Genomic DNA, 48,606 nt, shown 5'->3' with positions numbered 1-48,606 from the left:
TCCTTCGGCGCGCAGCTGCCCCTGGCTTCCTTCTTCGCCTCGCCCACCGTGGCCAGCCTCGCCCGTGAGCTGGCCTCACTCCAGGCGGCTTCCGCGGAGCTGCCACCTCCCACGCCCCTGCCCGCGGGCTCCGCGCTCGCGCTGTCTGCCGCGCAAGAGCGCCTCTGGTTCATCCACCAGCTCCAGCCCGACTCCGGCGCGTACAACGTCGGGCAGGCCGCCGAGTGGACCGGCCCCGCGGACGTCGACGCATTGGACGCGGCGCTGCGGTGGCTGCTGGAGCGTCACCCCGTGCTGCGCACCACCGTGTCGTCCCTGCACGGGCAGCCTCACGTCGCGCTGGCGCCCGTGCCCACCCGGGTGCTGCAAGTCGAGTCCCTTCCCGAGGGCCCCGGCGCCCAGGCCACGCGAGCCCGGTGGCTCACCGAACAGGCCCAGCGGCCCTTCTCGCTGGAACATGGGCCGCTGTATCGCTTCCTCCTGCTGAAGGCCGGCGAGGACCGGCACGTGCTGCTCGCCGCCTTCCACCACCTCGTGAGCGACGCGCTCTCGGCCGGTCTGCTCCTGCGCGAGCTGGGTGAGGCGTATGCCGCCTTCCACCAGGGCCAACAGCCCTCGGTGCCTCCCGTCGCGCTCCACTACTCCGACGTCGCCGCCTGGCAGCGCTCGGAGGCCGTGTACGCACGTGACGAGGCGCAGCTCGCCTACTGGAAGCGCCAGCTCGCCGGGGCTCCGGAGCTGCTCCAGCTCCCCACCGACAAGCCCCGCCCCGCGGTCATGTCACACCAGGGTGGCAATACCGGCTACCACCCGCTTCCCTCCGAGCTGTGCGCGAACCTGCGCTCCTTCTGCCGCCAGCACCAGGCCACGCCGTTCATGGTGCTGTACGCCGCGTTCGCCGCCCTGCTCTACCGCTACTCGCGCCAGGGCGACTTCTGCGTCGGCACTCCCGTCTCCGGACGCACCCACCCGGCCACCGAGGGCGTCGTCGGCCTGCTGGCCAACACCGTTCCTCTTCGCACGCGCATCGACGCCTCCTCCTCCTTTGCCTCCCTGCTGGCTCAGGTGCGCTCCACCTCCCTCGACGCCCTCGCTCACCAGGACGTCCCCTTCGAGCGCCTCGTCCAAGCCCTCGGCATCGAGCGCAGCCTCAGTCACTCCCCTCTCTTCCAGGTGATGTTCGACCTGCACCGCACCGAGCTGTCGGCCGCCAGCGGCTTCCAGGCGCTCGGGGCGCGGCGTGTCCCCATCGAGACCTGGACCTCCGAGGTGGACCTGTTCCTCACCGCCATCGAGGTGGGGGACGGCTTCGAGGTCTACTTCCAATACAGCACCGACCTGTTCGCGCCCGGCACCGTGGAGCGGCTCCGCAACCACTACGTGCGGTTGCTGGCGCACGCGGTGGCCGCGCCGCGCACGCCCGTGGGGGAGCTGTCACTGCTGTCTCCCGCCGAGCGCGAGCAGGTGCTGCGCACCTTCAATGCCACCGAGCGCCCCTTCGACTCGGAGGCGACCATCGTCTCGCTGCTGGAGGCGCGTGTGGCGAGCATGCCCGACGCGCCCGCGGTGGTCGCGCCCGAGGGCACGCTCACCTTCCGCGAGCTGCACGTCCGGGCCACGCGGCTGGCGGCGCACCTCGCGGCCGTGGGGGCCGGGCCCGAAGCCGTGGTGGGCCTCTGCCTGGAGCGCTCGCTGGACGCGGTGGTGTCACTGCTGGCCATCTTCTTCAGCGGCGCAGGGTGCCTCCCGCTGGAAGCATCACACCCGCCGGCCCGCCGCGCGGCGCTCTTGCGCCAGGCCCGAGCGCGGCTCGTCGTCAGCCGTCCCTCCCTGTTCGCCGGCGTGGAGCCCGGCGTCCCCCTGGTGAACCCCTCTGACGTGCGCGACGCGGCGTCCTCGCTACCCGTGCCCCGGCCTCCGCGCGCGGAGCACCTCGCCTACCTCCTCTACACGTCGGGCTCCACCGGCGAGCCCAAGGGCGTGGAGCTCACGCACCGCAACGTCGTCCACTGCTTCGCGGCGTTCGACGCGTACTACGCCACGCAGCCGGGGGACTGCTGGGCCTCGTCGGGCAGCCTCTCCTTCGACATCCACCTGGAGGAGCTGCTCTTCAGCATCACCCGGGGCGCGCGCACGGTGCTGCGGGAAGTGGGCCCGCTGGGGTTGGGGCGCGACATCCTCCGCCACGGCGTCACCCACGTGGTCATCACCCCGTCCTCGCTGGCCACGGCGCTGGAGGAGCCCGGCGCGCCGGAGGCCTTCCGCGCGCTGAAGGTGCTCGTCACCGGCGGCGAGGTGCTGCCCGACCCGCTGGTGCGGCAGCTCGCGCTCACGCGCACGCGGCTGGTCAACACCTACGGCCCCACCGAGACGAGCATCAACGTCGCCGCCGAAATCACGCTACCGGACCGGCCCGTGCGGCTCGGCCGCCCCCTGGACCGGTGCCGGCTGTACGTGCTGGACCCGCTCGGCGAGCCGGTGCCCCCGGGCGTCCCGGGAGAGCTCTACATCGGAGGCACCTGCCTGGGCCGCGGCTACCGCGACCGCCCGGAGCTCACCGCCGACCGCTTCGTGCCGGACGCCTTCTCCGGTGATGCCGGAGGCCGGCTCTACCGCACGGGCGACCGCGTGCGCTGGTACGAGGACGGCACGCTGGGCTTCCTGGGCCGCACCGACTTCCAGGTGAAGGTGCGCGGCGTGCGCGTGGAGTTGGAGGAGGTCGAGGCCGTCCTCCTGCGCCAGCCCGGCGTGCGTCAGGCCGCGGTCGTCGTGCGTGGCAGCCAGCACGACGCGCGCCTGGAGTGCTTCCTGGTGCTGGACGACGGCACGCCGGAGGCGGTGGAGAAGCTGCGCGAGGCGCTGGGACGCTCGCTGCCGGACGCGTTGGTGCCCTCGCGATTCTTCGTGCGGCCCTCGCTGCCCCACACCACCAGCGGCAAGGTGGACCGACAGGCGCTGGCCGCGCTGCCCGTGCCGGCGCCGGAGTCCGTACCCTCCGTGGGTGAGCGTCCGCGCGGCCCCGTGGAGGAGCTGCTCGCCCAGCTCTTCTGCCAGGTGCTGGGCCTGCCGCAGGTGCGGCGCGAGGACGACTTCTTCCAGCTTGGCGGACACTCGCTGGCCGCCACCCGGCTGGTGGCTCGCGCGCGCCAGGCCTTCGACGTGGAGCTGCCGCTGCGGGCCTTCTTCTCCGAGCCCACCGTGGCGGGCCTCGCGCGCGAGCTGGAGGCGCGGCGCGACACCTCGGCCGGGCTCCCCGCGCCCACGCCCCGGCCGCCGGACGCCGGGCTGGTGCTGTCCCCCACCCAGGAGCGGCTGTGGTTCATCCAGCAGCTCCACCCGGGCACCAGCGCCTACCACCTGGCGGAGTCCGTGGAGCTGGAAGGCCCCCTGGACATCACCGCGCTGGAGCACGCCTCTCGCTGGCTGGTGGAGCGGCATGCGGTGCTGCGGCTCGCGGTGCCGTCGCGTGACGGGAAGCCCGCCCCGGTACACCTCCCCGCGCCGACGCGTGTCCTCGAGGTGGACGCGGAGGTGGAGGACGCGAGCCGGTGGGCCCGGGACGTGGTGCACCGCCCGTTCGACCTGGAGCACGGTCCGCTGTACCGCTTCCGCCTGCTGCGCACGGGGCCTGAGCGGCACGTGCTGCTGCTCGCCTTCCACCACCTCCTGGTGGACGGACTGGCGCTGGAGGTCCTCCTGCGCGAGCTGGGCGTGGCGTATGCCGCCTTCCGCCAGGGCCAGCCGCCCACGCTCCCGCCCGCGCCGCTCGAGCACGCGGACGTGGCCGCCTGGATGCACAGCGGGCCCGTGCGTGCGAGGGACGAGGCGCAGCTCACCTGGTGGAAGCAGCAGCTCGCCGGCGTGCCCGGACTGCTGCGGCTGCCCATGGACAGGCCCCGGCCCGCGGCCCCGCTGCTCGCGGGCGCCACCACGGCCTCGCACCCGTTGCCCGCGGACACCGCGCAGGCACTCCAGTCCTTCTGCCGGAAGCACCAGGTGACGCCGTACATGGTGCTCCTGTCGGCCTACGCCGCCCTGCTCCACCGCTACACGGGGCAGGAGGACTTCTGCATCGGCACCCCTGTCTCCGGCCGCACCCACCCGGCCACCGAGGGCGTCGTCGGCCTGCTCCTCAACACCGTGGCGCTGCGCACCCGCGTGGCGCCGGATGCGGCCTTCACGGAGCTGGTGACCCAGGTGCGCGCCACCGTCCTGGAGGCGCTGGCCCACCAGGACGTCCCGCTGGACCGCGTCGTCCAGGCGCTGGGCGTGGAGCGCTCCGCCGGACACGCGCCCCTCTTCCAGGTGATGTTCGACCTGGTGCGCCCGGAGCGCACGCTGGCGGAGTCCTTCCCGGAGCTGCGCGCGCGGCCCCTCCAGGCGGAGCTGCTCACCAGTCCGTTCGACCTGTCGCTGTGGGTGGAGGAGTCCGGGGGCGGCCACGCCCTGGCGCTGCGCTACGGGACGGAGTTGTTCGAGGCGGGCACCGCGCAGCGGCTGCTGGGGCACTACGTCCGCCTCCTCCAGCACGCGCTGGAGGCCCCGTCCACGCCCGTGGCCACGCTGGAGGTGCTGCCCGAGGCCGAGCGCAAGCACGTGCTCGTGGAGTGGAACGACACCCGCGCGGACTTCCCCGCCGAGAGCACCGTCCACGCGCTCTTCGAGGCCCAGGCCCGGCGCACGCCGGATGCCCCCGCGGTGCGTTTCGGGGAGGTGGTCCTCTCCTTCGCTCAGCTCGACACGCGCGCCAACCAGCTCGCGCGGCACCTGCGGCGGCTCGGCGTGCGGCGGCAGGTGCTGGTGGGCCTGTGCCTGCGCCGCTCCGTGGACATGGTGGTGGCGCTGCTGGGCGTCCTGAAGGCGGGCGGCGCCTACGTGCCGCTGGACCCGTCCCATCCTCCCGCGCGCCTGGCCTTCCTGCTGGAGGACACGGGCGCTCCCGTCCTCCTCACAGAGGAGGCCCTGGCTGACACGCTGCCCTCTTCGCACGCGCTCGTGCTGAGCCTGGATGCGGACTGGGGGCGCACCGCCGGACGAGAGCCGGCAACGGCCCTGGAACCGGAGGCCACCGCGGGCGACCTCGCCTACCTCATCTACACCTCCGGCAGCACCGGCCAGCCCAAGGGCGTCATGGTGGAGCACCGGGGCGTGGTGAACTACCTGTCCTGGGCCCTGCGCGCGTACGCGGCGGCGGAGGGCGCGGGCGCGCCGGTGCACTCGTCGCTCGCCTTCGACCTCACCGTCACCAGCCTGCTGCTGCCGCTCGTCACGGGCCGGACGGTGGAGCTGGTGCCGGAGCAGGAGGGCGTGGAGGGCCTGGCCGCGGCGCTGCGCGCGGGCGCGGATTTCAGCCTGGTGAAGCTGACGCCCTCCCACCTGCGACTGCTGGCCGAGCAGCTCCCTCCGGCGGAACGTGCCGGGCGCACGCACGCCTTCATCGTCGGTGGCGAAGCGCTCACGCCTCAGGTGGTGGAGGACTGGCGCCGCCACGCTCCGCGCACCCGAATCGTCAACGAGTACGGCCCCACGGAGACGGTGGTGGGCTGCTGCGTGTACACGGTGGACGGCGAGACACCGCTGGGAAGCACGGTGCCCATCGGCCGGCCCATCGCGAACACGCGCCTCTACGTGCTGGACTCGCACCTGCGGCCGGTACCCGCGGGCGCTCCCGGTGAGCTCTTCATCGGCGGCGTGGGCGTGGCGCGGGGCTACTGGCGGAGGCCCGCGCTCACCGCCGAGCGCTTCGTGCCGGACCCGTTCTCCTCCGAGCCCGGCGCGCGCCTGTACCGCACCGGAGACCGCGTGCGGCTGCGCCCCTCGGACGAGCTGGAGTACCTGGGCCGCACCGACTTCCAGGTGAAGGTGCGCGGCCACCGCGTGGAGCCGGGCGAGGTGGAGGCGGCCCTGTGCGAGCTGCCGGGCGTCTCCGCCGCCGTGGTGGTGCTGCGAGACGACGGCCCTACCGGGCCTCGGTTGGTGGCCTATGTCGCGGGCGCGGGGCAGCGTCCCGACACGGTGGCCCTGCGCGGCGCGCTCTCGCAGCGGCTGCCCGCGCACCTGGTGCCCTCGGCGCTGGTCGCCCTGGACGCACTGCCCCTGACGCCCAACGGCAAGGCGGACCGGGAGGCGCTGCCCGCTCCGGAAGCGGCGCTTGCCGGCGACGCGGACTTCGTCCCGCCCTCCACGCCCACCGAGGAGGCGCTGGCGGCCCTGTGGCGCGAGCTGCTGGGCGTGCGCCGCGTGGGCGCCCGGGACGACTTCTTCGAGCTGGGTGGCCACTCGCTGCTGTCTGTCCAACTCTCCTCTCGCGTGCGGGAGCGCCTGGGCGTGGAGCTGCCCGTGGCCGCCCTCTTCGCCACCCCCACGTTGGGAGAGCTGGCGGCGCGCATCGACGCCTCGCCCCGGCTCGCCGCCGCGCCCCCGCCGCCCGCCACCGTGCGTCCGGAGCGCGTGCCCGCCTCCCTGGTGCAGGAGCGTCTCTGGTACGCGATGCAGTTGCCGGAGGCCCCGCCCTTCGTCGTCGTCGCCCCGCTCCTGCTGGAGGGGCCGCTGGACGTCGCTCGGCTGGAGACCGCCCTCGTGGCCGTGCTGGAGCGCAATGCCACGCTGCGCACGACGTTCGCGCTGGAAGATGGAGCACTCGTCGCCCGGGAGCACCCGGTGGCGCGGCCGGTGCTGGTCCACACGGACCTGTCCTCCCTTGCGGCCGACGAGGCCCTGGCCGCCGCGAGCGCCATCGCCACGCGACATGACCGGGAATACTTCGACGTGGCGCGCGGGCCGCTGTATCGCTTCGAGCTGGCGCGCCTGAACACCGAGGGCACCCGGCACGTGCTCGTCGCGTCCATGAGCCACCTCGTCAACGACGGTATCGGCATGGGTGCCCTCGTGGAGGAGCTCGCCGCGGCCTGGGACGCCGCGGGGACGTCACGGCCCGCGCGCGCGTCGGCGGAGCGGGTGACTCCGCCTCACGAGGCCCCGCCGGTGGCGCGGTCGCCACTATCTCCCGCGGCGACCGGGGCACAAACGCCGCTCCTGCCCCCGACGCCGCTGGCGTACGCCGACTTCGCCCTCTGGCAGCGCCGGCCCGAGCACCTGCGCGAAGTGGACGCCTCCCTGGAGTCCTGGAAGCAGGCCCTGGAGCACGCGCCCGCCGTGCTGGACCTGCCGCTGGACTTCCCGCGCCGCGCCCCCGCGCTCAACGCGAACATGCGGCCGGAGCCGCTGACGCTGGGGCCGGAGACCCTGGCCGCGCTCCACGCGCTGGCCCGGAGCGAGGGCGTGTCGCCCTTCACCGCCGTGCTCGCCCTGATGCAGCTCTGGCTGCACCGCCTCAGCGCCCAGCCGCACGTGGTGGTGGCGTCGCCCTTCTCCGGCCGCGTGCTGCCCGGCACGGAGCGGCAGGTGGGCTACTTCGCCAACGTGCTGCCGCTGTGCACGGAGGTGGCCGGCGCGCCTTCGTTCCGCGCGTTGCTGCGCCGGACGTGGGAGGTGGTGGGCCACGCCACCGCGCACCAGGAGGTGCCCTTCAAGCGCATCGCGGACGCGGTGCAGCCGGACGCGCCCCGCACCGCGCCGCCGCTCGCCCAGGCCCTGCTGCTGCTGGACAGCCCCGCCTCGCTCGCCTTCCCGGGGCTGCGCGCCTCGTACCTGGACGGCGACAGCATCTTCCCCGCCTATGACGTGGTGGTGCACCTCATCGAGCGGCCCGAGGGCGGCACGCTGGGCTTCCTCGCCACCGACAGCGCGCTCTTCACCGCCGCCACCGCGCGGCGCATGGCCCGTGCCCTCGAGCAGCTCTTCACCGAGGCCGTCCGCGCCCCGGACACGCCTCCGGCCCGGCTGCCGCTGCTGTCCGCCGGGCAGCGCGCCCAGGTGCTGGCCTCCCTCGACGGCGGTCCCCAGCACGTGCCCACCGGCGCGTGCGTCCACACCCTCTTCGAGGCGCAGGTGCGCCGCACCCCGCACGCGCCCGCGGTGGCGCACGGGGACAGCACGTGGAGCTACGCGGAGCTCAACGCCCGCGCCAACGTGCTGGCCGCGCACCTGCTCGCCCGGGGGCTGAAGCCCGAGGAGCGCGTGGGCGTCATCATGGAGCCCTCCAACCAGGGCATGGCCGCGCTGCTGGGCATCCTCAAGGCGGGCGGCGCCTACGTGCCGCTGGACGCGGGCTGGCCGGAGCCTCGCAAGCTCGCGGTGCTGGAGCGCGCCGGAGTACGGCGGCTGTGGGTGGATGCCGAGGCGCTGCCCGCGCACATGGACCTGGCGCCGGTGGTGGAGGTGCCCCCGAGGCCGGAGCACGTGGCGGAGGACGTCGGGCCCGGCCCGAGGGCCGTGGCGGACTCGCAGCTCGCGTACATCGTCTTCACGTCCGGCTCCACCGGCGAGCCCAAGGGCGTCATGGTGGAGCACCGCTCGGTGGTGAACCACAACGTGGCCCTGGCCGCGCGCTTCGGCCTGCGTCCTGGAGACAGGATGCTCCAGTTCGCCCCGCTCAGCTTCGACGCGGCCGCCGAGGACCTCTACCCACCGCTCGTGGTGGGCGCCACGGTGGTGATGCGCAGCGGCCTGGTGCCCGCGCACCTCATGACTCCGTACCTGGAGGAGACGGGCATCACCCTCATCAGCCTGCCCCCCACGTACATCGAGGAGTGGATTCGCCAGATGGAGGCCCACGGCCAGCGCGTGCCCGCCCGGCTGCGGCTGCTGGCGCCCGGAGGCGACGTGCTCAAGCGCGAGACGTACGAGGCCTGGGTGCGCGTGGGCGGCGCGCATGCCCCCTGGCTCAACGTCTATGGGCCCACCGAGTGCACCATCACCTCCGCCACCTGCGACATCCCCGGGGCGGAAGGGCTCGGCACCGACGCCACCTTCCCCATCGGCCGTCCCATCCCCCGCGTCCGCGTGCACCTGCTGGACGCGCACCTGGAGCCGGTGCTGCCGGGCCTGCCGGGCGGCGTGTACATCGCGGGCGCGGCGCTGTCGCGCGGCTACCTGGGCGCGCCGCACCTGACGGCCGAGCGCTTCATTCCGGACCCGTCCTCCTCCGAGCCGGGCGCGCGCATGTACCACACGGGTGACCTGGCCCGGCTGCTGCCGGACGGACGCCTGCGCTTCCTCGGCCGCGCCGACCACCAGGTGAAGATTCGCGGCTTCCGCGTGGAGCTGTCCGAAGTCGAGGCCTGCCTGCGCCAGTTCCCCGGCGTGGAGGAGGCGGTGGTGCTCGCGCGCGCGGGAGCCGCCGGTCAGCAGCAGCTCCAGGCGTACGTCCAGGCCCCACCGGCGGTGGTGTCCGTGGACGCCCTGCGCGAGCACGTGGCGGCGCGGCTTCCCTCGTACATGGTGCCCGCCGCGCTCGTCGTCCTGGAGGCGCTGCCCGTCAACGCCAACGGCAAGGTGGACCGGCACGCGCTGCCGGACCCGGAGTCCCTCGCGCCTCCGGCTCCCGCCGCGCCCGCGCCCGTCAGCGGCGGGGAGCACCTGGAGACGCCCTTCCGCTCCACGCTGGAGATGTCACTGGAGCGCCTGTGGCGCGAGGTGCTGGGCCGGGACGTGGGCGCCGGCGACGACTTCTTCCAGGTGGGCGGAGACTCCATCCTCGCCATGCGGCTGCTGGCGCGGATGGAGGAGGAGCTGGGCGTGCCGGTGCCGCTGGCCACGCTCTTCCAGTCACCGGTGCTGAGGGAGACGGCGGACGCCGTGCGCGAGCTGCTGGAAGAGGGGCCGCCGCGCTCCAGCGTGGTGCCGCTGTCGCGCAAGGGCACGTCCCCGGACGCGCCTCCCCTCTTCCTGTTCCACCCGGCCGACGGAGAGCTGCACTACTACCGCTACCTCACCCCGCTGTTGGAGCCACGGCTGCGCTGCCTCGGCGTCCAGGCGCCGGAGACGCTGTCGAAGCACACCTACGCCACCTTCGACGAGCGCGTCGCCGCGTATGCGCGGGACGTGCGCGCCGCGCAGCCCCACGGCCCGTACCGGCTCGCCGGCTACTCGTATGGCGGCCTCCCCGCCCTGGGCGTCGCCGCGGCGCTGGAAGCGCAGGGAGAGAAGGTGGAGCTGCTGGCCCTGGTGGACGCGCTGCCCGCGGCGGAAGGGGCCCCCGCGCCGGAGGACCCCGTGCGGGCGCTGGCCGAGGAGTTCGGAGTGCTGGACGCCGGCCTGGAGGCGGAGCTGGCCACGCTGGGCGAGGCGCAGCGCTGGGAGCGGGTGGCGGCGCTGGGCCGCGGACTCGGCATGCTCGCGCCCCACGCCCAGGTCGCCGACCTGCGCCGCATCTGGCGGTTGCTGGGCGAAATCCTGGTGCCGCAGGTGCTGGGCTGGAAGGTGCCCCCAGTGCGCGCGAAGGTGCTGCTGTTCGCCAGCGCCCCGTCGCGCGCCCTGCACGGCGAGACGCTGGGCTGGGAGCGGCACGTGCCACGCGAGCGGCTGGCGGTGGTGCCCCTGGGGAGCTCCCACTTCGGTACGCTCCAGCCGCCGTGCGTGGAGACGCTGGCGGCCCGGATGCTCGCGTGGCTGGACGGGAAGGAGGGCTGAAGAGGCCTACCGGATGCGGGACTCCAGCCACGCCTTGGTGAAGATGTTGGCGTCCAGCGGCGCCAGCGTCACCTCGTCGTAGCGCACCAGCATCTGCGTGCCCTCCTCCTCCTCCGTCTCCAGCACTTCCTTGTAGTGGAGCACCATGTTCCCGGAGAGCGGGTCCTTGATGCGCTGGTAGCTGCGGATGATGTCGGTGCGCAGCGTGTGCCCGGAGGACGTGTAGCCCACGCGCTTGACGATGTTGTTCTGCGGGTCCACCCACAGGCGCATCATCGGGAAGGTCACCTGGGCATTGCGCGCCTTCAGCAGCAGCTTGCGGTAGGCCACGCCGTTGACGGTGTCGTCGCCCTCGTCCACGGCGGCGTAGTCCTCCGCGAGCCGGGAGCGGTCGAAGTCCGACTCGCAGGAGAAGGTGTTCAGCAGGTTGGTGCGCTGGGTGAGCCGCCGCCACGCGCCGGTGGTCGGGTCGTAGTCCCACAGGTTGCGGCCGATGCGCAGCGTGCCCGTGCCCGCCAGGTGCCGCGGCTGGGTGGAGAGGAAGAGCAGGTCGTTCGACTTCTCGCGCCGGTAGACATGGACCTCCATCGCCCGCTTCGCGCCGTCCTTGCGCGTCTCGAAGAGGCGGAGGACGCCCTTGTAGTCGCTGGTGAAGGACATCTTCGTGTCGATGTGGCGCAGCAGCTCCTCGGGGGACAGCCGCTTCTCCCCTTCCGCCAATGCCAGGGACGGGAGCAGCAGGGCCCAGCACAGCAGCAGGGCGGACAGCCGGGGTCGTGTGTTCATCACAGGGACTCCATGGCGGAACGGGGTGAGAGGGAAGCGGCCCGGAACGCGGGGACGATGGAGGCCAGGCCCGCGCCCAGGGTGACCAGCAGCACCGCGGCCACCACGTGCCCGGGGGCCGGAGCCAGCGGCAGCGTGCCGCTGAAGAAGAGGGTGGAGAGCGCGTCCGGCAGCGGCAGCACGTCGCGGAGCAGCACGCCCAGGCCCGCCGACGCGCAGGCGCCCACGCCCGAGGCCACCAGCCCCAGCAACAGGCCCTCCAGGACGAAGGCGGCCACGAGCGCCCGGCGGTGCATCCCCATGGCCCGCATCGAACCAATCTCCCGCGTCCGCTCCCGCACCGCCACGCTCAGCGAAACGAAGAGGCCCACCCCCACCGCAGCGAACAGCACCCCGCCCAGCAGCACCAGCAGGAGCCCCAGCCCCTGGTCCACGAAGTCGAGGAACGCCGCCTCGTCCTCCCAGGTGCTCACGTCCAGCTTCTGGCCGGCCCAGCCCTCGCGCAGCAGGGGCACCAGCTTGTCGCCGTAGGCCTCGTGCGCGGCGGGGAGCACCTGGAAGCCCGCGTCCCGGAGCGCTCCACGCAGCCGGCCCGCCAGCGGCTCCAGGTCTTCGTCCGCCGCCCCCTCGCAGGTGAGCTGCAGCACGCTGGCCGCGTCGGGCCGGAAGCCGTACAGCTCCCGCAGCGTGGCGTTGGAGACGAGCAGGCCGGCGGACTCGCCCAGCACTCCGGCGCGCTCCAGCACCGCCACCACTTCCAGGTCCACCGCGTTGCGCTTGCCGCCCGGCATCTGCACGAAGAGGGTGGCCAGCTCCCCCACCTCCACCTGGAGCCGCTCCGCCAGGGAGGTGGAGAGCGCCACCGTCCGCGGCGCGTCCAGCGCCTCCAGCCGGCCCGCGCGAGGGCGGAAGCGGGAGAGCGTCTCGCGCTCGCGGGCCACGTCCAGGCTCATCAGGTAGGAACGCACGCGGTGCCGGCCCGCGCCCGCGGTGGCCATGCCACGGCCCCGCTCGCGCACCTGGCACTCCGCGGGCACGTGCGGCTGGAGGGCGGCGCGCACACGGGCGGTGTCGCCCAGCACCGGGAAGAGGGAGTCGGGGTGCTCCTTGAAGTAGCCACCCACGTTGAGGTCACCGGCGAGGTACGTGCGCACCGCCTCGCGCTGTGCCGCGGCCACGCCCGCCTTCAGGGACATCACCCCCACCAGCACCGCGCTGGCGCCGGCCATCACCAGGAGAAGCAGCAGCCCCCGCTCGCGGTGGGCCAGGACATTGCGCAGGGCGATGTGGAAGAGCACGCGCATGACGTCAGCCCTCCCCCTTGCGCATGGCCGCCACCGGCGCTACCGCGCTGCCGCGCCAGGCGGGCACCAGCGCCGCCGCCGCTACCACCAGCGTCACGCCCAGCACCACGACGCCCGCCCCGCTCCACGCCAGCTCCGGACGCAGCACCGGCCCTCCCAGGAAGAACTGCAGCGAGCCATCCGTCACGGTGACTCCCTCGCCCATGCCCAGCCGCATCAGCCCGGCCCCGAGCGCCGCGCCCAGCAGGCTCCCCAGGCCACCGAGCAACAGCCCCTCCAGCAGCAGCGAGGCGAACACCTCGCGGCGCTGCATGCCCACCGCCCGCAGCGTGCCCACCTCCGCCACCCGCTCGCGCGCCAGCAGCAGCAGCGTGCCGGAGGCCACCAGCGCCACGAAGAAGGACAGCAGCAGCGCGACCAGCATCAGCACCAGCTGCGCCACCCCCGCCAGTCCCCCCAGCATCCCGCCCGCCTCCTGCCAGCCCACGGTGGCCAGCACCGCCCCTCCGGGCAGCGCGGCGATGCGGCTGGCGATGTCCTCGGGCGAGGTGCCGGGCTCCAGCACCACCGCGGCCTGGAGCACGCTGCCCCCGGAGACCTCTTCCTCGGGGAAGGTGTCCGGCAGCGCGAGGGCCTTCTCGAACTGGGGCGCGCTCCCGTGCTCCGTCCCCGCCTCCGCGTCGACGATGGCCACGGGCTGGAACGAGTCGAGTGAAGCAGGCGGCCCCAGGAGGTCCTCGTCCATGCCGAACGACTCGAGCAGGTTCCGGGCCTCCGCCGTCTGGGCCTCGGTGGGGCGGCCGGACAGGAGGCGCGCGGAGACCAGGTCCACCACGCTCATCATGTTGACGCGGCCATCGTCCCCGCCCAGGCCCCGGAAGCGGAAGGTGCCCCACAGGCGCACCGGCACCGTGGCGCCGCGCTCCAGCGAATTGCGCAGGGCCATCGTGTCCCCGGGCCGCAGCCGGTACAGCGGCAGGTGCGGGGCCAGCTCCTCCTGGAACTGACGGTAACGCGCCTCGAAGTTGCCGTCGTCCAGGGTGAGGAAGCGCGCCAGCAGGGCCTCCAGCGTGCCCGTCTCGCCCAGCAGGCGTGCCAGCGTGGCCTGGAGCGCGGTGGCGCGCTCCACGTCCAGCCGTGCCACCAGGTCCGGCACCTCCGCGACGTTGCGCTCCACCAGGGTGCGCAGGCCCTCGTCCTCCGCCAGGGTGGCGCCCCGCTCGCGCTCGCGGCGCAGCTCCTCCAGGCGCGCGGCCATGGGCAGCTTGAAGTTCTGCTCGTAGGCGGCGTGCCCCATCACCAGGCCTCGCGTGCCGGGCGGGGGCAGTTGCCCGGAGACCAGCTCGAAGCGGGGGAAGGCGCGGGCGAAGCGCGCGATGTCCGTCCCCAGGTAGTCCACCACCAGCTCCTCGCCCTCGCCGGCCTGCCGCGCCACCCGGTTCTCCAGCACCTCCAGCACGCCCGTGGGGTCCTGCGTGAGGCGCTCCCAGAAGGCGGGCGTGGTGGCCTCGCGCAGCACGGCCCGGTCATCCGCGAAGGCGGTCTCCTCCACGAAGGCCGCCCCGCGCCCCTCCGCGTCCCGGGCCACGCGCTGGAGCGTCAGCCGCAGGTCCTCGCCGAGCCTCCGCAGCCGGGCGTCGCGCTCGGGGGAGGCGGGCTCGCGGGCGGCCTCGCGCAGCACGGCCAGCTTCTCGTCCAGGACATTGCCCCGGAAGGTGGCGCCCATTCCCAGCTCCAGCGGCACCACCTCCCGCACACCGGGCAGCGCGCGCAACCGGGACTCCACGGTGGCGTAGTCCGGAATGGGGACCAGGTCCGGCACGCCGCCGGGCCCCACCACCACCTGCGGCACGCCGGTGGACGCGGCGGCATGGACCTGGAGGTCCCCGGCGCCGCTCTCGATGAGGCTGCGCCGCGTGCCCTCGTGAATGGTCCGCACCAGGGACAGGCCCGGCGTCAGCAGCGCCGCCGCTCCGGCCGCCAGCAGCCCCACCACCCAGCTCCGGGGACGGGACAGCACACTCTGTACGGTGAGCCACCACAGCGTCACGAGGGCTCCTGACTCTCGTTGCCGCCGCCGGGAGGAAACCCGCGGGGCGGGGCGGCCGTGGCCCCGTGGGGACGGTACACCGGACGAGGCGGGGCGGACCACCCTGGCCCCCCGCTCAGCCCGGCCGCAGCACGCTCAGCAAGAGGTCCACCTGCGCATCGGTGAGCGCGGACACGTCCACCTGCGCCGCGTCCACCACCCGCTGGACATGGTCCGCCAGCTCCCGGACCGAGGGGTGCTCGAAGAGGGCCGCCACGTGCAGGCGCAGGCCCAGCCGCTCGTGGATGCGGGCCACCACGCGGGTGGCCTGCAGTGAGCTGCCACCCAGCGTGAAGAAGTCATCGCTCAGGCCCACCGTGGGCAGGCCCAGCGCCCATGCGAAGGACTCCGCGACCAGTTGCTGCGCCGGTGTGCTCGGCGCATCGCCGGCGTCCCCGATGAGGGCGGCGTGCTCGCCCGTGGGCGCGGGCAGGGCCTCGCGGTCCACCTTGCCGTTGGCGTTGAGCGGCCAGGCGGGCAGCGTGACGAAGGCGGCCGGCAGCATGTAGTCCGGCAGTGTGCGCGCCAGGTACCCGCGCAGCGCCAGCGGCGTGGGGGACGGGCCCTGTGCCGCCACCAGGTACGCCACCAGCTTGCGGTCGCCGTGCTCCTCGCGCACCAGCACCACCGCCTCCGCCACGCCGGGGTGGGAGCGGAGCGCGGTCTCAATCTCCCCCAGCTCGATGCGGAAGCCCCGCAGCTTCACCTGGTGGTCCACGCGCCCGAGAAACTCGAGCACCTCACCGGGGCCCAGGCGCACCCGGTCTCCCGTGCGGTACAGCCGCGCGCCGGGGACGGAGGAGAACGGGTCCGGGATGAACTTCTCCGCCGTCAGGTCCGGACGCGCATGGTAGCCGCGCGCCACGCCATCGCCGCCCAGGTACAGCTCGCCCACCTCGCCCCGGGGAACCGGCCGCAGGTCTCCATCCAGGACATGGCCCGTGGTGTTCGCGATGGGGCGGCCGATGGGAATGCTCCGCGCCCCGGCGTCCACGGACTCCACCCGGTGCCACGTGGCGAAGGTGGTGGTCTCCGTGGGGCCATACACGTGCAGCAGGCGCCCCGGCGGGCCGGACTCCAGCACGCGGCGCACCGCCTCCGGGTCGCTCGCCTCGCCGCCGAAGAGCACGTGCTTCGCGGTGCCAAAGCCCTCCGGGCACTCGCGCGCCATGTGGTTGAAGAGTGCCGTCGTCACGAACACCGTGGTGAGGCCACCGTCGCGCACGGCCTTCGCCAGCTCCCCGGGGACCAGCGACGTGTCACGAGGAACCAGCACCAGCCTCGCGCCGTTGAGCAGCGCGCCCCACACCTCGAAGGTCGCCGCGTCGAAGGAGGTGTTGGAGAGCTGCGCCACCCGGTCCTCGGGCGTCAGCCGGACGTAGTCCGTCTCCTTCACCAGCCGGACGATGGCCCGGTGGTGCACGGCCACGCCCTTGGGCCGGCCCGTGGAGCCGGACGTATAGATGATGTACGCCAGCCCCTCCGGCGTGACGGTGGACCGCATGCGCTCGGGGCTCATGGCGTCCAGCACCGGCCGCTCCGTGTCCAGGTCCAGCGGGAGGAGGCCCGGCACCTTCAGCCCGTCCCCCAGCGTGCCGTGCGTGAGGAGGATGGGCGCGCCGCTGTCAGCCAGCATGAACGCCAGTCGCTCTTCGGGGTGCGTCGGGTCCAGCGGAACGTACGCGCCGCCCGCCTTGAGGGTGGCCAGCATCGCCACCACCAGGTCCACCGTGCGCTCCAGGCACACGCCCACGCGGACCTCGGGGCCCACGCCCAGTCCCACCAGCCGGCGCGCGAGCTGGTTCGCCCTGCGCTCCAGCTCCGCGTACGTCACCGCCACATCGCCCGCGGTGAGGGCCACCGCGTCCGGGGTGCGCTCCGCCTGTGACTCGAAGAGCGAATGCACGCACGCATCGCGGGGGAACTCCGTGCGGGTGGCGTTCCAGTCCACCAGAGCCTCACGCGGGTCCACGTCCGGCCTCCGGCATGTCGTGCGCTCGCGGTTCCATGCCGCCATCCTACCCGAGCCCGGGCGGCGTGCCGGGCGGCCCCGGGTTGCGCGCATGGGAGCGGAGCGACGAAGCTGTCATCCCATGTCCGCCCCCTCCCTGGCGCAGTCGCTCCATTTCTGGGCACGCAACGCCTCCAACGAGTCGGCCCTGCTCCAGGCCTCGCTGCGCGTGGGCCTCTTCGACGCACTGCCCGTGGAAGGAAGCAGCGATCCGCTGATGGTGGCACGGCTGGCGGAAGCAGTGGGCGCGTCGGCCCGAGGGGTCCGCTCGCTGCTGGAGCTGCTGGTGTGCCTGGGACTGGCGCGCATGGACGACGCCCGCCGCTTCAGCCTGGCGCCCGCCACCGCCGCCCTGGTGCGGGACGCGGCCTTCCGCGAGCGGCTCGATGCGGAGCTGCCCTGGTGGGCCCCCCTGGGCCTGCTGGACGAGGCGGTGAAGCGCGGCGAGCCGGTGGAGCACGGCGGGCGCCGCTGGGACGTATTGGGCCACTTGCGAGCGCTGCTGCTGGAAGCGCCCGCGTCGAGGGACGCCGCGGAGGACTTCTTCGACCGCTTCGCCCGGAGCGCGGCGCGCACGCAGGTCCTCGTCACGGCGGCACGGCTGGGCCTGCTGGAGCTGCTCGCCACGGCGCCCCGGACGCTGCCGGAGCTGGGCGCGGCCACGTACCTGAGCACGCCGGGCCTGCACGTGCTGGTGGAGGTGCTGGCGAGGCTCGGAATCACGCGCGAGGAGGGCGGCGCCTGGGGCCTGTCGCCGGAGGCGCGGCAGCTCCTGGAGGGCAAGGCGCTGGCGTACCTGGTGCGCTCGCTGTCGGTGTCCGCGCAGTACTGGGAGGCCCTGGGCCGGCTGGACGAGACGGTGCGCCACGAACGCTTCGTGCTGGACTTGAAGGACCCGGAGGTGAGCCGGCGCTTCTACGCGGACAACTCCAACCAGATTACGGCGGTGTTCGCCTCGCACTTCCAGCTCAGCCGGCGGGCGGCGGCCACGCTGGCGCAGGCGCGGCCGCTGGAGGGCGCGGCGGTGCTGGACATCGGCACCGGCTCCGGCGTGTGGGGCGCGGCCTTCGCCCGCGCGACGCCCACCACGCACGTCACCTACTTCGACCAGGAGGTGGTGCTGGAGCAGGTACGCCGCAACACGGAGAGCCTCAAGGTGGCGGACCGGGCGCGCTTCTGGCCGGGAAACCTCTTCACCCAGGACTTCGGCTCCGCGGCCTTCGACGTCATCATCCTGCCCCAGGTGCTCAACGTGCTGCGCCCGGAGGACCTGCCGGGCCTCTTCGCCCGCGTGGCGCGCGCGCTCAGGCCTGACGGCGTGCTGCTCATCGCCGAGTACGTGCTGAACGAGCGCCGCGACGGCCCGCTGGACCACCTCTACTTCGGGCTGCGGCGCTTCATGACGAACGAGGGCGACCTCCTGTCCGCCTCCGAGTACGGACGTCTGCTTGCGGACGTGGGCCTCACCCGGTCCGTCTGCATCCCCCTGCCCACCCAGGAGATGCTGCTCGCCGCGCGCCCCGGGGTGGCACTGCCGACCCAGCTGGCGCCAGCGGACAGCGTGTCGCGTCAAGAACCCGCGCGCCGCGCGTGAGGGATTTCGCCCGCCGTCCCCTTGCCGCTGCCCGGCCCCCCCCGGTAGCGTCCAACTCTTCCCCGCGTACGAGCCTGCCCCTGGAAGGTCCCGATGCGCGCCGCGCCGAAGGTGGACAGCCCCGGCCTTTCCCGCCCCGGCACCGCGCCCGAGGCGGAAGTGCGCCCGGGCTCCATCGCCGCGCGCCTCCGGGCCCGGTACGCGCGCCAGGTGGTCTCCCTGGACTACCAGCCCCAGTCCCTGCCCGTCGCCGTGGGACACCTGGGCCTGCACATCGCGCTCGGCGTGGGGGCCGCGCTCGCCACCTCCGGGCTGATGCGGTGGCAGCCGGTGGCGGGCTGGGCGCTGTACCCGCTGGCGGCCTTCTTCATCGGCACCCGCTTCCGCGCGCTGGGCAACATGCTGCACGAGGCCTGTCACGGGATGCTCGTGCGCGGCAAGCGCCGCAACCGCGTCCTCGGGCACCTGCTGGCCATCATCGACCTCACCGCGCTGGAGCCCTACACGCGCGAGCACTTCACGCACCACCTGCACCTGGGCGACCCGGTGAAGGACCTGGACTTCGTGCCCCGCAGCCGCTTCGGCTTCGCGGACCCCGGCCGTCCCTTCGTGCGTGACCACCTGCTGCGGCCGATGCTCCTGGTCCACCTGCCCGCCTTCCTCCGGCCGGTGCTCTTCCACCGCACGGACCCGTGGCGGGTGACGCTGGCGCGCTGGGCCTTCCTCGCGGGGCTGGCCGCCCTGGCGCACTGGGGCATCGGCTGGGGGGCGTTCCTCCTCTTCTACGCCCTGCCCTACCTGGTGCCCTATCAGGTCATCCGCTACTGGTCGGACGCGGTGGACCACGCGGGCGTCATCTCCTCCTCGGACGAGTTCCACCGCTCGCGCAACCACATCGTCCCGTGGGCACCGCTCAACGCCGTGCTCTTCCCACGGCATGACCAGTACCACCTCACGCACCACCTCTTCCCGGCGGTGCCCACCGCGCACCAGGGGCACGTGCATGCCCTGCTGATGCACGACCCGGACTACGCAGCGAGGGAACACTCCCTCACCGCGCTGCTGCGCTGACTCACCGCGTGGTCGCGCGCTCAATCGCGTCGAGCGCCTCCGGGAAGCGCTCCGCGGCCATGCCCAGCCCCAGGCGGAAGCCGTGCCCCTTCTCCAACGGGTGCGCGCCCTCCGGCGAGCCGGCCTCCATGGCGCTCAGCGGCAGCACGAAGACGCCCTCCGCCGACAGCGCCGCGAGCCGGGCCTCGAAGTCCCGCGCGTCGTTGGCGCCCCGCACGCCGATGCAGGTGACGAGCCCGCCCCGGGGCGCCACGCCATACACCCCGCGCGAGCGCTCCAGGAAGGCCGCGAGCGTGCGGCGGTTCTGCATCCACTCCGCACGAGCAGCGCGCAGCGCGGGGCTGCCCAGGTCCTTGAGTACCTCGTGGGCAATCCACTCCGTCACGGGGTTCACCGTGTGCGTGGTGTAGTTCTTCTCGTTCTGCATGCGGGCCAGCATGGCGGTGTCGCCCACCGTCCAGCCGATGCGCAGGCCGGGGCAGCCCAGGCACTTGATGAACGAGCCCGTGACGAAGGTGCGCGTGCCGGGGCGGTACACCGTGGCGCCCAGCACCGCGTCCTCCGAGGAGAGGAAGCGGTAGTGCTCGTCTCCCACCAGCGTGGCCCCGGCCGCGTCCGCCCACCGGGCCACCGCGTCCAGCAGCTTCGCGTCCAGCACCAGGCCGCTGGGGTTGTGGGGGTTGTTGATGATGACGACGTCCGGGCGCTCGCGCTCCAGCCGCTCCAGCCACTCCCCCGCGTCCACGCCTGGGACACCGCGCGCATCCCAGCGCACCGGCAGCCGCACCACCTCCGCCCCCTGCCGCATGGGCAGCTCATAGAGGAGCTGGAAGGCGGGCCACGCCAGCGCCACCTTGCGAGGGCGGAGCTGGCGGAAGAGCAGCAGCAGTGCCTCGCTGGTGCCGGTGGTGATGAGGACATTCTCCCGCGTGGCGCCCGGGTGCATGGCCGCGACCAGGTCCCTCAGGTCCGCGCGCCCCCAGTTGGGGCTGTCGCGCAGCAGCGTGGAGAGGAAGACGTCCGCCGCCCGCGCGGAGTCCACGCCGGAGCCCGCCAGCAGATCGCCCACGGTGACGGGGCGGGCACCGGACTCGCCCAGGTTGTAGCGCGCGGTGAAGCGCGAGCCCTCCAGGTAGTCCTCCATGAAGAACGGGCGCAGCAGGTCCATGACGGTGCTCCGGGAAGGAAGCCTTCAGGCGGCGGTGGCGGCGGGCCAGGGGACGTCCCCCCGGTGGGCGACGACGACCTGTTGAATGGGCATGTCGAAGGCGCGCGCGGCGGTGAGGCCCACGGGCTCCAGCAGCGCGCGGAACTCCGGCAGGGACAGCACGTCCCCCTCGTTGGACACGTACCGGCGCAGCGCGAAGTAGAGCGCGTCCAGCGGGCCGTCGCGCCGGTCCGTCAGCAGGTAGCCGGAGATGAGCAGCACGCCCCCGGGCTTCAGCGCGCGGGCCAGCAGCGAGAAGAAGCCCGGCAGCTCCGCGGGCGGCAGCGCGGGGATGATTTGCGGCAGGAGGATGACGTCGTAGGTGGCCTCGCCATAGTCCACCCCCAGGCAGTCGCCGGCCCACAGGCGCGAGCGCGGCTCCAGCTTCAGCTTCGCCAGGTGCGGGCGCACGGCGTCCAGCACGTGCGGCGAGTCCAGGAAGGTGACGTGCGTGGACGGGTCCGCCAGCCCGAAGGCCGAGCCCCACACGCCCGAGCCGGTGCCCACGTCCAGCACCCGGGCCCCGGCCAGCGAGCGCATGGAGCGCACCAGGTCCGCCGCCTTCCGGCTCAGCCGCAGGTGCGAGGCGAAGATGCTGGAGATGCGCGAGGCGTTCTCCTGGTAGATGCGGCGCGCCGTCTCCGGGTCTCTCAAGTCCAGCCGGAACCTGCGCTCGCGCACCGCCTCGTCCAGGTGCCCGAAGGCCTCCCAGTAGGCCATGGTGGCCGGCAGCGCCCGCTGGAAGTACGGCAGGCTCTGCGCGTCCAGCGCCCGGGCCGCCGCCTCCGTGAAGCCCCAGGCATCGTCCCCTACCGGGCGGGTGAGGCCCATGGAGCCCAGCACGCCCAGCAGCACGCCCAGCCCTTCCGGGGAGGCGCCCGCCCCACGCGCCAGCTCCCCCAGCGGGGCCGCGCCGGAGACCATGCGCTCCAGCAGTCCCAGCTCCGCGGCCGTCACCAGGGCCTGGGTGCGGAGGAAGTTGCGCGCGAGCCGGTCATGGAAGTCCGAGGCCTCGGCGCTCGGGGCCTGCACGGGTGGCCCCAGGAACAGCTCGCGATACCGTCCGAGCAACGCCCATGACGCGCCTCGCCACTCCACGGCGGCGCCGGTGCGCACGGCCTCCGGCAGCTTCGCGGCCACGTGCCACCAGCGCCGGGCCTCGTGCAGCCGCGAGGCGAAGGCGGTGTCTCTCAGGAAGGCGGCGGTCGTCCCCGGGAGCGAGTAGCCCCGTCCTTCCTCCAGGAGGACGAAGCCCAGCGCCACCAGCGGCTCGATGACGGCGCGTGTGCCACGGAGGTTGCCCCCCACGTGCCGGGCGAGGGCCTCCAGCGGCACGGGCTCACGGCTCCCCGCTTCCGGCAGGTGCTCGAGGAAGCCGAGCGCGAGCGCGGCCTGGAGCGCCGCGGACTCGTTGCTGGCGTCCCGGGCGTGGAAGTTGAGCTGCTGGACGAAGTCAGACACGGATTGCTCCCTTCACACCCAGCGGAACCAGCGCAGGGCCATCACCATGGGCACCACCGTCCAGGCGGCCAGCACCGCCAGGGTGTGCCCCAGCGTGTCCAGGCCAGCGCCCTCCAGCATGATGGCCCGGAGTGAGTCGTTGACCACCGTGAGCGGCAGAACCTGGATGAAGGGCTGCAGCCAGCCGGGGAAGTTCTCCGAGGAGAAGAAGACCCCGGACAGGAACAGCATCGGCATGGTGACGAGGTTGACGAGCCCGTTCACCGCCTCCTCGGTCCGCGCCCGGATGGCCACCAGCAGCCCGAGCGCGGCGAAGGTCAGCGCCCCCATCATGCCCACCAGGGTGAAGGTCGCGTAGTCGCCGAACATGGGCACGCCGAAGAGCCACCGGGCGAAAGCGCAGAAGAAGGCCAGCTCCAGCAGGGCGAACAGGAGGCGCCCCACCAGGAAGGCGATGAAGAAATCGGAGCGGCGCATGGGGGTCGCCGCCAGCCGCTTGAGCAGCTTCCCCCCGCGCATGAAGACCAGCGCGCTGGAGAGCGACCACAGGCTGCTGGACATCAGCGACATCCCGAGCAGGCCGGGGATGAGGAAGTCGATGTAGCGATTGCCCGGCTCGGACACCGGCGTCGCCTTCAAGGCCTCGACGCGCGGCCGGTCCTCCCGGGAGTCGAGCGCCTGGGCCACCAGCAGCCGCGCCGCGCGGCCGTCCGGCCGGGCCGGGTCCACCAGGGCCTCCGGTGCCTCTCCGGACAGCAGCACCAGCGACACCTGTCCCCGCGCCAGCCGGCGGCGGGCGTCCACCTCGGCCAGCCGCTGCACGTGCAGCTCGGGCGTGCCCTCCAGCCGCGCCACGAGCGCCGCCGCGCCCGGCCCTTCCACGATGGCGACCTTCACCGGCCCCAGCGCCTCGGTGCGGAAGGCCAGCCCCAGCACCAGCGTGGTGATGAGGGGGAAGGCGAACGTCCAGAAGAGCACCTCCGGCTGCCGGAACAGCATCCGCAGCCGCATGAGGATGAGCTGGCCCAGGGGCTCCATCACGCCGCCTTCTCTTCCGGCTCGCCCTCGCGCAGCGAGCGGCCCGTCAGTCCGATGAAGACGTCATCCAGGGTGGGCCGGCGCGTGGACAGGTGCCGCAATTCGGCGCCGCCCGCCTCCACCTCGCGCAGCACCGCCGGCAGGGACAGGTGCAGCTCGCGCACCCGCAGGGTGATGCGGTCGGCGTGCCGCTGCGCCGCCACCACCGACGGGAGTGGACGCAGCCGCTCCAGGTCGGGCACGGGGACCGCCTCCAGCTCGATGACCTGCTCGGCGCCCAGCGAGGCGATGATGTCCCTCGGCGTGCCCCGGGCAATCACCCGGCCGTGGTCGATGATGACCAGCCGGTCGCACAGCACCTCGGCTTCGTCCATGTAGTGCGTGGTCAGCACCACCGTGCGCCCGCGCGCCTTGAGCTGGGCCACCACGTCCCACAGCGCGCGGCGGGACTGCGGGTCCAGTCCGGTGGTGGGCTCGTCGAGGAAGAGGACCTCCGGGTCCCCCGCCAGCGCCAGCGCCAGCGCCAGCCGCTGCCGCTGGCCGCCGGACAGCTTGCCCACCCTCGCGTGGCGCTTCTCCCCGAGCTGCACCAGCCCGATGAGCGCCTCCACCTCCAGCGGGCGCGGGTAGAACGAGGCGAACAGCCGCGTCATCTCCTCGACGGTGAGCAGGTCCACCAGGCGCGTCTCCTGGAGTGTCAGCCCGATGCGCTGCCGCAGCTCATGCGCGTGCGTGTCCCACCGCAGCCCCAGCAGCCTCACCTCTCCCGAGGTGGCCGCCTGGAGCCCCTCGAGAATCTCCACCGTGGTCGTCTTGCCGGCGCCGTTGGGCCCGAGCAGCCCCAGGCACTCGCCCCGGCGGATGTCCAGGTCGATGCCATCCACGGCCGTCACGTCGCCGAAGCGCTTGACCAGGCCCTTCACCTCGATGGCGAGCTCGTCCTTGTGTGTCATGAGTGGGGGTGGGCGGCAGTATGGCCCAGGGGGCGGCCCGGTGCCCACCCCGCGTGGCGCGGAAAGCAGCGGGCCCGGGCGGGCGTGCTACGTTCCCCTCCGTGTCCGAAAGTGACTCACTGCAAGCGCGGGTGGACCGGCTGGAACTGCCGTTCAACGAGTTCGGCGTGGACCCGTATGGCATCTCCAAGCGCCACCTGAAGCAGGCGCTGCCCGTCTTCGCGGCGCTCTACCGGTACTACTTCCGGGTGCGCTGCTTCGGCATCGAGCACATCCCCCCGCGCGGCCGGGCGATGCTGGTGGGCAACCACTCCGGCGGGGTGGCGGTGGACGGCGCCATGGTGCTGGCCTCCACCATGCTGGAGATGGAGCCGCCCCGGCTGGCGCAGGGCATGGTGGAGCGCTTCCTCCACAAGTTCCCCGTGTCCTCGCTGTGGGCCAGCCGCACCGGCCAGTTCACCGGGCTGCCCGAGCACGCCCGGCGGCTGCTGGAGGACGACCGGCTGCTGATGATTTTTCCGGAGGGCGCGAAGGGCACGGCCAAGCTCTACCGCCAGCGCTACTCGCTGGTGGACTTCGGCACGGGCTTCATCCGGCTGGCGCTGCAGACGCGCTCGCCCATCATCCCCTTCGCCTTCCTGGGCGGTGGCACGGCCATCCCCACCGTGTTCAACGCTTATGGGCTGGGGAAGCTGCTGGGCGTGCCGTACGTGCCGCTCACCCCGTACGTGCTGCCGCTGCCCCTTCCGGTGCAGCTCGAAATCCACTACGGCGAGCCGCTCGTCTTCCAGGGCACGGGGGACGAGGAGGACCACGTCATCGAGGGCTATGTGCAGAAGGTGAAGGCGCGAATCTCCGGACTCATCGAGCGCGGCCGCGCGGAGCGTCACGGCCGGCGGCAGGGAACGAGGCTGCTGCCATGAGAGTGCTCATCCCGGGCATCTCCGGAGGAATCGCCAGGAAGCTGGCCCTGCGGCTGCACGAGGCGGGGCACCAGGTGGCGGGCATCGACATCCGCCCGTGGGAAGAGGCGCGCGAGCTGGGCATCGAGGTGTTCCGCGGTGACGTACGCAAGCGCGCCGCGGAGGACGTGTTCCGGCGCTGGCATCCAGAGGCGGTGGTGCACATGGCCACCGTGACGGCCTTCACGGTGCAGGGGGCGGAGCGCGGCCGCATCAACCTGGACGGCACCAAGGCGCTGTTCGACCACTGCGCGGCGCACGGGGTGAAGCAGATTCTCTTCGTGGGGCGGCACACGTTCTACGGGGCGGCGCCGGACTCGCCGTTGTACCACTCGGAGGACGAGCCCCCGCGCGCGCTGGAATCGATTCCAGAGCTGGCGGACCTGGTGGCGGCGGACCTGTACGCGGCCACGGCGCTGTGGCGGTTCCCGAAGCTGACGACGGCGATATTGCGGCTGCCCTACACGCTGGGGGCGCCGGGCACGGGCACGCTGGCGTCCTTCCTCAAGGGCCAGCGGGTGCCGCTGGTGCTGGGGTACGACCCGCTGTTCCACGTCCTGCAGGAGGAGGACGTGGTGGCGGCGCTGGTGTTGGCGCTGGAGAAGGGGTTGCAGGGCATCTACAACGTGGCGGGCCCACCGCCGATTCCTCTCTCCGTCATTGTGCGGGAGACGGGGCGCACGGGGATTCCGCTGCCGGCGCCAGTGCTGAGGTTGCTGCTGGGAAGGGGCGGCTTCCCGCGCCTGTCGGTGGGCGCGCTGGACCACCTGCGCTACCCCATCGTCGTGGACAACCGCCGCTTCCTGGAGGCCACGGGCTTCGAGTACCAGTACAGCGTGGCCGACATCCTGCGCATCTACCGCGAGTCAGCGCCGGTGCCTCGGGGCTGATTCGAGAGGCGACTACACTGAGCGGGTAAGCAGACACGGCAGGACTTCCGGGGGGAAGACATGGCGGCGAGCACGGATGACGTGGACGTGGTCATCGCGGGAGGCGGCCCGGTGGGTGTGCTCACCGCGAACCTGCTGGGCCTCCACGGCGTGCGAGTGCTGGTGCTGGAGCGCGAGTCCACACCCCACGGCCAGCCCCGCGCCTTCTCGTGCGACGACGAGGCGCTGCGCATCTACCAATCCGCGGGCCTCAGCGACGCGCTGAAGCCGGACCTGCGACAGAGCCGGCGCGTCACGTACACGGGCGTTGGAGGCAAACCCATCGCGGAGCTCCACCTGAGCGAGGTGGACTTCGGCTTCGGCTACACGCCCATCTGGTTCTTCTACCAACCGCTGCTGGAGAAGGCGCTCCGCGAGGGGCTCGGGCGCTTCGAGTCGGCGACGCTGCGGCTCGGCGCGGAAGTGGAGTCACTCGAACAGGACCCCACCGGAGTCACGGTGCGAGTCCACGACCTCACCAGCGGAGAGCGGAGCACGGTGCGCGCACGCTACCTCGTGGGCTGCGACGGGGGCCGGAGCACGGTGCGCGGGCTGCTCGGCATCTCCATGGAGGGGCGCAGCTACGAGGAGCCCTGGATTGCCATCTCCGGCACGGTGGCGGAGGAAGACGCGCCACCCGAGTGCAGCATCGTCTGCGACCCGGTGCGCCCCGGCTTCGTGGGCCGTGGCCCCATGGAACAGTTCCGCTGGGAGTTCCGGCTGCGGCCCGGTGAGACGGGCGAGGAGATGGTGCAGCCCGGCTCGGTCCGCCGCCTGATAGCCCCCTACGTCAACCCGGACCGGGTGAAGGTGGAGCGGGCGCAGCTCTACGCCTTCCGCTGCCTGATGGCTCCGCGCTGGCGGGAGGGACGCACCTTCCTGGCGGGCGACGCGGCCCACATGATGCCGCCCTTCATGGGCCAGGGCCTCGTCTCCGGCCTGCGGGACGCGGCGAACCTCGCCTGGAAGCTGGCTCGGGTGCTTCAGGGGCGCGCCCCGGAAGCGCTGCTGGACTCGTACGAGCAGGAGCGCCGCCCGCATGTGCGCACCATGCTCGATGCCACCGTGCGGCTGGGCTACGTGTTCCAAGCGCGCAACACCCCCACCGCCCTGCTGCGAGACGCGCTGCTGCGCGGCCTCCAGCGCATCCCGAGCGTTCGCCACTTCGTGGAGGGCTTCCGGTTCAAGCCACCGCCGTCCATCGAAGAGGGCTGGCTGCTGGGAGGCCGCCGCTCCGGACGCGACGCTCCGGAGGGCAGCTACTTCCCACAGCCCCGCGTGCGGTTGTCATCCGGAGAGGAGCGGCTGCTGGACGACTCGCTGGGCTCGGGGTTCGCCGTGCTGAGCAGGAAGAACAGTCCCGCAACCGAGGCCGCGTATGGGCTCGCGGAGGCACTGGGAGGCCGGGCCGTCACCGTGGGCCCCCCAGGCCTGAGGAGCACCGCCCCAGCCGAGGTGGAGGACCACACCGGAAGGCTGGCGGAGTGGTTCACCCGGCATGGCGTGGCCGTGGCCGTGGTCCGCCCGGACCGCTTCGTCTTCGGCGCGGTGCCGCTGGCGCGGCTGCCGGAGCTGCGCACGGCGCTGGGATTGAGTCCCGGCTGACCCCGAGCCTGGCTGCAAGCCCTCCGGTCTTGCAGCGCTCAAAGACAGACACTCGTCCATCCCCCCACGGTGGTAGGCCGCGTAACGCCTCATCACCTCCCTGACTTGCCATGAGGCCAGCAAGAGGCGCAGGCTTCCTCCCCAGCCTGACGGGTCACCACCACGCGCCCTGGGGGTAATGGATTGCTGTCTCAGGTGGACACCGCGCTGCTCGACGCATTGGACCGCCATGTCAGGCGGCGCGCGGAAGGCATTCCCACGCTGAGCACCGTCGTGGGCCCTCCTGAGCGGGCGCTCGCCCTGTTGACGGAGTGGGTTCACCGCCATGGCCTGAGCGTCGTGGTCGCGGAAGGTGACGACCCGCGAGCCATGGTCGCCGCCTGGGCCACGGCGCTCGCGCGGGAGCAGGACCTGACCTCCCATGCGGAGGCCTTCGTCGTCCTCTCCCAGCCCACGGACGGGAAGCGGGGGCTGCTCTTCCGGGGCAAGACTGTCCACGAGCGCCGCGTGCTCCTGGACGGACTGACACCTCCACGGTCCGAGTCCACCACCTGGGAGCTGTGCCGCCACATCCTGGAGTCCCCACCCCTGTCTTCGCCGGGAGACCTTCCCGCTCCGGTGAACGCGTCCATCCAGCAGGACCCGTTCGCGGCGCTCCAGGCGCTGCTGGCGCTCGTGCCCTTCGGGAGCACCCCCGTCCTGCGCGTCCGAGGAGGCCCCTCCGACTTCCGCGCGCTGCGCACCGCCGCGTCCCTCTGTGCCTCGGCCCCCGCGCTCACCACCGTCTGCGTGCTCACACCGGAGTCACTCGCCGAGCACCAGCGGCGAGGGGAATCCCGCGTCCTCGCCATGCTGCGGGACGGACAGCTCGACCTGCCGGAAGCATCGCCAGCAGCTCCCGCCGCGGCTTCGGCGAGCGCGGTGGCCCCCACGCTCGCCCGGCTCCAGCAGGAGGGACTCCCGGAGCCCCTGCTCGCCCGCTATGCCGAAGCGGCACGCTCCATCACCGCCGCGCGCCGCGAGGTCGAGGACCGCGCGCGCAGCACACAGGAGCGCTTTCTCTTCGACCTGCTACAGCACCTCCCGTCGACCCGGGGGCTGTTCACCCTCAATGCTTACCTCGACGTGGGCAACGGACACCGTCCACTGGAAGTGGACCTGCTGTGTCCAGAACTGCGGCTCGCGGTGGAACTCGACGGGTACTTCCACTTCCGGGAGGACGCGCGATACCGCCTGGACCGGCGCAAGGACCTCGCACTCCAGCGCGCGGGCTACTGGGTGGTCCGCTTCCTCTCCGACGATGTCGTTTCGCGACTGGAAGAAATCCTCGAAACCCTCGAAACGCTGATTGCAGCCCGGAGGCAGGAGCTCTCCGGGCGGGAGACATCCCATGGAAACCGCTGATACCCGCCTGACGGGGCTTGCCCTCTCCTGGCTCGTCACCCGCCTCAAGCGGCCCGGCACGCGCAAGGAACTGGAGGACGCGCTGCACCCCTTCGTGGAGCACCGCCTCAGCCGCGCCGAGTGGCAGGCGCGCTTCGCCACGCTACTGGAGGCGCTCCTCCGCGACGGGCTGGTGACGGAAAGCGGGCGCAGCCGCGTGGAGCTGACGGCGGAGGGCCGCACCCGGGTGCTTGGCTTCCTCCATCTGGACGCGCTGCCACGCGCGCTCACCTGGAAGAAGCTGAAGGCTACCTACTTGCTCGCGCGCGGCCTGGACCTGCCGCCCACGAAGCCGGTGCTGGCCCGGTTGTCGAGCGCCGACGGCGTGCGCGCCGCCATCCTGAAACGCCAGCATCCCGTGGCCGGCACGGACGCCCTCTCCCTGGCGCAGATGCGGGACCGGCTGCTGTGGCGTCAACTCGGGGTGGAGACGGACCGGCCCTTCACGCTGGGCGCGGTGCAGGCCCACCTGCTCGGGCAGCTCCTGGAGGCGGAGACGAAGGACCCACGCAAGGCCGTGGAGCAGCTCGTGGCACGCGAGGCCGGGGCCACACGGGTGGACGCCGAGGCCGTGCGGCTGGCCCTGCTGCGCCGGTGGGCCATGCCCGAGCCGGCAGCCACGCCCACGCCCACGGAGGCCCCCGCGCCGGCGCCAGAGCCCGAAGCCCAGGACTCCGTGGCCAGCTTCGCCGGGCGCGTGCTGGCCGTGGCACGGGCCCTGCCCACGGGCCGCTTCGGGCAGAACAAGGTCTTCATCTCCCACGTGTGGAAGGCCCTTCAGCCGGAGTGGGGCAGCCGCGAGGCCTTCGACGCGGCGCTGCTGGAGGCCAACCGCACGCGCCACCTGTCGCTGACCCGGGCGGACCTCGTGTCGGCCATGGACCCCCGGGACGTGGCCGAGTCCGAGGTGCGCTCGTACGGCGCCAGCTTCCACTTCGTCGTCGTCTGACCCGCCTTCCCTGGAGCGCCCGTGTCCACAGACCCTCGACTCGAGGCCTTCCTCACCGAAGGCCGTGAGGTCTTCAGCAGCGTCCAGCAGGGCCAGCACCTCTGGCAGGCGGACCCGTTTGACGTGGAGACCCTCAACGCGCCGGCCCGCCGCGCCTTCAAGCGCGTGCTGGAGCGGGCCGCGTCCGACCCGCCGCCAGAAGACGGAAGGCTGCTCCTCCTGCTCGGAGAGTCCGGCAGCGGCAAGACGCATCTGGTTCGGGCCTTCCGCAACCTCGCGCACAGCCGGCGTCTGGGCTTCGTCGGCTACATGCCGATGACGGTCGATGCGACCAGCTATGACCGCTACATCCTGTCCAACCTCATCGACTCGCTGGACCGTCCCTATGACGCCACCACGGGAGATGACACCGGGTTGATGCGGCTGTCGGACGCGCTGATGGGCCAATGCCGGAGCGCCTTCGCGCCGCTCATCCCGGACGAGAAGGTGCTGGAGGAGGACGAGCTGCACGGCACCATCCGCGCGGTGGCGGATGAGTTGCTGGAGGACTCGCGCTTCCAGCATGTGGAGGTGGACCTGCTGCGCGCGCTCATCTACCTGCAGCGCAGGGACCCGCGCATCAACCGCCGCATCTTCCACTGGCTGCGCTGCGAGGAGCTGTCCGCCGCGGACCGGGAGGTCATCGGGCAGCTCATCCCCCGCACGGCGGATGACGGACCGGCGCGGATGGTGGAGCACCTGGGCCGGCTGATGGGCGCGCTGGGACAGGCGCTGGTGCTGTGCGTGGACCAGGTGGAGGACTTCAACGACTTCGAGGAGCGGCCACGGATGGAGAGCTCCTTCCGGCGGGCGATGAACAGCCTCACGGCGCTCGCCGCCCGGGTGCCCAGGGCCGTGGTCGTCGTCTGCTGTCTCTCCGATTACTGGGTGAAGATGCGGCCCCACCTTCCCCGTCCGCAGTTGGACCGCATCGAGAACGACCCGGAGCCGGTGGAGCTCGACCCCACGGTGACGCCCGGCACGGCCCGGGACATGGCGGCGCGAAGGCTCCGCGCGCTGTACGAGTCGAAAGGCGTGGCCATCGACCCGGCCAACCCGACCTGGCCCATCCCGGCCGTGGGCTTCGAAGCGCTCGGAGGACAACGGGCCCGCGACGTGCTGAACGAGTGCCGGCGCTACCGCGAGCGCGCGCTCCAGGAGCAGCACTTGCCGGACACATTCCCCCTGCCCCGGCCGGGAGAGAAGAAGCCCCCCGTCGCGGGCGGCATGCAGCCCCCGAGGGTGGACCTGGATCAGGCGTGGACCGACTTCAAGGCCACGTACCGGCCGAAGCTGCCGGAAGACGCCTCTGACATCGCCATGTTGCTGGCATGGGCCATCCAGGTGGGCAGTGACGAGCTGGGCGGCACACCGCATTTCGTCGTCAAGCCCAACGAGGAAGAAGCCGAGCTGGACGTCAGCGTGCAGCCGGAAGGCAGCAAGCTCTTCATCGCGCTCTGCGAGCGGAGTCCACGCGGCGGCGGACTCGGCAGGCAGATGGCCGAAGCGCTCAAGGCGGCCGCCGGCAAGACGCCGGTCCTCGTGCGGACCTCTGACTTCCCCTCCACGACCGGCACCCTGGTCGCGGACCAGCTTGGCTTGCTGATACGGAAAGGCGGGCGGCGGGTGGTCCTGGGTGATGGCGAGCTGCGGGAGCTGGTGACGCTCCGTGCGTTCCGCGAGCAGCACGCGGGACAGTCGGCGCTCATCGAGTGGAGCCGGACCGCCCGCCCCGTCACCCGGCTGAAATCCGTGGGAGACATCCTCGGGATGGAGCGCATGGGCGCCTCGCCGCCACCGTCCGGTCCATCGAGGCCTCCGTCAGAGCCCATGCCTGCTCCTGGTGGAGCGGCCGCGACGCCGCGCCAGGCGAAGCTCTTCGAGGACACGAAGACCGTTCCCTCCGGCACTCCCCTCCGCGCGCGGGCGGCCACGCCGCGGGAGGCCGCGGCCACCGGGGTCGCGCGCTCCGCCGGGAGCCCCCCGGACGCGCTCTCGATGGGGCTCACCATCGCCGGAGACATGCTGACCTCTCCGCCCCGCGCGGCGACGCCTCCGGAGGGCACGCCCGTCCCCGCCGGCCTCCAGACACGCCGGTCCACCGTCACGCCCGCGCCCCAGCCTCCGGCTCCGCGAGAGACGCTCACCGGGCCGCTGAGACTTGGCACCTCCGAGGGCCTCCTGCCCAAAGAGGTCCTGATGGAGCCGGTCGAACTGACGCGGCATAGCGCCTTCCTGGGAGGTACGGGCAGCGGCAAGACGACGCTGGCCCTCAACGTCCTCGAACAACTGCTGCTGCGGGGAACCCCCGCCATCCTCATCGACCGGAAGGGGGACCTGGCCACCTACGCACGCGAGCACTCGTGGCAGGAGCGGCTGGAGGAGCCTTCACTCCTGGAACGGCGGAGGCTGCTGCGCGAGCGCGTCGACGTGGCGCTCTACACGCCGGGCCGCTCAGACGGGAGGCCTCTGGCCATGCCTGTCATCCCCCGGGGACTGGAGCTGCTCCCCTCCGAGGACCGTGAGCAGGGCATACAACAGGCCGCGGACGCCATCGCGGGGATGCTCGACTACAAGAACAGTGCGCGAGACAGAGCGACTCGGATGCTGCTCACCCAGGCGCTCCGGCTGCTGGTGCAGCATCCTCCCGGGGGAGAGCTCTCGCTGGACATGGTGCATCACCTCGTGGATTCCCGAGAGCCCACGCTGGTGCAGGAAGCGAGCGGTCTGGACCCGCGCGCCTTCCCCAAGCTCGCGCAGGACCTGGCCTGGCTCCGGATGAACCTACGCCCCTTCCTGTCAACTGGCGGTGAGCGGCTGGACATGGAGGAGCTGCTCGGGCGCGGCGCCGCGGGCACTCCGGGGCGAACCCGCCTGAGCATCATCAGCACCAAGTTCCTGGGGGACAACTCGCGCATCCTCTTCTGGGTCTCCCAGCTCCTCCTGGAGGCGAACCGCTGGACCAGCCAGCACCCCGCCTCGCAGCTCCAGGCGGTGCTCCTCTTCGATGAAGCGGACCTCTACCTGCCGGCGCTGAGCCAGCCCGCCACCAAGCAGCCCATGGAGAACCTGCTCAAGCGGGCCCGCTCGGCGGGCCTGGGCGTGATGCTCGCGACCCAGAGCCCGGGTGACCTGGACTACAAGTGCAGGGAGAACGTGCGCACCTGGTTCGTGGGAGCGGTGACCCAGGAGACCGCGCTCCGGAAACTCCGGCCCATGTTCACCGAAGCCCGCGTCGACGCCGACGCGAAGCTTCCCGGCCAGAAGCAGGGCCAGTTCCACGTCCTCCGCGACGGCCAGGTTCAGCAGCTCAAGGCCAGCCGCTCCGTCATGCGCACCGAGCAGCTCCCCGAGGATGAAATCCTCAAGCTCGCGCGTCAGACGCGGGAGAACAGCCAGGCCACCGGCCTCTCCAGCGTGGGCGGAGCGCGCTGAAGTCCATGACGGCCGGAGCGTCCGGGCTACTTGCTCACCGAGAAGAACACGTAGAACGCCGCGTACAGCACGAGCAGGAGCCCCCAGATGCCCAGCAGCTTGAAGAGCCTCTGCTTCGCGGCGCGCTCCTGGACATTCCCCGTATCCGTGTTGCCGGAGGCCAGGGGGGCGGTGCGCCCCTCGTCCGCGGACGGAGCTGATTGGGTGGCGCCTTCGATGAAGTCCTCCGCCTTCAGGTGGAGCGGGGCGCAGTGGGGAGCGGCCTGTCGTAGGAAGTCGCGCAGTTGGCTCGCGCGGGCGGTGTCGCCGGAGCGCTCCAGGGCGACGGCCAATCCCAGGCTCGCGAGCAACTGGAGCGCGGGGAACCGGGCATCGGCGGCGCTCTCCTCCAGCCACTTCAAGTTCTTCGGAGAGCCGAGGTCCAGGAGGGCCTCGCCCATCGCGACACAGGTGTTGAAGTAGCGCTCCGTCTGGGCGGCGCCCGGCACCATGGCGCTCACGGACGCCTGGGCCCGTGCGAGGCGGGTCAACTCGAGGAAGCGCCGGGCATCGCGGCGGCACAGCAGCACCCTCAGCGCCTCGGAGCTCGAGCCGATGGCCTGGATGAGCGGAGCCCTGGACTTCCAGTCGATGCTCGCGAGCGCGGTGGAGGCCCCGTGGTCATCTCCGTAGAGAGCGCAGGCCAGGACTCGCTCGTGGGCGCCCAACGCATCCCCGTCTGGCATGGCTTTCATCGTGGCCGCGGCCTGCTCCGCCAACCGCAGGAGCGGCTCCGGCGTGGGAGACGCGAGCGCCTTCCGGTAGCTCCCCCGGAAGCCGTTCTGCCGGACGCGCGCCATGACGAGTCCTACGGCCACGAGCAGGATGGACAGGCCCACTCCGGCACCGATGACGGCCAGGGGAGAGTTCACATTCTGCTGGAGCCAGTCCAGCGCCCCCACCTTGTAGGCGGCTACGAATACGACGACCAGGAATAGCCAGACGCCAACAGTCACCCCACCAGGATTCGCCCCCCTGCCAAGCGCCCGCACCACGTTGTTGATGAGATACCAGTGATTCTCGCGCTTGCTCATCCAGACCTCTGTTGGGGCCGTGCCTCTTTCCCGGGCAATGTAGCCAACCTCTCCGGAAGAGCACTGGGACAAACGAGCGCTTACGCCTCTTGGACAGCCAGTCGCGCCAGAACCGGGGACCCGGCTCCGGCGCGAATCGAGCGTGCGAGAATCGTGGACTTTGATTTAGGAAGCCCCGGCATGGACTCCCCGCCCCTCACCCCACCACCCCTCGACCGGGCGCACTTCGACGCGCTCGTGGCCCGGGGCTACAACCAGGTGCCCGTGGTGCGGCGGCTGCCACTCGGGGCACTCCGTCCAACGGACCTGCTGCGCGCCCTGCCCTCCGGGCACCGCTTCCTGCTGGAGAGCACGCGTGTCAGCCCCGAGGGGCGCTACTCCCTCCTCGGCTCGCGCCCCTTCCTCCACTTCTCGGCGAAGGCGGGACAGTGCTTCGTCGATGGAGAGCCCCAGCCGGGTGAGCCCCTGGACGTGCTGCGCGGCCTGCTGCGGCGCTGGCGAGGCCTCCGCCTGCCGGGAATGCCCCTCTTCTGCGGTGGCGCGGTGGGCTTCTTCGGTTACGAGGCCAGCCACTATTTCGAGTCCCTGCCCCGCCACCCTCGCGACGACCTGAAGCTGCCAGACATCTCCCTGTCCTTCGTGGACACCTTCCTCGCCGTGGACCACCAGGAAGGCCAGGTGCTGCTGGTCGCCACCGGCTCGAACTGGGAGGACTGCCTGGGCCGTCTGGAGTCGCTGGAGGCCTTCGTGCGCCGGGCCGTCCCCACGCCGCCGCTCCCCCCTCCGTCCCTGCCAGCGCCGACGGTGACGTACCGCTCCAACTTCACACAGGAGGCCTACCTGTCCGCGGTGGAGCGCGTGCGCGAGTACATCCGCGCGGGAGACACCTATCAGGTCAATCTCTCGCAGCGGCTGGAGGTGGACTTCCCGGGCGAGCCGCTCGCGCTCTACGAGACGCTGTCGGCCACCAACCCCGTCCACTTCGCCAGCTACCTGGAGGGCGACGGCTTCCACGTCGTGAGCGCCTCGCCCGAGCGGCTGGTGCGGGTGGAGGACGGCCGGGCCATCACGCGGCCCATCGCCGGCACGCGCCGCCGCGGCACGCCGGAGGAGGAAGCGCGCTTCGTCCAGGAGCTGCGCACCAGCGAGAAGGAGCGCGCCGAGCACGCCATGCTGGTGGACCTGGAGCGCAACGACCTGGGCCGGGTGTGCGCCTACGGCACGGTGGAGGTGGCGAAGCTGATGGAAATCGTCGAGTACGCCCACGTCCTCCACATCGAGTCGGAGGTGACGGGACGGCTCGCGCCGGGCGTGGAGCCACTGGACGTGGTGGGCGCGCTGTTCCCCGGGGGCACGATTACCGGCGTGCCCAAGATTCGCACCATGCAGATCATCACCGAGTTGGAGCCGCACGCGCGCGGCCTCTACACGGGCTCGCTGGGCTACCTGTCCTTCACGGGGGACCTGGACCTGAACATCGTCATCCGCACCCTGGTGGTGAAGGACGGCCGTGCCTACGCACAGGTGGGCGGAGGCATCGTCCACGACTCGCAGCCGCGCCAGGAGTACAAGGAGACGCTCAACAAGGCCCGCTCGCAGCTCCTCGCGCTGTCGGCATGCGGGAGCGCGGGATGATTCTCCTCATCGACAACTTCGACTCCTTCACCTTCAACCTCGTGCAGGCGCTCGGCGTGCTGGGCGCGGAGCTGAAGGTGGTGCGCAACGACGCCATCACCGTGCAGCGGATTGAAGCGCTCCGGCCGGGCCACATCGTCATCTCTCCCGGTCCCTGCACACCGGCCGAGGCGGGCGTCTCCATGGACGTCATCCGCGCCTTCGGAGGCCGGGTGCCGTTGCTCGGCGTGTGCCTGGGGCACCAGTGCCTGGGACAGGTCTTCGGCGCGAAGGTGGTGCGCGCGCCGGTGCCGGTCCACGGGAAGACGGCGGAGGTGGAGCACACCGGGCAGGGTGTCTTCCGGGGCCTGGACGCGCCGTTCACCGCGGCGCGCTACCACTCGCTGGTGGTGGACCGGGAGAACCTCCCCGAGTGCCTGGAGGTGACGGCCTGGCACGACGGGCTCATCATGGGCATGCGGCACCGCGAGCTGCCGCGCCTGGAGGGCGTGCAGTTCCACCCCGAGTCCTTCCTCACGCCGCAGGGGCCGCGGCTGCTCGCCAACTTCCTGGAGCCGGAGCGCTGAGCGCGCGGGAGTCCTGCATGTTCTCCACGGTGGCGGTGAACGGAGAGGTGCGGCGCTGGGAGGACCTGCGCCTGCACGACTTCGCACAGGGCTTCTTCTTCGGCGCGGGCTTCTTCACCACGTTCCGCATCGATAACGGAGCCCCGCTGTTCCTCGCCCGGCACCTGGCCCGGCTCCAGGCGAGCCTCGCCGCTTTTCCCAAGGCCGTCCGCGCGCCCTCACCCGAGCACCTCCCCGTCGCGTCCGTGCGAGCCACCCTCCGGCGCTGCCTGGAGGCGGACGCCGGGCTCGGGCCGGACTTCACGGGCGTGGGCAAGCTGTCCGCGAGCGATGGCCGGCTGCTGCTCACCTTCCGCCCGGCCGCGGTGGACGCGGAGCGCCTGCGGCAGGAAGGCCGTGCGCTCGACGCGGTGGAGCCAGGGGTCTACCGGAGCGGAGAGCCCACGCTGAACCACAAGGGCCTCTCCTACTTCCGCCAGTACGCCCTCATGGAGCGTCTGCCCCTGCTGGGTAACGAGGCCGGCGAGGTCTGCGAATTGCCCACCGCCAACCTCTTCTTCCAGCTGGACGGCGCGCTCGTCACGCCGCCGCTGACAGCCCCGTGTCTGCCGGGCATCGTCCGCGCGGTGCTCCTGGAGGCGGGGCGCGTGGGCGGACTGCCCGTGGTGGAGCGCCCCGTGCCCCTGGCGCGCCTCGCGGACGTGAGCGCCTGCTTCTTCACCAACTCCGCCGTGCTGGCCACGGGCGTGCCGCGCCTGCTTGGACGCGAGCTGCCCGGAAGCCTGCCGCTCGCGGAGCAGGTCCGGGCACTCGTCGAAGCCGTGGCGCGACGAGAGGGATGAGCGCGAGGCGCCACTACCGCCCGAGCGACTCCCTCAGGAAGTCCTTGAGCACCTGCACTCGCGTGGGCACCGGTCTTCCGGGCCGTGACACGAGGAAGAGGGGCGCATCCCTGAAAGCGACGCCGGGCAGGACGCGCACCAGCGAGCCCAGGGCCTCGTCCTGCGCGGCGAGGAAGGTGGGCAACAGCGCCACGCCCCCTCCCGCCCGGGCCACCTCCGACAGGAATCCAAAGTCGGAGCACTCCACCGATGCGGCCGGTGGCGGCCTTCCACGTCCTCCCCCGAAGGGCCCCTGTCCACGCGGCGGCGTGGGCCAGAGACATTCATGGTGCGCGAGGTCCGGGAGCGCGGAGGGAACGCCCCGGCGCTCCAGGTACCGGGGTGACGCGAAGAAGCCCGCCTCCAGGTCCATCAGCTTGCGCGCGACGAAGGAGCCGGCGCCGGGCCGGCCCACGCGGAGCGCGAGGTCCACGCCCTTCTCGAGCAGGTCCACCACCTCGTACGTCAACACCGCGCGCACGCGCACCGCGGGATGACGGACCCGGAATCGGGCCAGCACGGGCGCCAGCAACGCGCGCCCCACATCCGGTGGCGCGGTGAGTGTCACCTCCCCCGTGGGAAGCGAGGACCTGCCGGGCGCGCCCTCCACGGCGGCCCGCAGTCCGGAGAGCAGCGGTGCCACCTGCCGCAGCAGCGCCTCACCCTCCGCGGTCAGCCGCACCGAGCGCGTGGTGCGCGCGAACAGCGTGGCGCCGAGCGTCTCCTCCAGGGCCCGCAGCGCCCGGCTCACTCGTGACTTGTCGAGCCCCAGCCGCCCGGCCGCCTTCGTGAAGCTCTGAGACTCCGCGACGGCCTGGAAAACGGTGAGTTGGTTCAGGTCCATTGTTGTATCGGCACAACAGTGAGTTGCCGCTCCGGTGGATTGTTGCGCGGCCTGCATCCAGCGCAAGTTGTCTCACGAGCATGCCGCTCCTTCATTCCTCCGACGAGACGACGATGACGCTCCGGATTCCAATGGCGCTGATGGTGTTCCTCACGCTGGCTGGCTGTGGTTCCTCGCGCAGTGGCGTGATTCCCCCGCAGGCAGGGCCCGGCCCGGAGCCCGTGCTCACACTGGTATGGGCAGGCCGGGGGGAGGCGGAGCGGATGGAGGGCGGCACCTGGAAACGCGTCCCCGAGTTCGACTACGAGTTCACCGTGGAGCAGCGCCGGTACGCCACCCACTGGGAATCGGTGAAGAGCCTGCGCCGCCGCCACCCCGGCTACGACGGAAGCGCGGGGCCTCGGGAGCAGACGATGTTCTTCCGGCTCGACTACACCGCGCCCGACCCGAAGGGCCGCGTCTCCAGCACCATCCGCTCGTCCCTCGGCGATGGCACCGGCCATACGGACCCGGAATTCCGCCAGGCCGTCATGGAGATGCACCCCGACCTCAGCCGCTTCGCACCCTTCGACCGCTACCGCATCTCCCAGGTGTATGCGTATGAGCGGGGCGTGCTGGAGGAGACCGTCGAGCTGCTCAAGGGCGAGACGCCCTGGGTGCGCAACCTCGAGCAGGCCACCCTCTACGCCCCGCACCGATTCGACAGCGCCCCCACCTCGGCGGCGCGGTAGGCCGGCGGGGCGGCCTGGGACACGCTGCGCCCGTGGCTCGACACGCCGGTGGACTTCGAGCGCGCCCGCGCCGCGCTTCGCTCCGGCCTCGTGACGCTCAGGCGGCTGGCTCCATCGCCCTGCCCTCCCCTGCCTGGGCCACCGGCATCGCCCGGTAGTGCAGTCCCCCGGCGAGCCCGAACACGCCGCCTCCCACCCCGAGCGTCACCGCGATTCGCGGGAAGTCGGCCCAGCCGAGGTTCGACAACCGCAGTGTCACGACGAGCGCCGCCATGCCCACGCCCCCGGCCGCGAAGAGCGCGCTCCAGAGGAGGAGTCCCCGCGCCGTTCCCTGGCCTCCCACCTCCCGGCGCGGAAGGAGGGCCTTCCACCGGTCATAGTCCCACGCCACCAGGTACAGCGCCGCCAGCAGCATCAGCAGGGTGATGAACTTCGTGCCCGCGAAGTCGATGGACCAGGTAATCGCGACGATGTTGGTGATGACCGTCAGGAACAGCATCGCCCCCAGGTGCGCCGTGCGCGGCACGAGCAGCAGCAGTCCCGCCAGCACCTGCGCCACGCCAGCCAGCCAGTAGAAGGCGTGCGCCCGGTAGAAGGCCTCGAAGAAGAAGCCCACCGGGTGCTCCAGGGGAAGCTGCGTGAAGCGGTTGCCGAGCACCTTGGTCATCCCCGGAGGAATGAACCCCACCGCGAGCAGGATGCGGGTGAAGGCGGTGAAGCGGCAGAGCCACGGGCTGCGGCGGACGGCGGCGTGAAGTCGGTCGAGAGCGGCGGACATGGGACCCGAAGGTTATTGTCTATTTCAGCCCGAACCCCAGCCCCTCCCTCACCTCCTCCGCCCGAAGCATCCGCCACGCCCCCTCGGGCACATCCAGCACCACCCCACCCACCGCCTCACGGTGCAGCGCGAGCACCGGGTGCCCCACCGCCGCCAGCATCCGCTTCACCTGGTGGTGCCGCCCTTCCGTGAGCGTCAATTCCACCACGTCCGGCGCCCGTGACAGCGCCCCCGCGGGCCGAGTCGGCCCGTCCTCCAGCACCAGCCCCTCGCGCAGCCGCTGGAGCGCGGCCTCCGGCGGCCGCCCCGACACCCGCGCCACGTACCGCTTCGCCACGTGTGTCTCCGGCGACGTCCCGTGCCGCACCAGCCGCTCGTCATTCGTGAAGAGCAGCAGCCCGGTGGTGTCCCTGTCCAGCCGCCCCACCGCGAGCCACTCGTAGCCCCGCATCTCCTCGGGCAGCACCGCGCGCAGGCGCTCGAAGACGGTGCCCACGCCTTCCGGGTCCGAGCCATGCACCACCGGGCCGGCGGGCTTGTGGAACATCAGCGCCAGCACGGACGTGGCCAGCTCGCGCACCCGCCCATCCACCCGCACCTCCATCCCGGGCCGCACGGGAGCGAAGGGCTCGCGCTCCACGCGCCCGTCCACCTCCACCCGCCCCTCGCGGATGGCCACCTCGGCCTCGGCGCGGGGAAGCACGCCTGCCCGCCCCAGCGCCCTCGCCAGCCAGTCCGAGCGCCCATCCTCGGGCACGTCCCCGGGCCCGCGGCGCCGTGCCGCCTCCAGCCACTTCGGGGTCCGCTGTCTGCGCGCCATCCACTCGCCTCCTGAGCTCGGTCATTCCCACCAGCAGCCACCGCCTACCCTCCCGCCCGCCCTCCCGTCGAGGCTGCCATTCCGTCGAGCATCCAACGCCGCGTGCCTACCTTCAGGAACAACGGGGCGCGGGCACAAAGGCGCCGGGCAGCCCCCTCTCGACAGGTCATCACTCGCACTGGAGGAGACTGCATGGGCAGCGTACTGGAAGGGTCCAATGTACAGGGCAGCAGCTTCACGCAACGGCCGGAGGGAGCCTCGCGCATCCCCGGCGATGAGCACTCCGCGGGCGGAATCGCCCAGGCTGGCAAGGAGCAGGTGAAGCATCTCGGCGGCGTCGCGAAGGGCCGCGTGTACCAGCGGGTGGACAGCCGCAAGGGTGAGCTGGTCAAGGGCATCCAGGGGCTCGTGTCGACGCTGGAGAATGCCTCCAACAACGAAGAGGCCGCCATGGTGCGTCCGCTCATCACCAGTGCCGTGGGCCTGCTGCGCAGGACGTCGGACCGGCTGGAGAACGGCACCACCGAGGAGCTCATCGCGGACGTCCAGGACCAGGTCCGCCAGCGTCCGGCGCTGTTCGTCGCGGGCTGCGCGGCCATCGGCTTCGCGCTCGGCCGGTTCATCAAGGTCTGACGGGGGACACGCGGATGGAACCAACGACTCCACACCATGACGGTCCGTCGGACACCCGGCGCGTGAGTCCCGATGCATTCGGGGGACGCGGCTTCGGCGAGCTGTTCTCCGAGTTCATGGAGCAGGGCCGTCGCCTGCTGCGCGCCGAAATCACCCTGGCGCGCGCGGAGCTGCGCTCGGAAGCGAAGAAGGCGTCGGCCGGCGCGGGGCTGCTGGCGGGCGGAGGCGTGGTGCTGCTGCTGGGAGCGCTGACCTTCGTCGGCTTCCTCGTGGCCGCGCTGGCCATGGCGCTGCCGGTGTGGGCCTCGGCCCTCATCGTGGCCGTGGTGCTGCTGGCGGTGGGTGCCGCCGTCGCCTGGGTTGGGCTCGGGCGGCTGAAGCGCCTCCATGGACCTCAACGGACAATCCAAACCCTGAAGGAGGACGGGCAATGGGCGAGCAGGACCGCGCACTCCATGAAATCGCAGATGCACGGGCACGCCTGAGCGAGCTGGCGGATGAGCTGGCCCGCAAGGCGGAGCCGGACCGCTTGAAGGCGATGGCCCAGGAAAAGGCCGGGGAACTGAAGGTGCGTGCCAAGGAGTTCGCCACGGAGAAGGCGGGCGAGCTGAAGCAGCACGCGAAGGATGCCGCCGTGGGAAAGGCCACGGAACTCAAGACACACGCCAAGGAGACCGTGATGCAGAGGACGACGGAGCTGAAGGAACGTGCCGACACCCCCAAGGGGTGGAGCCTGCTGGGCGCCCTCATCGGCGCCGGCGTGGGGTCGGCCCTGATGCGCAAGGCCTTCACGGTGCGCGAGGAACGATGGAGCGAGGGGGAGCGGTACGCCCCGCGCTACGGCCGCTACCGTGAGGACCGCTGGCGCGAGGAGGACGACCGCTGGCGCTACGAAGGGCTGCGCTCCGAGAGCCCCGGCATGCGCTACTCCGAGGAGGACCGCTACGAGTCCGCCGCGCGCGGCGACATCGGCCAGGGCGCGGGCACCCGCTACGGCGGCGTGTCCGGCTACGGCGACGTGTCCTCCCGCGGCATCGGCACCAGCCCCGTGGAGAGTGAAGGCGGGATGAAGGAGCGCGCCGGCGAGGCCATGTCCAGCGTGAAGGAACACGCGTCCGACGTGGCCCACACCGTGAAGGACCGCGCCATGGACATGAAGGAGCGCGCGTCCGGCAAGGCCTCCGAAGTGCGTGAGCGCGCCGTGGGCGCGGTGGGCCACCTGCGTGAGCGGGCGTCGCACATGCGCGAGCGCATCCCCTCGCGCGACGTGATGCGCAACCGGACCTCGGACTGGTTCACCCGCACGGTGGACGAGCAGCCCATCCTGCTGGCGCTCGGCGGCATCGCCCTGGGCATGCTCGCCTCCACGCTCATCCCGGTGTCGAACAAGGAGCGCCGCTTCATGGAGCCGGCCAAGCGCCGCGCCGAGGAGGGCATCTCCCAGCTCGGTGACCAGCTCAACCAGAAGCTCCAGGGCCATGAGGAGCGCGCGTACGGCTACGAGGGCCGCCAGGACACCTCGGACCTCGGCACGTCCGCCTCCACTGACACAGGCTTCGGGGCGAGCAGCATCAGCACCCCGTCGAGCCCGTCCGGCCTCGGCGCCGCGGGCACCTCCGGCGTGAGCGTGGCGGGCACGGAGGACGACGCGGACGCGCTGGCCTCGTCGCCCTCCAGCTCGTCGCGCATCCCCCCGCTGCCTCCCCTGGATGACGTGACGAAGGTGCACTGAGCCACGGAAACACGAGCAGTCGTCGGGGGAGCAACGGTCCGTCACCGGGCTGTTGCTCCCCTTCCGTTTGACTTGGGCCCGCGGCCTCTGCCATGTGCGCCGCCGTGGCCGTCCCTCCCGAGCTGCTCGCGTCCCTGAATCATCCTCCGCCGCCGGGCCCCGCCGTGGCCTTCACGCTCCGGCTGGCCGAGGCGCTGCACCGCTACGGCACGCCCGCGCACCGCCTGGAAGGGCTGATGCAGCGTGTGTCCGAGCGGCTGGGGCTGGAGGGCCGCTTCTTCTCCACGCCCACCTCCCTCTTCGCCTCCTTCGGGCCACCGGAGGCGCTGCGCACCAGCCTCATCCGCGTGGAACCCGGGGACATGGACCTGGAGCGGCTGACGCTGCTGGACGTGCTGGCGGACGACGTCATCCAGGGCCGGCTCACACCCGCCGAGGGCGCCCGGAAGGTGGAGGACATCCTCGCCCGGCCGGCTCGTTATGGCCCCGCGCTCCAGCTCCTGTGCTGGACGCTCGCGGGCGGCGCCGCGGCGCGGCTGTTCGGCGGCGGCCTGCGGGAAATGGCGGTCGCGGCGCTGAGCAGCCTGCTCATCGGCACGCTGGGCGAGCTGACCCAGCGGCAGCCCACCACCGCCCGTGTGCTGGAGCCGGTGGCCGCCATCCTCTCCTCCGCCCTCGCCGCGCTGGCCGCCAGCTTCATGGGCCCGCTGTCCGTGCAGGTGGCCACGCTGGCCGGCCTCATCGTCCTGTTGCCGGGGCTGTCGCTGACGGTGGCCCTCAACGAGCTGGCCACGCGCCACCTCATCTCCGGTACCTCGCGGCTCACCGCGGCGGCGCTGGTGTTCCTGCAGCTCGGCTTCGGCGTCGCGCTGGGGAGCCGGGTGTCGACGCTGCTGCCTCCACCGCCGCTGACGCCGCTGCCTCCCGTGCTGCCCGGCTGGACACAGCCGGTGTCGCTGGCCGTGGCCACCTTCGCGGTGGGGGTGCTCTTCCGCGCCCGCCCTCGCGACTGGGGCTGGATGGCCGGGGCGTGCACCTTCGCCTTCGCGGGCGCGCGGCTGGGGGCGCTGCTGCTGGGAGCGCAGCTGGGCGCCTTCGTGGGGGCGCTGCTGCTGGGCATCGCCAGCAACGCGCTGGCGCGGCTGCGCAACCGGCCCTCCGTCATCACCGTGGTGCCCGGCCTCATGCTGCTGGTGCCCGGCAGCGTCGGCTTCCGCAGCCTGTCCTCGCTGCTGGAGCGGGACGTGGTGGCCGGGGTGGACACGGCCTTCTCCATGTTGATGGTGGCCGTGGCGCTGGTGGCGGGACTGCTGTCCGCCAACGCCCTCGTGCCCAGCCGCAAGGTGCTCTGAAGGCCGCGAGGCCTCAGCGCAGGCGGGTGACGTACACCGCCACCAGGGACAGCAGGAAGTAGGGCACGAGCGCGCCGGCGCCCGCGTACTCCTTCGCCATGCGCTGGCCGAAGAAGAGGGCCACCAGCGACACCGCCGACAGGAGCGCGCCCCAGAAGGCCAGCGTCGCGCCGCCGGTGACGACCAGGGCCACCAGCCCCGCCCCGCTGAGGGCGCCGGCCGCCACTTCCATCACCGTGAGGGTGGCCAGCATCAGCGGCACCACGCCCCGCAGCGGACTCTTGGCGAAGTGGCCGGTGAGCCAGCCCAGGTTGCCCTTCCAGTCGAAGACCTTGTCCAGGCCGGACTGGAGGAAGAGGATGGCGAGGAAGGCGGCGCAGAGCGCCTGGAGCAGCCAGAAGGTGAAGTCGGTGGATTCGAAGGACGGCATGGCGCGCCCACTCTAGCCGCCCTCCGGCCGGGCCCAAGTCTTCTCGCCCGTGGAACAGGCGGGCAGGCGTCGGCCAGCGCTCTCCTGCCTTCCCCCCCGGGCGTCCCTACCTTCACGCCCATGGCATCCGAGCTCACCGCTCGCCGGATATTCACCGGCCTCATCCTGCTGTCCATCTTCCTGCTGGCCCTGGTCATCCGCCCGTTCGCCGAGGCGTTCTTCTTCGCGGCCGTGCTGGCGGCGGCCTTCCACGGCCTGCACAAGCGGCTGACCCGGAGGCTGCGCGGCCGCGCCAACGTGTCCGCGGGCATCCTCACCACGGGAGTCGTTCTCGCCCTGCTGCTCCCGCTGGGCGGCCTCACCGCCTTCGTCGTCACCGAGGTGACGGAAGGGGCCCAGTTCGTCACCCGCACGGTGCAGCAGGAGGGGGTGAGCGGGCTGGTGGAGCGGCTTCCCGGGCCGGTGCGCAAGACGGCGGAGGGCTTGATGAAGCGGCTCCCCATGGCGGAGCAGAACCTGAACCGGACCCTCCAGGAGCAGGTCACGACGCAGGGCGGCACCGCGGCCAAGGCGGTAACGGGAGCGGTGGCGGCCACCGGCTCCCTCGCCTTCCAGACCATCATGATGCTCATCGCCCTCTTCTTCTTCTTCACGGACGGGAAGCGGCTGGTGGACTGGATTGAGAGCGTGTCGCCGCTGAGGCGCGGGCAGACGCGGGAAATCATGCGCGAGTTCCGCAGCGTGTCCGGCGCGGTGCTCCTCTCCTCCGTGGCCACCGCGGGCGTGCAGGCGGCGGCGGCGCTCATCGGCTACGTCATCGCCCGGGTGCCCGCGCCGCTGTTCTTCGCCGGGCTGACCTTCTTCCTGGCGCTCATCCCCGCCGTGGGCGCGGCCATCGTCGTGCTGGCGGCGGCGGCGCTGATGTTCTTCAGCGGCCACCCCTGGGCGGCGCTCTTCCTCGCCATCTGGGGCACGGTGGTGGTGGGGCTCGTGGACAATGTGGTGAAGCCGCTGCTGGCCAAGCGCGGCATGCACCAGCACGGCGCCATCGTCTTCTTCGCCCTGCTCGGCGGCCTCGCCGCGTTCGGCACGGTGGGCCTGCTGCTGGGCCCGCTCATCGTCGCCTTCTTCCTGGCCCTGGTGCGCATCTGGGAGCGCGACTACGGGCGCTCCACGCCGCGCGCGGGAGACCCGGCGACACCGGGACCGGGCGGCGGCACCACCGACGGCGGCCGGAAGCTCCCCACGGCGCGCTCGGAGGCGACGGGCGAGCGGGTGCCGCTGACGCCCACGCCCATGGACTCGCACTGAGCCCCGAAACGACCACGGCCCCGCCTTCCGGCACGCACCGGAAGCGGGGCCGCGGAAACCTCGAGTCCCTGGCCTAGAACGCCGCGCCGCTGGCCTGCAGGCCGGGCGAGGACGACAGGCTGGACAGGCCCGTGTGCAGCACGAAGGTGGCGCCCGCCGTGGCGTCCGGGCTCCGGTTGGCGGACACGCCGTCCGTCCCCGTCAGGCCCGAGCCCAGCGTCGCGGTGTCCACCGCCGTGGCGGAGCTGTTCTTCAGCGTCACCGTGTCACCGCTGTTGGACAGGCCCAGCGAGCCCGTGGACGCGGCCACCGCGCCGGGCGTGCCCGCGGGGATGGCCGAGGCCCCGCCGAACACCACCAGCACCCCGCCCGCCGCCAGCGTGGTGCCGCTCGGGAAGGTGTGCCGCACCGACGCCGCGTCCGACACCGTCCAGCCGCTCAGGTCCACCGCCGCGCCGCCCACGTTCACCAGCTCCACGAACTCGCCGTTGACGTCCGAGCCCGGCTCGTTGACGAGCACCTCGTTGATGATGACGTTGCCCGTGCCGCCGGGGGTGGAGGTGGTGATGGTGAAGGCCGCGTCGCTGGTGTCGGTGACGGTGGCGTCGGCCGCGTCAGTCACGCGCACCCGCGCGGAGGACGTGGCGCTGGAGGGCACCGTCCACGCGAAGCTCCCCGCCGAGGCCGCGGTGCTGGAGGTGAGGGTGCTCCAGGTGCTGCCGTCCAGGGTGTACTCCACCTTCACGTTCGTCACGCCCGAGGACGTCCAGGTGATGTTCCGCGCGCTGCCGCCCGCCCAGCTCTCACCCCCGTTGGGGGCCGTCACGGTGACGCTGCCGGACACCGAGTCCCCGGGGATGAGGAAGTCCTTGATGACCGCCATGTGCTGCATGCCGGACGCGCCGCTGTCGCCATAGAGCGCGGGCGAAATCTCGGAGAGCGGCGAGTGCACGCGGGTGTCCACCACCAGCCCGTTCGCGTACGAGCTGGAGCCGATGACGACCGCCGTCTGGTACTGGCGCAAGTCGCTGTCCACCAGCACGTGGTCATAGGGCTTGCCGCGGGCGGCGTTGGTGTTGCCGTTGCCGTTGCGGTCCGCCGGGTACGGGCTGCTCGTCGTCACCACCTGGGAGAAGGTGGAGAAGCACGACTCGGAGCGGCTGTCGGTGTTGAAGTCCCCGCCGATGGCCAGGTAGTCCCCCGCCGGGATGTTGGCCTTGATGCGGCTCACCAGGCTGCTGGCCTCCGAGTTGCGCGTGCCGCTGCTGGACGTCAGCAGGTGCACGCTCACCACCCACAAGTCCTTGGGGCCCGGCACGTCGATGCGCGCCCAGGCGAAGTCGCGGTTGGAGACGTACGGGTCGTCCCACTCACCCGAGGCGATGATGGGCCAGCGGCTGATGACGCCGTTCGGAATCTGCGCCCCACCCTCGATGGAGTAGTGGAACTCCGGGCCGAACGCCGTGTCGACGAAGGCGCGCAGGTCCGTCGCGGAGTTCGTCTTGTAGTTGAACTCCTGGATCATCACCACGTCCGGGTCCGTGCCCTGGAAGATGCGGATTCCGTGACCCGGGTCATAGTCCTGGCCCGTGCCGCTGGTGGTGTTGGCCGCCATCAGCCGGATGCGGACGTTGCTCAGCGAGTCCTCCTGGACTCCCACGGCAGCGGCCTCGTCGGCGGACTCCACCGAGGGCTCCATGCCACCGCAAGCGGCGAGCAACAGGGAAAGCGCGGCGGCTGCGTACCGCCAGGGAGATTGCGTGGGCCTGGTTCGAGTGTTGTGGGTTCGCACGATGTACGGTCCTTCTCCCTGCCGGGAGCTGTTGAGAGGGGTCGGTGAAGACACCTGGGCAGTGGCCGTGGCGCGCGAGCGCACACGAACCACCCATCCGATTTATCGGGGCAGCCTGCGCCAGCGTTGCGTGAAACCTGAGTGAAAAAATATGGCCGCGAGGATTACAGGGCCGCGGCCGTGGACAGCGCGACGAAGAGGTAGCGCAGACCCTTGCCCAGTGTGACGAAGAGGACGAACGGCAGCGGCCGGACGCCGAGCATGCCCCCGGCGATGACGAAGGCATCGCCCACCACGGGCAGCCATGACATCAGCAGCGCGGGCGCGCCCCACGTCCGCACGCGCGCCTCGACACGCTCCATGCGCGGCCCCTCCTTCGCGCGCCGGCGCGTGTACCACCGCCCCAGCGGGCCGCCTCCGCCTCGTGCCACCCACCGGCCCAGCACATAGAGAGACAGGGCCCCCAGCACGTTGCCGGTGGTGGCCACCCCGATGGCCAGCGCCGGGGCCGTGCCACCATAGATGAGCGCGGCCAGCACCGCCTCCGAGGGCACCGGCACCACCGAGCCGGCCATCGCCGCGACGAGAAAGAGGCCCGGCAGGCCCCAGGCGGAGAGTG

Annotated in this window: 33 protein-coding genes (1 of these 33 only partly in view); 18 read left to right on the top strand and 15 right to left on the bottom strand. The window is 72.2% G+C overall.

What is annotated here, in order from left to right; genetic code table 11:
• Positions 1-48: 48 nt before the first annotated feature.
• A complete protein-coding gene (locus K8638_RS38325) occupies positions 49-10,533 on the top strand; it encodes a non-ribosomal peptide synthetase (protein ID WP_223759687.1) in 10,485 nt (3,494 codons plus the stop codon).
• 6 nt (positions 10,534-10,539) lie between these two features.
• Here the strand turns inward: K8638_RS38325 and K8638_RS38320 are convergent, their stop codons facing one another.
• From K8638_RS38320 to K8638_RS38305, 4 genes are all read right to left on the bottom strand, one after another.
• Positions 10,540-11,319 (bottom strand): outer membrane lipoprotein-sorting protein, encoded by a 780-nt coding sequence (locus K8638_RS38320; protein ID WP_223759686.1) that lies wholly within the window; start codon positions 11,317-11,319, stop codon positions 10,540-10,542.
• Positions 11,319-12,623 carry an ABC transporter permease gene (locus tag K8638_RS38315; RefSeq protein WP_223759685.1) on the bottom strand — a complete coding sequence of 435 codons (1,305 nt, stop codon included), beginning with the start codon at positions 12,621-12,623 and terminating at the stop codon, positions 11,319-11,321. Before K8638_RS38315 ends, K8638_RS38320 begins: the two co-directional genes overlap by 1 nt.
• A 4-nt stretch (positions 12,624-12,627) precedes the next feature.
• On the bottom strand, positions 12,628-14,673 hold the full coding sequence (locus K8638_RS38310) for an FtsX-like permease family protein (protein WP_223759684.1): 2,046 nt from the start codon (positions 14,671-14,673) through the stop codon (positions 12,628-12,630).
• Between the two features lie 115 nt (positions 14,674-14,788).
• Positions 14,789-16,684 carry a non-ribosomal peptide synthetase gene (locus K8638_RS38305; RefSeq protein WP_223759683.1) on the bottom strand — a complete coding sequence of 632 codons (1,896 nt, stop codon included), beginning with the start codon at positions 16,682-16,684 and terminating at the stop codon, positions 14,789-14,791.
• A gap of 121 nt (positions 16,685-16,805) precedes the next feature.
• On the opposite strand from K8638_RS38305, the gene K8638_RS38300 reads away from it, so the two are divergent.
• Entirely contained in the window at positions 16,806-18,317 is a 1,512-nt protein-coding gene (locus K8638_RS38300) for a class I SAM-dependent methyltransferase (protein ID WP_223759682.1), read from the top strand.
• A 93-nt stretch (positions 18,318-18,410) separates the two neighbouring features.
• Positions 18,411-19,388: a fatty acid desaturase gene (locus K8638_RS38295; protein WP_223759681.1), complete on the top strand. Its 978-nt coding sequence runs from the start codon at positions 18,411-18,413 to the stop codon at positions 19,386-19,388.
• A gap of 1 nt (position 19,389) precedes the next feature.
• Here the strand turns inward: K8638_RS38295 and K8638_RS38290 are convergent, their stop codons facing one another.
• From K8638_RS38290 to K8638_RS38275, 4 genes are read right to left on the bottom strand one after another with little or no spacing between them, the layout of a single operon-like run.
• Positions 19,390-20,556 (bottom strand): pyridoxal phosphate-dependent aminotransferase, encoded by a 1,167-nt coding sequence (locus K8638_RS38290; RefSeq protein ID WP_223759680.1) that lies wholly within the window; start codon positions 20,554-20,556, stop codon positions 19,390-19,392.
• Positions 20,557-20,580: 24 nt separating this feature from the next.
• Positions 20,581-22,056, bottom strand: a complete 1,476-nt coding sequence (locus K8638_RS45440; protein WP_223759679.1) for a class I SAM-dependent methyltransferase — start codon at positions 22,054-22,056, stop codon at positions 20,581-20,583.
• Between the two features lie 12 nt (positions 22,057-22,068).
• Positions 22,069-23,094, bottom strand: a complete 1,026-nt coding sequence (locus tag K8638_RS38280; RefSeq protein ID WP_223759690.1) for an ABC transporter permease — start codon at positions 23,092-23,094, stop codon at positions 22,069-22,071.
• Positions 23,094-24,047: an ABC transporter ATP-binding protein gene (locus tag K8638_RS38275; RefSeq protein ID WP_223759678.1), complete on the bottom strand. Its 954-nt coding sequence runs from the start codon at positions 24,045-24,047 to the stop codon at positions 23,094-23,096. The genes K8638_RS38280 and K8638_RS38275 overlap by 1 nt, the downstream gene beginning before the upstream one ends.
• A 101-nt stretch (positions 24,048-24,148) precedes the next feature.
• On the opposite strand from K8638_RS38275, the gene K8638_RS38270 reads away from it, so the two are divergent.
• The 6 genes from K8638_RS38270 to K8638_RS38245 all read left to right on the top strand — a co-directional run bounded on the left by K8638_RS38270 (position 24,149) and on the right by K8638_RS38245 (position 33,409).
• The gene (locus tag K8638_RS38270) at positions 24,149-24,970 is read left to right on the top strand and encodes a lysophospholipid acyltransferase family protein (RefSeq protein WP_223759677.1); all 822 of its coding nucleotides are present in this window, start codon (positions 24,149-24,151) and stop codon (positions 24,968-24,970) included.
• Positions 24,967-25,899 (top strand): SDR family oxidoreductase, encoded by a 933-nt coding sequence (locus K8638_RS38265; protein ID WP_223759676.1) that lies wholly within the window; start codon positions 24,967-24,969, stop codon positions 25,897-25,899. The genes K8638_RS38270 and K8638_RS38265 overlap by 4 nt, the downstream gene beginning before the upstream one ends.
• Before the next feature lie 60 nt (positions 25,900-25,959).
• Positions 25,960-27,543: a bifunctional 3-(3-hydroxy-phenyl)propionate/3-hydroxycinnamic acid hydroxylase gene (locus K8638_RS38260; protein WP_223759675.1), complete on the top strand. Its 1,584-nt coding sequence runs from the start codon at positions 25,960-25,962 to the stop codon at positions 27,541-27,543.
• Positions 27,544-27,726: 183 nt separating this feature from the next.
• Complete coding sequence (locus K8638_RS38255) at positions 27,727-28,947, top strand: endonuclease domain-containing protein (RefSeq protein WP_223759674.1); 1,221 nt, start codon at positions 27,727-27,729, stop codon at positions 28,945-28,947.
• Positions 28,934-29,935, top strand: a complete 1,002-nt coding sequence (locus tag K8638_RS38250) for a hypothetical protein (protein WP_223759673.1) — start codon at positions 28,934-28,936, stop codon at positions 29,933-29,935. The genes K8638_RS38255 and K8638_RS38250 overlap by 14 nt, the downstream gene beginning before the upstream one ends.
• A 21-nt stretch (positions 29,936-29,956) precedes the next feature.
• The gene (locus K8638_RS38245; protein ID WP_223759672.1) at positions 29,957-33,409 is read left to right on the top strand and encodes a helicase HerA domain-containing protein; all 3,453 of its coding nucleotides are present in this window, start codon (positions 29,957-29,959) and stop codon (positions 33,407-33,409) included.
• 26 nt (positions 33,410-33,435) lie between these two features.
• Here the strand turns inward: K8638_RS38245 and K8638_RS38240 are convergent, their stop codons facing one another.
• Positions 33,436-34,482: a hypothetical protein gene (locus K8638_RS38240; protein WP_223759671.1), complete on the bottom strand. Its 1,047-nt coding sequence runs from the start codon at positions 34,480-34,482 to the stop codon at positions 33,436-33,438.
• A 180-nt stretch (positions 34,483-34,662) separates the two neighbouring features.
• On the opposite strand from K8638_RS38240, the gene K8638_RS38235 reads away from it, so the two are divergent.
• The 3 genes from K8638_RS38235 to K8638_RS38225 are packed head-to-tail and all read left to right on the top strand — an operon-like array spanning position 34,663 to position 37,525.
• Positions 34,663-36,117 carry an anthranilate synthase component I family protein gene (locus tag K8638_RS38235; protein WP_223759670.1) on the top strand — a complete coding sequence of 485 codons (1,455 nt, stop codon included), beginning with the start codon at positions 34,663-34,665 and terminating at the stop codon, positions 36,115-36,117.
• Positions 36,114-36,683, top strand: coding sequence for an aminodeoxychorismate/anthranilate synthase component II (locus K8638_RS38230; protein ID WP_223759669.1), 570 nt, complete (start codon positions 36,114-36,116; stop codon positions 36,681-36,683). Before K8638_RS38235 ends, K8638_RS38230 begins: the two co-directional genes overlap by 4 nt.
• 17 nt (positions 36,684-36,700) lie before the next feature.
• Positions 36,701-37,525, top strand: coding sequence for an aminotransferase class IV (locus K8638_RS38225; protein WP_223759668.1), 825 nt, complete (start codon positions 36,701-36,703; stop codon positions 37,523-37,525).
• A 13-nt stretch (positions 37,526-37,538) separates the two neighbouring features.
• On the opposite strand, the gene K8638_RS38220 is transcribed toward K8638_RS38225, so the two are convergent.
• Positions 37,539-38,408: a LysR family transcriptional regulator gene (locus tag K8638_RS38220; RefSeq protein ID WP_223759667.1), complete on the bottom strand. Its 870-nt coding sequence runs from the start codon at positions 38,406-38,408 to the stop codon at positions 37,539-37,541.
• 80 nt (positions 38,409-38,488) lie between these two features.
• On the opposite strand from K8638_RS38220, the gene K8638_RS38215 reads away from it, so the two are divergent.
• Positions 38,489-39,139, top strand: a complete 651-nt coding sequence (locus tag K8638_RS38215; RefSeq protein ID WP_223759666.1) for a hypothetical protein — start codon at positions 38,489-38,491, stop codon at positions 39,137-39,139.
• A gap of 97 nt (positions 39,140-39,236) precedes the next feature.
• On the opposite strand, the gene K8638_RS38210 is transcribed toward K8638_RS38215, so the two are convergent.
• Positions 39,237-39,917, bottom strand: a complete 681-nt coding sequence (locus tag K8638_RS38210; RefSeq protein WP_223759665.1) for a DoxX family membrane protein — start codon at positions 39,915-39,917, stop codon at positions 39,237-39,239.
• Between the two features lie 19 nt (positions 39,918-39,936).
• Positions 39,937-40,737, bottom strand: coding sequence for a pseudouridine synthase (locus K8638_RS38205; RefSeq protein WP_223759664.1), 801 nt, complete (start codon positions 40,735-40,737; stop codon positions 39,937-39,939).
• 192 nt (positions 40,738-40,929) lie between these two features.
• Here K8638_RS38205 and K8638_RS38200 point away from each other — a divergent pair, with 192 nt between their 5' ends.
• The 4 genes from K8638_RS38200 (at position 40,930) to K8638_RS38185 (ending at position 44,454) form a co-directional block, all read left to right on the top strand.
• Complete coding sequence (locus tag K8638_RS38200) at positions 40,930-41,370, top strand: hypothetical protein (RefSeq protein WP_223759663.1); 441 nt, start codon at positions 40,930-40,932, stop codon at positions 41,368-41,370.
• Between the two features lie 62 nt (positions 41,371-41,432).
• Entirely contained in the window at positions 41,433-41,855 is a 423-nt protein-coding gene (locus tag K8638_RS38195; protein ID WP_223759662.1) for a phage holin family protein, read from the top strand.
• A complete protein-coding gene (locus tag K8638_RS38190) occupies positions 41,801-43,102 on the top strand; it encodes a hypothetical protein (protein WP_223759661.1) in 1,302 nt (433 codons plus the stop codon). Before K8638_RS38195 ends, K8638_RS38190 begins: the two co-directional genes overlap by 55 nt.
• A 92-nt stretch (positions 43,103-43,194) precedes the next feature.
• Positions 43,195-44,454, top strand: coding sequence for a threonine/serine exporter ThrE family protein (locus tag K8638_RS38185; protein ID WP_225937928.1), 1,260 nt, complete (start codon positions 43,195-43,197; stop codon positions 44,452-44,454).
• 13 nt (positions 44,455-44,467) lie between these two features.
• Here the strand turns inward: K8638_RS38185 and K8638_RS38180 are convergent, their stop codons facing one another.
• On the bottom strand, positions 44,468-44,884 hold the full coding sequence (locus tag K8638_RS38180; protein ID WP_223759659.1) for a DoxX family protein: 417 nt from the start codon (positions 44,882-44,884) through the stop codon (positions 44,468-44,470).
• A 120-nt stretch (positions 44,885-45,004) separates the two neighbouring features.
• Here K8638_RS38180 and K8638_RS38175 point away from each other — a divergent pair, with 120 nt between their 5' ends.
• A complete protein-coding gene (locus K8638_RS38175) occupies positions 45,005-46,195 on the top strand; it encodes an AI-2E family transporter (protein WP_223759658.1) in 1,191 nt (396 codons plus the stop codon).
• 73 nt (positions 46,196-46,268) lie between these two features.
• Here K8638_RS38175 and K8638_RS38170 read toward each other — a convergent pair whose 3' ends face one another.
• Together K8638_RS38170 and K8638_RS38165 are read right to left on the bottom strand one after the other, a co-directional pair.
• Positions 46,269-47,894: a lamin tail domain-containing protein gene (locus K8638_RS38170; protein WP_223759657.1), complete on the bottom strand. Its 1,626-nt coding sequence runs from the start codon at positions 47,892-47,894 to the stop codon at positions 46,269-46,271.
• Between the two features lie 257 nt (positions 47,895-48,151).
• Positions 48,152-48,606 carry the 3' portion of a YqaA family protein gene (locus K8638_RS38165; protein WP_223759656.1) on the bottom strand. It continues 16 nt past the right edge of the window, so only the last 455 of its 471 coding nucleotides appear in the window; its start codon lies off the right edge, out of view — the gene reads right to left on this strand; its stop codon occupies positions 48,152-48,154.

Origin of the sequence: Myxococcus sp. RHSTA-1-4, from assembly GCF_020037125.1 — a bacterium.
In the GTDB taxonomy this organism is placed as follows: domain Bacteria; phylum Myxococcota; class Myxococcia; order Myxococcales; family Myxococcaceae; genus Myxococcus.
The sequence above is the reverse complement of the archived record's forward strand: the minus strand, read 5'-3'. Positions and strand labels throughout refer to the sequence as shown.

Bases quoted from the DNA above. Each gene is read 5' to 3' on its own strand.
- K8638_RS38300 (WP_223759682.1), top strand. From the start codon at position 16,806: ATGTCCGCCCCCTCCCTGGCGCAGTCGCTCCATTTCTGGGCACGCAAC.
- K8638_RS38185 (WP_225937928.1), top strand. From the start codon at position 43,195: ATGTGCGCCGCCGTGGCCGTCCCTCCCGAGCTGCTCGCGTCCCTGAAT.
- K8638_RS38215 (WP_223759666.1), top strand. From the start codon at position 38,489: ATGCCGCTCCTTCATTCCTCCGACGAGACGACGATGACGCTCCGGATT.
- K8638_RS38205 (WP_223759664.1), bottom strand. From the start codon at position 40,737: ATGGCGCGCAGACAGCGGACCCCGAAGTGGCTGGAGGCGGCACGGCGC.
- K8638_RS38315 (WP_223759685.1), bottom strand. From the start codon at position 12,623: ATGCGCGTGCTCTTCCACATCGCCCTGCGCAATGTCCTGGCCCACCGC.
- K8638_RS38220 (WP_223759667.1), bottom strand. From the start codon at position 38,408: ATGGACCTGAACCAACTCACCGTTTTCCAGGCCGTCGCGGAGTCTCAG.
- K8638_RS38235 (WP_223759670.1), top strand. From the start codon at position 34,663: ATGGACTCCCCGCCCCTCACCCCACCACCCCTCGACCGGGCGCACTTC.
- K8638_RS38275 (WP_223759678.1), bottom strand. From the start codon at position 24,047: ATGACACACAAGGACGAGCTCGCCATCGAGGTGAAGGGCCTGGTCAAG.
- K8638_RS38175 (WP_223759658.1), top strand. From the start codon at position 45,005: ATGGCATCCGAGCTCACCGCTCGCCGGATATTCACCGGCCTCATCCTG.
- K8638_RS38230 (WP_223759669.1), top strand. From the start codon at position 36,114: ATGATTCTCCTCATCGACAACTTCGACTCCTTCACCTTCAACCTCGTG.
- K8638_RS38295 (WP_223759681.1), top strand. From the start codon at position 18,411: ATGCGCGCCGCGCCGAAGGTGGACAGCCCCGGCCTTTCCCGCCCCGGC.
- K8638_RS38170 (WP_223759657.1), bottom strand. From the start codon at position 47,894: ATGGAGCCCTCGGTGGAGTCCGCCGACGAGGCCGCTGCCGTGGGAGTC.
- K8638_RS38190 (WP_223759661.1), top strand. From the start codon at position 41,801: ATGGGCGAGCAGGACCGCGCACTCCATGAAATCGCAGATGCACGGGCA.
- K8638_RS38240 (WP_223759671.1), bottom strand. From the start codon at position 34,482: ATGAGCAAGCGCGAGAATCACTGGTATCTCATCAACAACGTGGTGCGG.
- K8638_RS38280 (WP_223759690.1), bottom strand. From the start codon at position 23,094: ATGGAGCCCCTGGGCCAGCTCATCCTCATGCGGCTGCGGATGCTGTTC.
- K8638_RS38260 (WP_223759675.1), top strand. From the start codon at position 25,960: ATGGCGGCGAGCACGGATGACGTGGACGTGGTCATCGCGGGAGGCGGC.
- K8638_RS38225 (WP_223759668.1), top strand. From the start codon at position 36,701: ATGTTCTCCACGGTGGCGGTGAACGGAGAGGTGCGGCGCTGGGAGGAC.
- K8638_RS38265 (WP_223759676.1), top strand. From the start codon at position 24,967: ATGAGAGTGCTCATCCCGGGCATCTCCGGAGGAATCGCCAGGAAGCTG.
- K8638_RS38200 (WP_223759663.1), top strand. From the start codon at position 40,930: ATGGGCAGCGTACTGGAAGGGTCCAATGTACAGGGCAGCAGCTTCACG.
- K8638_RS38180 (WP_223759659.1), bottom strand. From the start codon at position 44,884: ATGCCGTCCTTCGAATCCACCGACTTCACCTTCTGGCTGCTCCAGGCG.
- K8638_RS38210 (WP_223759665.1), bottom strand. From the start codon at position 39,917: ATGTCCGCCGCTCTCGACCGACTTCACGCCGCCGTCCGCCGCAGCCCG.
- K8638_RS38250 (WP_223759673.1), top strand. From the start codon at position 28,934: ATGGAAACCGCTGATACCCGCCTGACGGGGCTTGCCCTCTCCTGGCTC.
- K8638_RS38290 (WP_223759680.1), bottom strand. From the start codon at position 20,556: ATGGACCTGCTGCGCCCGTTCTTCATGGAGGACTACCTGGAGGGCTCG.
- K8638_RS38320 (WP_223759686.1), bottom strand. From the start codon at position 11,319: ATGAACACACGACCCCGGCTGTCCGCCCTGCTGCTGTGCTGGGCCCTG.